Annotated in this window: 55 protein-coding genes, 3 tRNA genes and 2 pseudogenes (1 of these 60 cut by a window edge); 30 read left to right on the top strand and 30 right to left on the bottom strand. The window is 63.7% G+C overall.

From position 1 onward, the window contains the following. The 5 genes from ACFOMF_RS00300 to ACFOMF_RS00280 form a co-directional block, all read right to left on the bottom strand. On the bottom strand, positions 1–406 hold the 5' end (the start) of the coding sequence (locus tag ACFOMF_RS00300) for an ABC transporter substrate-binding protein (RefSeq protein ID WP_386360040.1). Its footprint begins 575 nt before the window's first position; only the first 406 of its 981 coding nucleotides appear in the window; the start codon lies at positions 404–406; the stop codon falls past the left edge of the window. A 4-nt stretch (positions 407–410) separates the two neighbouring features. Next, positions 411–1,199, bottom strand: coding sequence for an alpha/beta fold hydrolase (locus ACFOMF_RS00295; protein ID WP_386360037.1), 789 nt, complete (start codon positions 1,197–1,199; stop codon positions 411–413). Beyond that, on the bottom strand, positions 1,192–2,169 hold the full coding sequence (locus ACFOMF_RS00290) for an isopenicillin N synthase family dioxygenase (protein WP_386360034.1): 978 nt from the start codon (positions 2,167–2,169) through the stop codon (positions 1,192–1,194). The genes ACFOMF_RS00295 and ACFOMF_RS00290 overlap by 8 nt, the downstream gene beginning before the upstream one ends. Before the next feature lie 260 nt (positions 2,170–2,429). Further along, positions 2,430–3,530, bottom strand: a complete 1,101-nt coding sequence (locus tag ACFOMF_RS00285; RefSeq protein WP_386360032.1) for an endonuclease/exonuclease/phosphatase family protein — start codon at positions 3,528–3,530, stop codon at positions 2,430–2,432. 119 nt (positions 3,531–3,649) lie between these two features. Next, a complete protein-coding gene (locus tag ACFOMF_RS00280) occupies positions 3,650–5,443 on the bottom strand; it encodes a glycoside hydrolase family 5 protein (RefSeq protein WP_386360297.1) in 1,794 nt (597 codons plus the stop codon). Positions 5,444–6,493: 1,050 nt separating this feature from the next. Here ACFOMF_RS00280 and ACFOMF_RS00275 point away from each other — a divergent pair. Continuing rightward, positions 6,494–6,679, top strand: a pseudogene (locus ACFOMF_RS00275) (SDR family NAD(P)-dependent oxidoreductase); the annotation flags it as partial. A gap of 96 nt (positions 6,680–6,775) precedes the next feature. Here the strand turns inward: ACFOMF_RS00275 and ACFOMF_RS00270 are convergent. Then, positions 6,776–7,786, bottom strand: coding sequence for an SDR family oxidoreductase (locus tag ACFOMF_RS00270; RefSeq protein ID WP_386360029.1), 1,011 nt, complete (start codon positions 7,784–7,786; stop codon positions 6,776–6,778). Positions 7,787–8,024: 238 nt separating this feature from the next. Between ACFOMF_RS00270 and ACFOMF_RS00265 the strand changes: the two genes are divergently transcribed. Continuing rightward, on the top strand, positions 8,025–9,497 hold the full coding sequence (locus tag ACFOMF_RS00265; protein WP_386360027.1) for a hydroxysqualene dehydroxylase: 1,473 nt from the start codon (positions 8,025–8,027) through the stop codon (positions 9,495–9,497). Here ACFOMF_RS00265 and ACFOMF_RS00260 read toward each other — a convergent pair. Next, positions 9,480–10,103, bottom strand: a complete 624-nt coding sequence (locus tag ACFOMF_RS00260; RefSeq protein WP_386360024.1) for an acetoacetate decarboxylase family protein — start codon at positions 10,101–10,103, stop codon at positions 9,480–9,482. The genes ACFOMF_RS00265 and ACFOMF_RS00260 overlap by 18 nt on opposite strands. Before the next feature lie 219 nt (positions 10,104–10,322). On the opposite strand from ACFOMF_RS00260, the gene ACFOMF_RS00255 reads away from it, so the two are divergent. Continuing rightward, on the top strand, positions 10,323–10,640 hold the full coding sequence (locus ACFOMF_RS00255; protein ID WP_386360021.1) for a hypothetical protein: 318 nt from the start codon (positions 10,323–10,325) through the stop codon (positions 10,638–10,640). Positions 10,641–10,806: 166 nt separating this feature from the next. Beyond that, complete coding sequence (locus tag ACFOMF_RS00250) at positions 10,807–12,489, top strand: methyl-accepting chemotaxis protein (RefSeq protein ID WP_386360018.1); 1,683 nt, start codon at positions 10,807–10,809, stop codon at positions 12,487–12,489. Positions 12,490–12,501: 12 nt separating this feature from the next. Here the strand turns inward: ACFOMF_RS00250 and ACFOMF_RS00245 are convergent, their stop codons facing one another. Then, positions 12,502–13,038: a hydrolase gene (locus ACFOMF_RS00245; protein ID WP_386360015.1), complete on the bottom strand. Its 537-nt coding sequence runs from the start codon at positions 13,036–13,038 to the stop codon at positions 12,502–12,504. A 61-nt stretch (positions 13,039–13,099) separates the two neighbouring features. After that, entirely contained in the window at positions 13,100–13,399 is a 300-nt protein-coding gene (locus ACFOMF_RS00240) for a YkgJ family cysteine cluster protein (protein ID WP_386360012.1), read from the bottom strand. Between the two features lie 127 nt (positions 13,400–13,526). Here ACFOMF_RS00240 and ACFOMF_RS00235 point away from each other — a divergent pair, with 127 nt between their 5' ends. Continuing rightward, on the top strand, positions 13,527–14,471 hold the full coding sequence (locus tag ACFOMF_RS00235; protein ID WP_386360009.1) for a class I SAM-dependent methyltransferase: 945 nt from the start codon (positions 13,527–13,529) through the stop codon (positions 14,469–14,471). A gap of 13 nt (positions 14,472–14,484) precedes the next feature. On the opposite strand, the gene ACFOMF_RS00230 is transcribed toward ACFOMF_RS00235, so the two are convergent. The 5 genes from ACFOMF_RS00230 to ACFOMF_RS00210 all read right to left on the bottom strand — a co-directional run bounded on the left by ACFOMF_RS00230 (position 14,485) and on the right by ACFOMF_RS00210 (position 19,871). Then, positions 14,485–15,432 (bottom strand): LysR family transcriptional regulator, encoded by a 948-nt coding sequence (locus ACFOMF_RS00230; RefSeq protein WP_386360006.1) that lies wholly within the window; start codon positions 15,430–15,432, stop codon positions 14,485–14,487. Between the two features lie 39 nt (positions 15,433–15,471). Further along, positions 15,472–16,137: a TetR/AcrR family transcriptional regulator gene (locus ACFOMF_RS00225; protein WP_386360003.1), complete on the bottom strand. Its 666-nt coding sequence runs from the start codon at positions 16,135–16,137 to the stop codon at positions 15,472–15,474. Positions 16,138–16,223: 86 nt separating this feature from the next. Then, positions 16,224–17,603 (bottom strand): uracil-xanthine permease family protein, encoded by a 1,380-nt coding sequence (locus ACFOMF_RS00220; RefSeq protein WP_386360000.1) that lies wholly within the window; start codon positions 17,601–17,603, stop codon positions 16,224–16,226. 422 nt (positions 17,604–18,025) lie between these two features. Beyond that, positions 18,026–18,841: an outer membrane protein OmpK gene (locus tag ACFOMF_RS00215; RefSeq protein WP_386359997.1), complete on the bottom strand. Its 816-nt coding sequence runs from the start codon at positions 18,839–18,841 to the stop codon at positions 18,026–18,028. Positions 18,842–19,142: 301 nt separating this feature from the next. After that, positions 19,143–19,871 carry a tRNA-uridine aminocarboxypropyltransferase gene (locus tag ACFOMF_RS00210; RefSeq protein WP_386359994.1) on the bottom strand — a complete coding sequence of 243 codons (729 nt, stop codon included), beginning with the start codon at positions 19,869–19,871 and terminating at the stop codon, positions 19,143–19,145. Between the two features lie 135 nt (positions 19,872–20,006). On the opposite strand from ACFOMF_RS00210, the gene ACFOMF_RS00205 reads away from it, so the two are divergent. After that, positions 20,007–20,393 (top strand): PA3611 family quorum-sensing-regulated virulence factor, encoded by a 387-nt coding sequence (locus tag ACFOMF_RS00205; protein ID WP_386359991.1) that lies wholly within the window; start codon positions 20,007–20,009, stop codon positions 20,391–20,393. Between the two features lie 19 nt (positions 20,394–20,412). On the opposite strand, the gene ACFOMF_RS00200 is transcribed toward ACFOMF_RS00205, so the two are convergent. After that, the gene (locus tag ACFOMF_RS00200; RefSeq protein WP_386359989.1) at positions 20,413–20,643 is read right to left on the bottom strand and encodes a hypothetical protein; all 231 of its coding nucleotides are present in this window, start codon (positions 20,641–20,643) and stop codon (positions 20,413–20,415) included. A 72-nt stretch (positions 20,644–20,715) separates the two neighbouring features. On the opposite strand from ACFOMF_RS00200, the gene dinB reads away from it, so the two are divergent. Beyond that, entirely contained in the window at positions 20,716–21,771 is a 1,056-nt protein-coding gene (gene dinB / locus ACFOMF_RS00195; protein WP_386359986.1) for a DNA polymerase IV, read from the top strand. 282 nt (positions 21,772–22,053) lie between these two features. Here dinB and ACFOMF_RS00190 read toward each other — a convergent pair whose 3' ends face one another. From ACFOMF_RS00190 to ACFOMF_RS00180, 3 genes are all read right to left on the bottom strand, one after another. Beyond that, positions 22,054–22,455, bottom strand: coding sequence for an META domain-containing protein (locus ACFOMF_RS00190; RefSeq protein ID WP_386360295.1), 402 nt, complete (start codon positions 22,453–22,455; stop codon positions 22,054–22,056). An 8-nt stretch (positions 22,456–22,463) separates the two neighbouring features. After that, the gene (locus ACFOMF_RS00185) at positions 22,464–22,895 is read right to left on the bottom strand and encodes a hypothetical protein (RefSeq protein WP_386359983.1); all 432 of its coding nucleotides are present in this window, start codon (positions 22,893–22,895) and stop codon (positions 22,464–22,466) included. A 71-nt stretch (positions 22,896–22,966) separates the two neighbouring features. Beyond that, positions 22,967–23,752 carry a dienelactone hydrolase family protein gene (locus tag ACFOMF_RS00180; protein ID WP_386359980.1) on the bottom strand — a complete coding sequence of 262 codons (786 nt, stop codon included), beginning with the start codon at positions 23,750–23,752 and terminating at the stop codon, positions 22,967–22,969. A 183-nt stretch (positions 23,753–23,935) separates the two neighbouring features. Between ACFOMF_RS00180 and ACFOMF_RS00175 the strand changes: the two genes are divergently transcribed. After that, entirely contained in the window at positions 23,936–25,120 is a 1,185-nt protein-coding gene (locus ACFOMF_RS00175; RefSeq protein ID WP_386359978.1) for an MFS transporter, read from the top strand. Positions 25,121–25,126: 6 nt separating this feature from the next. Here the strand turns inward: ACFOMF_RS00175 and ACFOMF_RS00170 are convergent, their stop codons facing one another. From ACFOMF_RS00170 to ACFOMF_RS00160, 3 genes are all read right to left on the bottom strand, one after another. Next, positions 25,127–25,621, bottom strand: a complete 495-nt coding sequence (locus tag ACFOMF_RS00170) for a SprT family zinc-dependent metalloprotease (RefSeq protein ID WP_386359975.1) — start codon at positions 25,619–25,621, stop codon at positions 25,127–25,129. Positions 25,622–25,648: 27 nt separating this feature from the next. Further along, positions 25,649–26,326, bottom strand: a complete 678-nt coding sequence (locus ACFOMF_RS00165; protein WP_386359972.1) for a Yip1 family protein — start codon at positions 26,324–26,326, stop codon at positions 25,649–25,651. Between the two features lie 216 nt (positions 26,327–26,542). Then, positions 26,543–27,145: a Yip1 family protein gene (locus ACFOMF_RS00160; RefSeq protein WP_386359969.1), complete on the bottom strand. Its 603-nt coding sequence runs from the start codon at positions 27,143–27,145 to the stop codon at positions 26,543–26,545. A gap of 231 nt (positions 27,146–27,376) precedes the next feature. Here ACFOMF_RS00160 and ttcA point away from each other — a divergent pair, with 231 nt between their 5' ends. Together ttcA and ACFOMF_RS00150 are read left to right on the top strand one after the other, a co-directional pair. After that, the gene (gene ttcA, locus ACFOMF_RS00155) at positions 27,377–28,195 is read left to right on the top strand and encodes a tRNA 2-thiocytidine(32) synthetase TtcA (RefSeq protein WP_386359966.1); all 819 of its coding nucleotides are present in this window, start codon (positions 27,377–27,379) and stop codon (positions 28,193–28,195) included. A 68-nt stretch (positions 28,196–28,263) separates the two neighbouring features. Further along, the gene (locus tag ACFOMF_RS00150) at positions 28,264–28,935 is read left to right on the top strand and encodes a DNA-3-methyladenine glycosylase I (RefSeq protein ID WP_386359963.1); all 672 of its coding nucleotides are present in this window, start codon (positions 28,264–28,266) and stop codon (positions 28,933–28,935) included. Positions 28,936–28,965: 30 nt separating this feature from the next. On the opposite strand, the gene cyoE is transcribed toward ACFOMF_RS00150, so the two are convergent. From cyoE to ACFOMF_RS00135, 3 genes are all read right to left on the bottom strand, one after another. Then, positions 28,966–29,862 carry a heme o synthase gene (gene cyoE, locus ACFOMF_RS00145; protein WP_386359960.1) on the bottom strand — a complete coding sequence of 299 codons (897 nt, stop codon included), beginning with the start codon at positions 29,860–29,862 and terminating at the stop codon, positions 28,966–28,968. Between the two features lie 85 nt (positions 29,863–29,947). Then, positions 29,948–30,505, bottom strand: a complete 558-nt coding sequence (locus tag ACFOMF_RS00140) for a hypothetical protein (RefSeq protein WP_386359957.1) — start codon at positions 30,503–30,505, stop codon at positions 29,948–29,950. Next, positions 30,492–31,280 (bottom strand): SURF1 family protein, encoded by a 789-nt coding sequence (locus ACFOMF_RS00135; protein WP_386359954.1) that lies wholly within the window; start codon positions 31,278–31,280, stop codon positions 30,492–30,494. The genes ACFOMF_RS00140 and ACFOMF_RS00135 overlap by 14 nt, the downstream gene beginning before the upstream one ends. Here ACFOMF_RS00135 and ACFOMF_RS00130 point away from each other — a divergent pair. After that, on the top strand, positions 31,279–31,482 hold the full coding sequence (locus ACFOMF_RS00130; RefSeq protein ID WP_386359952.1) for a twin transmembrane helix small protein: 204 nt from the start codon (positions 31,279–31,281) through the stop codon (positions 31,480–31,482). The two genes, ACFOMF_RS00135 and ACFOMF_RS00130, sit on opposite strands and share 2 nt — an antisense overlap. 10 nt (positions 31,483–31,492) lie before the next feature. On the opposite strand, the gene ACFOMF_RS00125 is transcribed toward ACFOMF_RS00130, so the two are convergent. The 4 genes from ACFOMF_RS00125 to coxB are packed head-to-tail and all read right to left on the bottom strand — an operon-like array spanning position 31,493 to position 35,765. Beyond that, positions 31,493–32,386 carry a cytochrome c oxidase subunit 3 gene (locus ACFOMF_RS00125; RefSeq protein WP_386359949.1) on the bottom strand — a complete coding sequence of 298 codons (894 nt, stop codon included), beginning with the start codon at positions 32,384–32,386 and terminating at the stop codon, positions 31,493–31,495. After that, a complete protein-coding gene (locus ACFOMF_RS00120) occupies positions 32,383–32,946 on the bottom strand; it encodes a cytochrome c oxidase assembly protein (protein WP_386359946.1) in 564 nt (187 codons plus the stop codon). The genes ACFOMF_RS00125 and ACFOMF_RS00120 overlap by 4 nt, the downstream gene beginning before the upstream one ends. A gap of 29 nt (positions 32,947–32,975) precedes the next feature. Beyond that, positions 32,976–34,631: a cytochrome c oxidase subunit I gene (ctaD, locus tag ACFOMF_RS00115; protein WP_386359943.1), complete on the bottom strand. Its 1,656-nt coding sequence runs from the start codon at positions 34,629–34,631 to the stop codon at positions 32,976–32,978. 9 nt (positions 34,632–34,640) lie between these two features. After that, on the bottom strand, positions 34,641–35,765 hold the full coding sequence (gene coxB / locus ACFOMF_RS00110; protein WP_386359940.1) for a cytochrome c oxidase subunit II: 1,125 nt from the start codon (positions 35,763–35,765) through the stop codon (positions 34,641–34,643). Positions 35,766–36,022: 257 nt separating this feature from the next. On the opposite strand from coxB, the gene ACFOMF_RS00105 reads away from it, so the two are divergent. From ACFOMF_RS00105 to ACFOMF_RS00080, 6 genes are all read left to right on the top strand, one after another. Continuing rightward, positions 36,023–36,550 carry a C40 family peptidase gene (locus ACFOMF_RS00105; RefSeq protein ID WP_386359937.1) on the top strand — a complete coding sequence of 176 codons (528 nt, stop codon included), beginning with the start codon at positions 36,023–36,025 and terminating at the stop codon, positions 36,548–36,550. Positions 36,551–36,568: 18 nt separating this feature from the next. Further along, the gene (locus ACFOMF_RS00100; protein ID WP_386359934.1) at positions 36,569–37,231 is read left to right on the top strand and encodes an O-methyltransferase; all 663 of its coding nucleotides are present in this window, start codon (positions 36,569–36,571) and stop codon (positions 37,229–37,231) included. A 7-nt stretch (positions 37,232–37,238) separates the two neighbouring features. Next, entirely contained in the window at positions 37,239–37,559 is a 321-nt protein-coding gene (locus tag ACFOMF_RS00095; RefSeq protein ID WP_386359931.1) for a hypothetical protein, read from the top strand. Positions 37,560–37,688: 129 nt separating this feature from the next. Continuing rightward, entirely contained in the window at positions 37,689–38,915 is a 1,227-nt protein-coding gene (locus ACFOMF_RS00090; protein WP_386359928.1) for a c-type cytochrome, read from the top strand. Next, the gene (locus tag ACFOMF_RS00085; protein ID WP_386359925.1) at positions 38,912–39,385 is read left to right on the top strand and encodes a (2Fe-2S)-binding protein; all 474 of its coding nucleotides are present in this window, start codon (positions 38,912–38,914) and stop codon (positions 39,383–39,385) included. Before ACFOMF_RS00090 ends, ACFOMF_RS00085 begins: the two co-directional genes overlap by 4 nt. Then, positions 39,382–41,637, top strand: coding sequence for a xanthine dehydrogenase family protein molybdopterin-binding subunit (locus tag ACFOMF_RS00080; RefSeq protein ID WP_386359922.1), 2,256 nt, complete (start codon positions 39,382–39,384; stop codon positions 41,635–41,637). The genes ACFOMF_RS00085 and ACFOMF_RS00080 overlap by 4 nt, the downstream gene beginning before the upstream one ends. Positions 41,638–41,640: 3 nt before the next feature. On the opposite strand, the gene ACFOMF_RS00075 is transcribed toward ACFOMF_RS00080, so the two are convergent. After that, the gene (locus tag ACFOMF_RS00075; RefSeq protein ID WP_386359920.1) at positions 41,641–42,450 is read right to left on the bottom strand and encodes a metallophosphoesterase family protein; all 810 of its coding nucleotides are present in this window, start codon (positions 42,448–42,450) and stop codon (positions 41,641–41,643) included. 75 nt (positions 42,451–42,525) lie between these two features. Beyond that, positions 42,526–43,152 (bottom strand): OmpP1/FadL family transporter, encoded by a 627-nt coding sequence (locus ACFOMF_RS00070; RefSeq protein ID WP_386359917.1) that lies wholly within the window; start codon positions 43,150–43,152, stop codon positions 42,526–42,528. Positions 43,153–43,232: 80 nt separating this feature from the next. On the opposite strand from ACFOMF_RS00070, the gene rnd reads away from it, so the two are divergent. The 13 genes and pseudogenes from rnd to ACFOMF_RS00005 all read left to right on the top strand — a co-directional run. Then, positions 43,233–44,357 (top strand): ribonuclease D, encoded by a 1,125-nt coding sequence (rnd, locus tag ACFOMF_RS00065; protein ID WP_386359914.1) that lies wholly within the window; start codon positions 43,233–43,235, stop codon positions 44,355–44,357. Then, the gene (locus ACFOMF_RS00060; protein ID WP_386359911.1) at positions 44,354–44,647 is read left to right on the top strand and encodes a YcgL domain-containing protein; all 294 of its coding nucleotides are present in this window, start codon (positions 44,354–44,356) and stop codon (positions 44,645–44,647) included. Before rnd ends, ACFOMF_RS00060 begins: the two co-directional genes overlap by 4 nt. Positions 44,648–44,724: 77 nt before the next feature. Then, the gene (locus ACFOMF_RS00055; protein ID WP_386359908.1) at positions 44,725–45,174 is read left to right on the top strand and encodes a YcgN family cysteine cluster protein; all 450 of its coding nucleotides are present in this window, start codon (positions 44,725–44,727) and stop codon (positions 45,172–45,174) included. 56 nt (positions 45,175–45,230) lie between these two features. After that, positions 45,231–46,424, top strand: coding sequence for a hypothetical protein (locus tag ACFOMF_RS00050; RefSeq protein WP_386360293.1), 1,194 nt, complete (start codon positions 45,231–45,233; stop codon positions 46,422–46,424). A gap of 200 nt (positions 46,425–46,624) precedes the next feature. After that, a complete protein-coding gene (gene alaS / locus ACFOMF_RS00045; RefSeq protein ID WP_386359905.1) occupies positions 46,625–49,252 on the top strand; it encodes an alanine--tRNA ligase in 2,628 nt (875 codons plus the stop codon). A 74-nt stretch (positions 49,253–49,326) separates the two neighbouring features. Beyond that, positions 49,327–50,559, top strand: a complete 1,233-nt coding sequence (locus tag ACFOMF_RS00040) for an aspartate kinase (RefSeq protein ID WP_386359902.1) — start codon at positions 49,327–49,329, stop codon at positions 50,557–50,559. Positions 50,560–50,755: 196 nt separating this feature from the next. Then, positions 50,756–50,941, top strand: coding sequence for a carbon storage regulator CsrA (csrA, locus tag ACFOMF_RS00035; protein WP_183167834.1), 186 nt, complete (start codon positions 50,756–50,758; stop codon positions 50,939–50,941). Between the two features lie 59 nt (positions 50,942–51,000). After that, positions 51,001–51,091 (top strand) — tRNA-Ser (locus ACFOMF_RS00030). 98 nt (positions 51,092–51,189) lie between these two features. Next, positions 51,190–51,266: transfer RNA gene (locus ACFOMF_RS00025), tRNA-Arg, on the top strand. A gap of 51 nt (positions 51,267–51,317) precedes the next feature. Beyond that, a tRNA-Arg gene (locus tag ACFOMF_RS00020) sits at positions 51,318–51,394 on the top strand. 320 nt (positions 51,395–51,714) lie between these two features. After that, complete coding sequence (gene mgtE, locus ACFOMF_RS00015; RefSeq protein WP_386359898.1) at positions 51,715–53,148, top strand: magnesium transporter; 1,434 nt, start codon at positions 51,715–51,717, stop codon at positions 53,146–53,148. 143 nt (positions 53,149–53,291) lie between these two features. Next, positions 53,292–53,528 carry an OadG family protein gene (locus ACFOMF_RS00010; RefSeq protein WP_386359896.1) on the top strand — a complete coding sequence of 79 codons (237 nt, stop codon included), beginning with the start codon at positions 53,292–53,294 and terminating at the stop codon, positions 53,526–53,528. A 13-nt stretch (positions 53,529–53,541) separates the two neighbouring features. Next, positions 53,542–53,812: pseudogene (locus ACFOMF_RS00005) on the top strand (oxaloacetate decarboxylase); the annotation flags it as partial.

The following is a 53,812-nucleotide window of genomic DNA, read 5'->3' as shown; positions in this document are numbered from 1 at the left end:
AAAAGGTCGGGGTGGCGACCGTCTTGCCGACGATGTCGGTGAACTTCTCGATGCCAGAGCCTTCGGCGGTAAACAGGGCGTCGGGCTGCTTGTTGTAGATCGGCGCCACGGCCACCACCGGCACCGGGCCCTGGGCCTTGGCCTGCAGCAGGGAGGCGAGGCCGGCGGAGCCGAAGTCGGCGCTGTTGGTGGCCAGCTTGGTGACCACGTCGGCGCCACCACGGGCGCTGGAGATTTCCACCTCGATGTCCTCGGCGGCGAACAGGCCTTCCTGCACCCCGAGATAGATCACCGCCTTGTCGCCGGCCGGCAGCCAGTCGTTCAGCCAGCGCACCTTGTCGGCGGCCAGAGCGGCGTTGGAGCACAGGGCCACGAGGGCGCTGGCGAGCAGGGTTTTCTTGAACATGGGGCTACTCCTGGGGGTTGGCGACGGTTGCCATGCAATAAACGGGGCGTGGATGACGGGAAAAGAATTCGATCAGGCCGTACAGCAGCTGATCCGGGGCGGCCAACTGCGGGGCATGGCCGCAATCCAGTACCAGACGCTGGGCGCCCGGTACCCGGTGCTGCATTTCCTGCTGCACGATGGGCACCACCGAGCGGTCGGCGCTGCACTCGACATAGAGTCGCGGCAGCTGGCCGAAACGGGCGGCGCTCCAGTGGGCATGCAGGGCGCGTCCGCCGTCCGGTTGCGGTACCAGCCTCCGCGCCGCACGCAGGGCAGCGGCCACCGGGGCGTCATGAAAGAAGAACGCGCAGGCGACCTCCGGCGGCACTTCGCTGCCCGACTCGGTGGCCTGCAGCCAGGGACCGATGCCGGCCGCTTCGGGGAAGTCCTGCACCAATTCGCGGCAGAGATCGGCGAAGCCAGCACCGCTCGGCAGCATCATCCCGGCGATGTAGCTGACGCTGGCGATGCGCTCGGCGAGGCGTTCGGCCACCGCGGTGGCGGTAATGCCGCCGCCTGAATGGCCGACCAGATGCACCGGGCCATCGAGGCGCTCGATCAGCCGAGCCACATGGTCGACGTAACGCTGGAGGTGGACCTCTCCAGGTGGGGTGTTGTCCTGACCGTTGCCCGGCAGGTCCACTGCGTGCGGCCGGAACCCCGCGGCGCGCAGCCCGTCGAGCAGCCCGTCCCAGACCCAGCTGCCGGCCCAGGCGCCATGGATCAGCACCACGTCGCTGTGCTTAGCCATAGGTCTTCCGGTACATCTCGCGGTGGTGTTGCTCCACCGTCACTGGCGCGTAGCGTGGGGTTTCGCCCTGATCCAGGCAGGTAGGCAGGCATTCGACGAGGTGATCGGGGTTGCCGCTGAAGAAGAAGGGCACGCTATAACGCTCGGCGCCCGACAGGTTGACTACCCGGTGCAGCGTCGAGCGGTAACGGTCGTTGGTCCAGCGGGCGATCATGTCGCCGAGGTTCACCACATAGGTGCCGGGAATCGGTTCGGCTTCCAGCCATTCGCCAGCGCGGTGATCCCAGACCTGCAGGCCGGGGTTTTCGTCCTGCAGCAGCAGGGTCAGCCCGCCGAAGTCGGTATGGGCGCCACAGCCCTTTTCGCCTGGCTGCGGGTTGGCCGGCTGGGGCGGGTAGTGCAAGAGGCGCAAGGTGCTCATGGAGTCCCGGCAGAAGCCGGAGAAATAATCTTCGGGCAATTGCAGTGACAGGGCGATGGCACTCATCAGGCGGCTGGCCAGCGCCTCCAGGGCGTCGCGATAGGCCTCCATGGTTCGCCGGAAGCGCGGCAGATCGGGCCACTGGTTGGGCCCGTGATTGAAGCGCCCGGCCAACACCCGTGGATCGTCCGCGGCATCCTCGCGACCGATATAGAAGCCTTCTTTGAGGTCGGCCGGGGCGCCGGCTTCAAGCCTTTGCCCGCGCAGCGGCTCGTAGCCGCGATTGGCGGCAGACTTGGCTTTGTCGAGGGCACGCTTGGCCGTCTCGGGCAGATCGAACAAGCGCCTGGTCTCCGCGAAGAGGGCGCGCTGCAGGGCGCCGTCAACGCCGTGGTTACAGATGTAGAAGAAGCCTGTTTGCTTGCAGGCGCGGCCGACCTCAGCGGCCACCGCGGTGCGGTCGGCAAGGTCGGGGGAAAACAGGCCGGCGACATCTATCAGAGGCAGTTTGGTCTGATCGAGCCGGCGCGCTGAAAGAGTGTCGGACATTTCGGTCTTCCTGCAGAAGCGGGTCGGGCCTTGGTGGCATGCGGAGTATCCCTGCGCTGACCTGTTCGCAAAAGAAGAGAATATAGAGCATGGCGATGCCTAAAAGGCATCGCAACCAAAGTGCCTTTCTGGTGCGCTCGATGATCGATCCTGGGGCATTTCTCAGCCCCGGCCAGGCGCGCAAAGGGGCGTGATCACTCAGGGGCTGGGGGCTCTCGGTGCGCCGTTTTGGCGCGAGCGCCGCCGGTCGGCGAGCCGGGTTATGCCTTGGGCTGTGGCGAGGGTTCGGGCACGTCGGCCGGCTTCACGCCTTCGCTGGCGAGCCTGTTCCGGACGTCTCGCTGTTCGTCAGGGTCGGCTTGCAGGCCTTGTTGCTCATCGGTTTCGTTGTGTTCGTACTGCAATTCGATCAGCACCGGAAAATGGTCGGAGCCAAACTCCGGCAGCCGCACGATCTCCACCACCTGGAAATGGCGGCTATGGAAGAAGTGATCCAGCGGCCAGCGCAGGAACCAGTGCTGCGCATGGAAGGTGTTGAACATGCCGCGCCCCACCCTTGGGTCGAGCAGGCAACTGATCTTGCGAAACAGTCGCGTGGTCGGCGACCAGGCCACGTCGTTCAGGTCGCCGGCGACGATGATGGGTTGGTCGGCATCGTCCTCGGTGCTTTTGGCGACCACCAGCAACTCCACGTCGCGCTCGGTGGATTCGTCGTTCTCGGTCGGGCTGGGAGGCCTGGGATGAAGGAAATGCATGCGAACCCCGAGCTGATCGTTGACCCTGAGCCTGGCGTGCATCGACGGGACGTCGTCTTCGACCAGAAAGCGGGTCTGGACCTCCTCCAGGGGCAGGCGCGAGTAGACGTGCATCCCGTACAGATTGTCTTGGGGGCAGCGAATGCTGTAGGGATACTGTTCGGTCAGGTGATCGAGGTGTGATTCCCACCAGCGATCGGTTTCCAGCGCCACCAGGACGTCGGGGCGGTGCAGTCGCACCAGCTCCAGCAGGCGTTCGGCCTGGCGATTGGGGGTCAGCACGTTTGCCGCCATCACCCGGATACGGGGCTTGCGCGGGTCACGTGCAGCCGCCTTGACCTCGTAGGGCCACAGGCGGGTATAGGGCAGGATCCACCAGAGTTGGGCGACCAGGCACACGAGAGTGATGGCTGTCAGCACGAAATGCCAGGCGGAGGTGAAGGGCAGCAGGATGAGTTCGGCGATCAGCACCAGCACCATCACGATGGCAATCTGCAGCCGGGGGAAGTCCCAGCCCCGAACCCACCATGCCGGATGTTGCCAGTGTTGCAGCAGCAGAATCACTGCAGACAAGGCGGTGAGGGCGATGAGCGTCGCTTCGATCATGCTCGTTCCGTGATAGCGGTTCCCCGTTCAGCTTAGCCGGGTAACGGAGCGAGGCCAGAAGCGGAAACGAAAAAGGGGAAGCCCGAAGGCGTCCCCTTTTGTTTTGCGGCTGCGACCTGTTACAGGGTCGGGCCAATGCTGGAGCAGTTGTGCCCGGCGTTGGCATGCTTCTGCATGATCGGCAGTTGCGGACGATGCTTGCCGCTCTTCACGTCCAGCGCCATGTGGTACTCGACCCACCACGGACCGGCCGCCCAGTAGGTGCTCGGCACGCAGTTCTGACGCAGGTAGGTCAGGAGATTGTCGGTAGCGACGATGGCCGAAGGCGAGAAGTCCGGTACGCCGTGCTCACCGATGTAACCGCGCAGCTTGTGCTTCTTCAGCCACTCGACGAAGGGCTTGACCCGATCCACACCGATGGAGGCAGGGTAAACCGCGCTCTTGTTGGAGTAGGTGCCCGAGTAGTCGTGGTCCACGTACATGTGGGCTTCGTACACCAGGTTGTTCTTCGGATCGCGCATCCACGGATCGTTGATCAGGTTGGGGTTGGCAGATTCCCAGAAGTAGGAGTTCGACCAGCGGTCACCCGCAACGAAGATCCAGCGGTCCTTGTCCACGGCTCGGATGGCTTTGGAGGCCGCGAGGGCGGCTTCAGGCCACTTGCCATTGGTGGAGTGCGGCTCGTTCATCAGGCCATAGCCGTAGACGGCGGGATGGTTGACGACGCGCTGGGCAATCATGCGCCAGGTGTTGGAGAACTGGCTGATCGGTACGTCGGGCGAAGCGATCAGCTTGCCGTAGTAACGGTAGTAGTTGTGCATGTCGAGGATGACCTGGACGTTGTGCTTGCGCGCGTGGTCCAGGGTGGTCATCAGACGCTGCAGTTCGGCTGCATTCAGCTCGCCGCCCAGCTTGGGCTGGATGCGCTCCCAGCGGAAAGGCAGGCGGACCAGGTTCATTTTCATGTCCGCGTAACGCTTGAAGTACGATTCCGGCGGGTAGACGTAGTCCTTCTCGTACACGCCTGGCAGAGCACCGGTACCGAACTCCGCACCAGCGAGGTTGACACCAACGATGGAGGTCGGCTTGGCACCGGTGCCGGTACCCGCGATCGGTGCAGGGGCAGGTGTTGGAGCCGGGGTGGCTGCCGGAGCGGTCACGACAGGTGCCGGAGCCGTGGCCGTTGGTGCGGTGGTGGTCGGAGTGGCAGTGCCTACTACCGAGACGGTGCGCGGATGGCCGACGGTGTTGCCGTTCAGCGTAGCGCCGTCAAGCATCACGCTGAGGTTGTTGCCGTTGGGGAAGAGCGCAGTGATCTTGCGCACCTGGCCATCGGCGAGGCGAACCGAGGCACCCTTGACGAAGGCGGCCTTGTTGGCACTGGAGTTGGCTACGGAGAAGCCGGCCGACTTGCGCCAGATGCCGTTGAGCCAGTCGGTGCTGGTGAAGTTGTTCAGCGCGCTGGTGGCCGTGACCTGGCCTGCGCCGGAAGAGGCGGCAGTGCTGGTGCTGGGCGTGGTAGTGGTGGTCTGGGTTGGAGCGGTAGCGGTGATGGTGCTTGCAGCGGCCGCATTCACCACGGAAACAGTACGCGGGTGACCGACGGTGTTGCCGTTCAGGGTCGCGCCGTCGAGCATCACGCTGATGTTGCTGCCCACTACGTAAATGGCAGTGACCTTGCGAACCTGGCCATCGGCGAGGCGAACAGAGGCACCCTTTACAAAGGCCGCGCGGTTGGCGCTGGTGTTGGCGATGGAGAAACCGGCCGATTTGCGCCAGATGCCGTTCAGCCAGTCAGTGCTGGTGAAGTTGTTCAGCGCGCTGGTTGCGGTCACTTGCACGCTGCTGGTAGTCGTGGCGGTGGAAGCATGGACGTCATTGGTGACAACAAAACCACCAAGAAGAGCAGCCATTGTAATGGAAGTAGCAAGTGCCTTGCGGGTGTTCGCAAATACCGTGATAGACATGAAGTCTCTCCGAAACTTAATACTACAAAAGGGGCAAGCCTTTTAATAAGTGCGGGGGCTCGTTGCGGGCGGAAGTGCGCCGCGCAAATACGCAACCGTTATAGATCCAACACCTGGTTCTTTATCAATCAGCCGGAGGGGGTGAAGAGGCAGACCTTGTGTGTGGCGAGAATTTATAAAACCTCGGCGGCGATGTGAAGTTTTTTTGGCGCCGGTTATGTGTCATAAAAGCGGCAATTTGCATGCGATGCCATTATGTTAATATCATGCGAAGGCTTTGTGATATCAATACCGGCCACTCGGAAAGCCTTGAATTAGTGGGGTTTATAGATGCTTTAAGGCGTCAAAAAATCTTTTCCCTGATCGAAGGGAGTAGATTTTGGCCTAGACTAAAAGCGACGAACGGTCGTGGAACTGGTTCACAATTTAGCGGAGCGGATAAGCGGAGCGATTGATCCGCTCAACGGGACTGAGAGCGGCTTGTTTTGTGCTGCGTTTGGGGCAGCTCGTTCAGCGATCAGCCCAGTGGCGTGCCGAAGACAGCCGGGAGATGCCTCTGGCTTGGGCCAGGTCAGCGCGCCCAAGGCTTGTCGGTACATGATTCCCGCCCCAGGGCTCGGTTTGCCATCCGGGCCGTACCTTCGAGATCACTGCCGGTATACTGCCGTTCTAATATTGGCGACAGGCATTGTGCTAGCATCAGGCTAGCCCGATACCCCTTTGTCCTCCAAGCCGCCATGGCTGCGCTACCGGTCGTGAACTCTGCCGCCGCTCGATCGGCAAAGTTTTCCGATAGTGTGATTACCGACTCTTGTTTGTATTCGGCCGCGATGCCTTCGTCTGGCTTTGTTTTCTGATTTATTCTTCAGGTTGGATGACCGACTGTTGTCCTTGTTACTTATCGAGCTGACCGTTGGTCACAATGACCTGAACCATAAAGTGAAGGGGTGCCTAGCTAGAGAAGAAGATTCCTGGTTCAACTAGCGGAGCCATCCCATGTCCAGACGTAACAAACTTCGTAGTGCAGTCGTTGTGATAACCGGAGCTTCAGGCGGGATCGGGCGGGCAGCGGCGCGCGCCTTCGCTAAGCTGGGCGCCACGGTGATCCTGGCAGCCAGACGCGAAGAGGCGCTGAAGGAAACCCTATCCGAGTGCGAACAGCTTGGTGGTCGTGGCTTGGTGGGGCTACGACCGGGTCCTGCGGACCAATTCTGCTGGGCTACGTCAACGGCTCCAAGGCGCCATTCGGCAGTGCAGTGAGCGAGGCTCCGGAGACGTCTACCTACGTCGTGTCATGACCGTCATCGCCACAACGCCGGCGGCCACCAGGCCCATGGCCAGAGGAATGCCCGGATGCAGGCGCGCCTTGGTGTACGGGCTGATGGTCAGGCCGTGGCGTTCATCGTCGAGGTAGACGTGGCCGTCTTCGCCTGCGGTGTACAGATTATCGCTCGGCAGTTTCGGCTTGCCGCTGGACTGCACCTTGGGCAACGCCATGCCGATGACCCGGTCCATGATCGAGGGAAACAGGCTCCAGGCCAGTATGGAGGCTTGGCCGGTCTCGCCCACGGTGATCTGACGGACCTTTTTCCGGGCCGCGGTCAGAACGGCTTCGGCGACCAGGTTGGCGTCATACAGGGGCGGCATGACCTTGCCGCGATCTTCCAGGTAGCTGCGCCCATGATCAGAGATCGGCGTAGAAATCCCGGAAGGCATCACCACGGTGACCTCGACCGGTGCCTTTTCATGAAGCAACTCCATGCGCAGCACGTCGGAATAGGCTTTGACCGCGGCCTTGCTGGCGGAGTAGGCGCCGAGAATCGGCACGGGCATCCGCGCGTTGATCGAGGCGATGTTGATCAGCGTGCCGCCGCCTTCACGGGTCTTGAGGTGCTGTTGTGCGGCCTGTGAGCCATAGACCACGCCCCAGTAGTTGGTCTGGAATACCCGTTGGTGATCTTCGATCGGTAGGTTCTGCAGTTCCGAGAAGACCACCACACCGGCGTTGTTGATCCAGGTGTCGAACCCGCCAAAGACCTCGACCGCCTTGTCGACGATCCGCTGCACCTGCTCGTTTACCCCCACATCGGCCACTACATAGGTCGCCTGGCCACCGGACTGCTCGATTTCCTCGCATTTTGCCTTGAGCTCTTCCTCGTTACGTGCGGCCAGAACCAGCCTGGCCCCTTCCTTGGCGGCCCGCATGGCGGTAGCCAGCCCGATACCTGACGTCGCCCCCGTGATGACGATGATCTGTTCGTTGAGTGGCTTGTAGCGATGGGTGTTCATCAAGAACTCCTTGCGGTTTGTGCGGGGAGACGGCGTGGGCTGGCCATACAGGATTCGGTCGGCGATGCAGCCTGGAGTTCCGGCGGAAAGGCTGCCCGTCCGGTTAGTGGTGCCAGGCGAAGCGCTCGCGCGGGCGGCCAGGGCACCACGACGGCTTGCCTCGCTGCACTTCGATCACCGGGCTGGAACATCGGGGGCTGCCTGATGCCGGATAAGACGCCACTGCCAGGAGTGCACCATGCCCAGCACCACGTCCGATCCAACGAACTGCCGTAGCCAGGCATGGCTGTCGAAGCCTGACGTGGTCGTCGTCGGTGCCGGTATTGCCGGGCTCTGTTGCGCCATGCTGCTGGCCGAGGCCGGCTTGCGCGTACAGGTACTGGAGGCCAGTGAGGTGCCGGGCGGTCGTGCACGAAGCTGGGCTGATCCGATCACCGGTGACGCGGTGGATATCGGCCCGCATGTCATGCTCAGGCAGTACGCCAACATGCGCGCCCTGCTGGAGCGCCTGGGGACAGCGCATCTGGTCTACTGGCAGACCGACGAGTGGCTGCGGCTACAGGACCGTGGCCAGCAGCTGCGCTTCAGGCTCGGGCCTGGCCCGGCGCCTTTCAATTACCTGCGCAGCCTGCCGGCGATCCTGCGGGCGGTGCCGCTGCGCCACCTCCTATCTAACATACCGCTCGCCTGGGGCATGCTCGCTGCCAGCGACCGCGAAATCATGGCGCTGGATGATCGGACCGGCCTGCAATACCTGCTCGAAGCCGGCGTGCACCGCGACTTCATCGACTGGTTCTGGGGAAGCGCCGCCATTGCGCTGCTCAACCTTCCTGTCGAGCAGTGCTCGGCGGCCTCGCTCATGCGTCTGTTCGCACAGGCTCTTGGGCATGACGACATGGCGTTCGGCTTTCCCAGGGTGGGGCTGAGCGACCTTTATGCCTGGCCGGCGATACGGCGTATCCAGAACCTGGGTGGCGAGGTGCGGCTGGACTGCGCAGTGGCCGGGTTGTGGCGAGACGGCGGGCGGGTGGCCGGAGTCTCGCTGGCCACGGGTGGCCGGGTCGAGGCCCAGGCGGTGGTACTGGCGGTGTCGCCGACCGCGATTCCCGCTCTGCTTGCCGATACGCACGGGCTCGCGGCCGTCGCCCGCCGCTTTGAGCCGAGCCCTTATGTCAGCTGTTACCTGTGGTTCGATAAGCACCTCGGCGACGCCAGGTTCTGGGCACGACCCTGGTCGCCGGAAGGGTTCAATACCGACTTCTATGACCTCGCCAATATCCGCGAGACCCGCCCCGGCGAGGGGTCGCTGATCGCCAGCAACATCATCTGGAGCGATCGGGTGGCGGACCTGAGTGACGGGCAGTTGGTCGAGGCGACGGAGCGCGAGATCGGCGAGTTTGCTTCGCTGCAGCACACTCGCCGCGTCGCTGCCTCGGTGCATCGCATCCCGATGTCGATCCCGTGCGCGCGCCCGGGTTGCGAAACGATGCGGCCAGCGACCCGTATCGAGCCCGGGTTGTTGCTTGCCGGGGACTGGGTCGATACCGGATTGCCGTTCTGCATGGAAGGCGCTACCCGCGCCGGTGCCCTGGCCGCCGAAGCGGTGCTGGCAGCGCAAGGGCGGGTCGCCAGCCTGGCCTTGCCTCCGCCAGTGGCAGGCGGACTGGGTGCGCTGTTGCGGCGCCTGCGCGGTTCAGGTACCAAAGACTAGCCGCAACGACTCCAGCCGCAGACTCGCCAGCGGCCGCCGACCCCGGAGAAAGCTCAGCGGCCCCTCGGCCGAAAAGTCCCAGGCAGCGTTGCCCAGTACCAGCCGCCCGCGTGCGCTGCATCGGGCGCTGCAAAGGTGTCCGGCGGCTCCGCGCTGCAGGGCATGGCCAACCAGGGGCAGCCGCCCGGGCAGTGCCATACGGGAGGTGAATTCCAGCGTCGCGATCGCCGTTCCCGCCTGACTCAACTGCCCGGTAAAGCGGCGATCACTGGTGCATGTAGTGAATTCGCCAAGGACCTTCGGAATGCTCCAGAGCGCTCGTCCCCCGGCGGCGGCGTGGCTGTCGCTGACCCAGATCGGCCCGACCGTCAGCGAGGGCGCGGGACGGGCCCGTTGCAGTACCGCAAGGGCCAGTTCGTCATAGGCGAGGGTGCCTTCCGTGTAGCGGGCCCAGACGGTCAGGACCAGCAGGCGACCCGCGAGTCGCAGCGGCGCCGGGCCGGCTTGCGGCAGGCTGGCGGCCGCGACCTGCCATAGCGATGCACAGGCCGAGCCCTGCAGGTGCCAGGGGGCAGGAGGAAACGGCTGGGATGGCGTCTCGTTCATGGCTGTCCGCTCAGTCTGTTTTCTTCGTGAAGGCCGCGACATTACAAAGGTTTCGTTGATCTGCGACAGACAAACGCGCATTGGAGGGCGCTCTGGTGGAGATTGTTCTCGCCGCAGGGAACTTCAGAACCGATGGCGCGTCCATTCTCAGCCAAGAATTACCCTATATAAAAAACGGTCATTCCTGTCAGTAACGCAGCATCCACATGAGGCATGGTCATGACCTTACAAAAACAAGAAGCCAGGTTCATCCTGGAGCATTCTTTTCTACCGCTTGAGAGCAAATGCCTGGACGATGAAGAGGGCCTGCGGTTGGTCGTGGTGCTGGATCGCGCCAACGGCCGTTATCTGGAGAAGCCGCTGCCTTCGATGAATTCGCGCCGGGATCTGTTGAAAACGATCTTCGACACCCGACGCGAGTTGCTGATCCTGGTTCGCAGCGGTCAGCTTGACGGCGTGCTGTTTTCCGACGGTGTGGACACGCACCCCTTTACCCCGGCTACGCGCCAGGATCCGCCTCAGCGGCGGTTCGGCTAGTCATGGGGTCGCGGGGATGCCACGGCCATCTCCGCGGACAGGCAGAACAGCGGTCGAGCGGTGCGGCTGGCCCCGCTCATCCATGACCTGAACGAAAAATTCCAGTTCTGCCTGTTGCGGCCGATCTTGTGGGAGCAATCACTACTCCCGCCCGAGAACTGCCGCTATGCGTATGACGTTGAAGATAAAAGTACTTTTGCTGGCCGTCGTGCCGGTCATCCTCTTCGCTCTGGTGCTCAGTGGCGCGGCGGCGAAGATTCTCCGCGACATGGCCGAGCACGAGGTCAAGCTGACCCGGGAACGCCTGCTCAAGGAAAGCCGTGATCGTCTCGAAGATTACATCCGCATTGGCGTCGGCAGCGTCAGTCATCTTTACGAGCCCGCCTATTCGGGCGACACGGCCAGCCGCGCCCAGGCGATCGCCATCCTGTCGAAAATCAAATTCGGCACCGACGGCTATTTTTTCGCCTATGACTCCAACGTGGTGCGGCTGTTCCGCGGCGACAGTCCGGTGGACATCGGCGCCAACCTCAGCGAGCGGCGCGATCCCAACGGCGTCTTCGTCAACCGGGAACTGGTCGCCGTGGCCAAGAACGGCACCTACCTCGTCGAGTACTCATCGCCCCTGCCGGGTAACGAAAACGTAAGGGTGCCCAAGCTCGCCTACAGCTTCTACCTGCCCAAGTGGGACATGGCCCTGGGCACCGCCGTCAACCTCGACGGGGTCGAACTGGCCATCGAGGCTGTACGGCAGGACCTCGAGGCGCGGGTCAATACCATTCTTGCCAGCATCCTGGGAATCGCCGCGGTGTTGCTGATCGCCCTGGGCCTTGCCGGTGTGCTGATCAGCAACTCGGTAACCCGCCCGATTCAGGTGATCAAGGCCAAGCTCGACGACATCGCGGCTGGAGAGGGCGATCTGACCCATCGCCTGCCGGAGCAGGGTGAAAATGAGCTGGGCGAGCTGGCGCGCTCGTTCAATCGCTTCGTCGACAAGATCCACGGCATGGTGAGCCAGATCACGGACATGACCGGCCAGCTGACAAGCATGGTCAGTGAAGTGGCGGCGCAGTCCCAGCGTTCCGAGCGGGCCATGCAGGCGCAGCGCCTGGAAACCGACCAGGTCGCCACGGCGATCAACGAGATGTCGGCTGCTGCCCAGGAGGTCGCCCACAGCGCCCAGGGTGCGGCCCAGGCCGCGCAAGAGACCGACCGGGAAGGTCAGAAGGCCAAGGCCGTGGTCGATGGCAGCATCCGCCAGATTCATGCACTGGTCGACGATATCCGCGCCAGTGGCAAGTCACTGGACAGTCTGCAGCAGGATGTCCATGCCATCGTCAGCGTGCTTGATGTGATTCGCTCGATTGCCGAACAGACCAACCTGTTGGCGCTCAACGCGGCCATCGAGGCGGCCCGTGCGGGCGAGGCCGGACGCGGCTTTGCGGTGGTTGCCGATGAGGTGCGGGCGCTGGCCAGCCGGACCCAGCAAAGCACCCAGGAAATCCAGGGCATGATCGACCGTCTGCAGCAGGGCGCTCAACAGGCGGTGGTTGCCATGGGCCGTTCCAGCGAGGCGGGTGACGCCAGCAGCGAGCAGGCCAACGAGGCCGGGTCGTCGCTCGACGCCATCGCCAGGCTGATCGGCACCATCAATGGGATGAGCGCGCAGATTGCCAGCGCCGCGGAAGAGCAGACCGCTGTGGCCGAGGAGATCAATCGTAGCGTTCATCAGATCGCCGAGTCGGTGGAAAGCGTGGCGGCGGACACCCAGCACGGCGCTGATACCGCACGAAACCTCGCTGCGCTTGGCGACCGTCTGGGAGGCCTGGTGCGACAGTTCCGCATCTGATCGCGGTGCCGGTCAGCGCAGGAATTCCCGGTGAATCTGGCGGAACTGCTCGGTACCGGCACGCCCGAGCCATTCGAAGGCGACCATCTCCCGCGACACGATGCGACAGCCCTCCTGGCGCATTCGCTCCAGGGCGAGCTGGCGATCGCGGGGGGCTCGGGAGCCGACTGCCTCGGCCACCACAAAGACCTCCTTGCCGCTGGATAACAGTTCCAGTGCCGTCTGCAGGACGCAGACATGAGCCTCGGTGCCGGTAAGGACGATCTGCGGTCGGTCGGGCAGGGCGGCCAGGCACCCGTCTGCCACAGCTGAAAAGTGGATCTTTTCCAGGGTGTTCCCTGGCGGAAGCTTTTCTGCCAGCGCGGAAACCGTCGGACCCAGACCGGTAGGGTATTGCTCGGTCGCCGCCAGAGGGATGTTCAGGCGCCGGGCCAGTTCCGCCAACCACAAGTTGTGCCGCAGCACGGCTTCGAAGTCGGCAATCGCGGGAGCCAGACGCTCCTGCAGATCGACAAGCAGGAGCAGGGATCGGTCGGCCTTGATCAGCATGGTGGTTTCGACAGGGCAATGGAAGGCCACCATCGCGCCGCTTGCGGCTGCATGGTCAGCGTCAAACCCCTGCGCCGTGCGCGCGGCGTTCGGCGAGGCAGTCGTCTGCGCCGAGCTCGAATTCGCGACAGATCAGTGGGCGGTTCTCATAGATGCTGCAGCGCAGGCTGTCGCGATCGAGTGCCGCGCACCAGCCGTCGTCGAGCCTCGCCATGGTCATGGCGCCCCACTGGTCGACGTCGACGAAGCGCATCGGAACGCCGGTGTCGGTGATGAGCATCACCTCCAGCCGGCAGCAGGCCGCGGGGCAGCTGTCGCAACTGAGCGACGTTGACTCCTCGACGGGGACTATGGGTATCAAAGGGCGGTCCTGGGGACATGGGCGAGTGGCCGAGGGTACGCCTACCGGACGCTACTGACAAAGCCTGCGGGTTTTCTCGCGAGGGCCGGGCTCTTACACTGCGCGGCCACGCCTTCTGACGCCTGCCATGACTCCCGACTCACTCGTTACGCTTCGCCAACACCTCGAGAACCGGTTGCGCGCACTTCCCGCCGAAGCACGTCGCCTGCTGCACGGACGTGGTCGCTGCTGGCCGGGACTCGAGCAGGTCACCATCGACTGGCTGGAGGGTCTGTTGCTGGTGCAGCTGTTTCGCGAGCCTCCGGCCGAGTGGCTCGATGAGCTGCGGTCGATGCTGCTGACGCTCGGGGGCCTGCCCGGCTGGGCGGCAGGCGGGGGGCAGGGCATCCTGCTGCAGCACCGCTACCTTGCCGACAGCCATACGGAGTACCTGTTGGGGGAGCCGGTCGAGCAATGGACCATCACCGAAAACGGTCTGCGCTATCGTCTCGATCTCGGTGTCAGGCAGAACAGCGGCCTGTTTCTGGACATGCGTCATGGCCGGCGTTGGGTCCAGGCGCAGGCCCAGGGCAAGCGGGTGCTGAACCTCTTTGCCTACACCTGCGGCTTTTCCGTGGCGGCCATCGCCGGCGATGCGAAGCATGTGGTCAATTTGGACATGGCGCGGGCGGCGCTGAGTCGCGGCCGCGAAAACCACCGACTGAACGGACATGCCGTGGATCGCGTGAGCTTTCTCGGCCATGAGCTGTTCAAGTCCTGGGGCAAGGTCAAAAAGCTCGGGCCCTATGATCTGGTCATCATCGACCCGCCCTCGTTCCAGAAGGGCAGTTTCGTCCTCGGCAAGGACTATCCGCGGGTGCTGCGCCGCCTGCCGGAGCTGCTCGGCAGGCAGGGGCTGGTACTGAGCTGCGTCAACGACCCGGAGGTGGGACCTGACTTTCTCATCGAGGCCATGGCGGCCGAGGCACCGGGACTGGTGTTTCGTCAGCGTCTGGAAAATCCCGTTGAGTTTCCCGATATCGACCCGGACAGCGGCCTCAAGGCGATGGTGTTCGCCCGCGAGAATGCCTGAGTAACGCCGGCGTTCAGCTCCTGTCCGGTTGGAGATCCTTCTCCTGCGCCTCGCGAGCGGCGATCTCCTCGCACAGCGCGCGGACGAAGGCATCGACGGCCACCGGCAGGTAGCGGGCGCTGCGCACATAGACGCCGAGGTCGCTGAAGATTCCGCCGCCATCGGTCAGGGGCAGGTGGATCAGGCTGCCATTGTCCAGCTCGGTTTCGATGCCGATGCGGGTCTGGAAAGCGACGCCGGCCCCGCGCTTGACCATCTGCGCGGCCAGCTCCACCGAGCCTGTCTCGAGGGACGGCTTGTGGCGCGGAGCGATGCGTGCGATGACCGGCGCCAGCAGGTGGTGGATCGACAGATCGCTCTTGGCCAGAATCAGCTGATGCTCGGCGCAGGTGGCAAAGCTGACGTCGCGCCGATCGGCCAGCGGGTGCCCCGGCGCGACGATGGCGCCGAGCCGGAAATGCCCGACACCCAGCTGCTGCAGATCGGCGATGCGGCGCAGGGCGAACGCCAGGCCGATGTCGGCTTCGCCGGCGGTCACCGCCTCGGGAATCGCCTGCGAGCCAAGCGAGACGATGCCCACGGTGACCCGCGGGTAGCGTTCGCGCATGCGCTGCAGCACGCAGGGCAACAGGTCGGTAGTGACTCCGGAAACAGTGGCGATTTCCACATGGCCGGTGCGCAATCCGTGCAGGGCGTCCAGCTCGGAGGCCACCCGGGCGTTGTCCTGAAGCACCACGATCACGTGGCGGGTGAAGATTTCTCCGGCCGCGGTCAGCCGCAACCCGCCCGGCAGTCGCTCGAACAACGGCGAGCCTACCTCGTCTTCCAGCTTGAGGATCTGCCGATTCACTGCGGACGAGGCGACGTTCAGGCGTCGCGCCGCCTCGCGGATCGACTGACAGCGACGCACCATATCGAAGTAGTGGATGGCGGGCGAGTGGATACGCAGGCGGCGGGACATCGGTCTGTTCCAGGATATGGCGGTGGCAGGGCCCAGACCTCAGGAGGGTGGGGTCAGGCCACAGCCTTTGAGGATCACGTGGATCAGGGTCTCGGTCGCCAGGGCAAAATCTTCGCGGGTGACGCGTTTCCTGCCAGTGACCCGACGGATCTGGTCGGAAAAGTCGGCGTAATGCTGGGTGCTGCTCCAGATCAGGAAGATCAGATGGGTCGGATCCACCGGGTCCATCTTGCCTGCCGCTGCCCACGCCTCGAACACGGCAGCACGGCCATGGAACCAATCGCGATAGTCCTGGTTGAAGTGCTGCGATAGACACTCGCAGCCGCTGATGACCTCCATGGCGAAGATCTTCGAGGCCTGCGGCTCCTTGCGCGAGAACTCCATCTTGATGCGGATGTAGTTGGCCAGTGCCTCGGCCGGGTCGTCCTCGGCGGTCAGGTCATCGAATGCGCTGTCCCAGAGTTCGAGGATGTTTCGCATCACCTCGACATACAGACCGAGCTTGCTGTTGAAGTAATAATGCAGATTCGCCTTTGGCAAATTCGCGCGCTGGGCGATGGCGTTCATGCTGGTGCCCTTGTAGCCGTAGCGGGCAAATTCTTCTGCCGCGGCGGAAAGAATGATCTCCTCGTTCTTCTGCCGGATGCGACCAGCGCGTTTGTTTGTCGCGCTGTACAGCGATGGCGTTTCTTCGAGCGTGTTCATAATCCTTTACCTGGAAGCGGTTGAACCTGGTCGAGCCATGGGGCCTGTCGAGCAAGCATACCGATGTTGGTCGCAGCCCGCATGGGTCACGCCTTGTGGGTCTGGCCGAGGCTTTCGGGCAGGCTGTCCCGGCTGTCGTCGCGTGGCAGCAGCAGATCCAGAACGATGGCGGTGATACCGCCGCAGGTGATTGCTGAGTCGAACAGGTTCTGCACCAGCTGGGGCATCTGGTGCAGGAGCTCCGGCTGGGCGTTGATGCCGAGGCCGACGCCGAACGAAGCGGCGATCACCAGCATGTTGCGTCGGTCCAGTTTCACCTGAGCGAGGATGCGGATGCCGGCGGCGGCGACGCTACCGAACATGATCAGGGTGGCGCCTCCAAGCACCGGCTTGGGAATCTGCTGCAGCACCGCGCCGAGGAGAGGAAACAGCCCCAGGCAGAACAGGATGATCCCGATGTACAGACCCACGTAGCGGCTGGCCACGCCTGTCATCTGTATCACCCCGTTGTTCTGGGCGAAAGTGGTATTGGGAAAGGCATTGAACACCGAGGCTATCAGGCAGGCGACACCGTCACCGAGTATGCCACCACGCAGGCGTTGCACGTATTCCGGTCCCTCGATGGGGCGGCGAGATATCATGCTGTTGGCGGTGAGGTCGCCCACGGTCTCGATGGTGCTGATCACGTACACCAGTGCCACGGGAATAAAGGCCGTCCAGTCGAAGGCGAAGCCATACTTGAACGGCTGCGGGATGCTCATCAGCGGCAGGTCCGGCAGCGGCTGGGGCGCCAGCTTGCCGCTGAAGAACGCCGCCAGGCTGCCCACAGCGAGGCCGATAATGATCGCTGAAAGACGGATCCAGGGCTGTCTGGAGCGGTTCAGCAGAATGATGATCATCAGCACCAGACCGCCCAGCGCCAGGTTGAGTGGCGCACCGAAATCGTCTGCCTTGAAGCCGCCGCCGATGTCGGTGATGCCCACCTTGATCAAACTGACCCCGATCAGGGTGATGACGATGCCGGTGACCAGCGGGGTTATGACCTTGCGCAGTTGAGCGATGAAGCGGCTGAGGAATATCTGCACGAACGCGCCGAGAAAGCACACGCCAAAGATCATCGCAAGGATGTCTTCAGGGCTGCCGCCGCGGCTCTTCACCAGCAAGCCGGCTGAGAGGACCGCGCCGAGAAAGGCGAAGCTGGTGCCCTGCAGGCAGATCATTCCGGCGCCGATGCCGAACGGGCGCCTGGCCTGGATGAAGGTGCCCACACCCGAGACCATGAGGGCCATGCTGATCAGGTAGGGCAGGTGTTCGCCGAGTCCCAGTACCGCGCCAATCACCAGCGGTGGGGTGATCACGCCGACAAAGCTGGCAAGGATGTGCTGCAGTGCGGCGAAAAACGCCGGAGCAGGGGCGGGACGGTCTTCCAGACCGTAAATCAGGTCGGCGCCGGAGTGATCTTGCATGGCAGTACCTATGGATGGCGAGCGCGAAAGGGTGGTTGCGGGTTTGGTGGCCCGTCTGTGAGGTGCTCGGGTTACTGCAAAAACCTGACCAAGTGTTTAGGTTTTGGGGAGTGATCTGCGGCCGATCGGCAAGCGGATGGCCCGGCTGGTCACGCCTTGCGCAACCTCTTGGTGGCGGTGAGAGGCAAGAGGCGGCGTTCAGGGTGCTGAAACGCTTTGGCCGCGCTTTTGCGAAGCCGAACGAGGGGGCGGGCAAAGGGCAGGCCGCAGCAGCGACATCATTCGGGGGATTAGGCGCCGAGGCGGCGGGCAGGATGCCTCATCTTGGGGCTTCAGGTGGGCTTGGTGCACGGTCAAGGTGCGTTCGAGCAGGGGCGGCCCGGGCAGAGGGCCGCCCGCGGGGGCGGGCGGCGGCAGGCGTATCAGAAGTGCGCCTTGACGATCCAGCTGAAGGTGTTCTGGTCGGTGTCGAACGGCACGGCGTCGTTGTCGATGCCATACTTGTTCTTCCAGTAGTCGTACTCGATGCCGACGTAGAGAGTCTTGGGCTTCCAGTCCAGCGCCTTGCCCAGGTCATACTTGAGCTGCGGGTTGATGTGCAGGTTTTTCGCCACATAGTCGCCCCGGTTCGGCGAACCGACATCATTGATCACCCAGTCGATGTAGCCATCGAAGAGGATGTCGGACTTGCCCACAGGGAAAGTCATGGCCCAGGTCGGCGTGATCTGCCACTGACCGGCCGCCTGACCGCGTACGCCGTCGGGTTTGCGGTAATAGGTGTTGATGGCCAGGCGATCGAAGCCGGGCACGGCCAGATCCACCGCCGGGCCGAGCAGGTAGTTCTGGTTGGCGACGCCGAAGTCGCTGGTCTCGCCACGCTCGTAGGTGAAGGCGATCAGTACGTCCTTGACCGGTCCGAAGGACATGTCGCGGCCGGTGGTCTTGCCGAGCGACAGCCGGGGGCTGAATTCGCCGTAGTAGGTGCGGCCGCGACCGCGATTGGCGGTTTCGGCGCCGTTGTACCACTTGTAGTCGACAAAGGTGAACACGTCGCCCCAGGTCCAGCCGCTGGCGTGCTCGAAGGTAACGGTCTGCTGGATGTGGCCCGCATCGACCTTGTAGTGCTGGCCGTAGAGGTAGGTCAGGCTGTTGTTGTGCCACAGCATCGGCGAGGCGAGGGTCGAGCCACAGAATGCGAGGCCGGCCGCCAGTGCCGAGGTGCAGAAAAGACGCTTCATGTAACGGGTGCTCCTGTGAGGATAATGCGTTTGGCCCTTCGCGATCGCCAGGGGCTTCTGGTGTTCGGGGTTGCCTGCGTTGTGCTCTGCCAAGCCTTCGGCGAAGCGGAAAAATAGTTGTCCAAACGGTCAGGCTTCTGTGGCTTAGCAATTACTGGGCCATAATCGGGAACTTTCTACATGTCGAGCGAGGCCGCGTGGCTTGGGCGTTCTCAGGGCAAAGGAAGGTGCCTCTGGTGGGCATGATGTAGCGAATACAATAAAAAATGCCCCAAAAAGCTGACCGGATTGTCAGATTGCTTCAGTTTGAAGCACGCCGGTCTTCCTCAAGAGCGAGCAGGTGATGCGCTGGTTCGTCGGCTGGCACGGGGCGCTGCCGCTTGGCCGCGAGGTAATGAAGGGTGAAAGCATCCAGCCAGGTGTCGAGCAGGCTGCTGGTGGTGTGCTCGCCGGCCAGTTCCAGGCAGAGCGCGGCGACCTCTGCGGTACAGAGATGCTCGCCCCGGGTGGAGCGACGCAGGCGGTAGCGTGACATCGCGTCGGGCTGCAGGCTGAGCACGGGCAAGGTGTCCAGATAGGGGCTCTTGCGGAACATCTTGCGCGCCTCGGTCCAGGTGGCGTCGAGCAGGATGAACAGCGGACGCTTGCCGGGCGCCGCGGTGGCTTCGTCTGTCACCCGCTGTGGTGGGGCGTACTCTCCTGGAAAGACCACGAAGGGCTGCCATTGCGGGTCGTTCAGCAGAGCCGGCAGGCGCGGGTCGACCCCGGTGCGCGTCCAGGTGAAGGCCCAGGTTTCGCTCACGACGTCGGCGATCAGCCAGCCGGTGTTGCTCGGCTTGAGCACCTCGATGTCGTGCATCAGCAGGCACACGCCGACAGCGGCCCGTGGCGCGGGCAGCCAGTCACACAGGCAATGGCTGTGCGGGATGCGGCAGCGAGGGCAGCGTGGAGTACGCGAACCGCGCGCGATGAAGGGCTTGGCGCTACGGGCGAGGCGCTCGTCTCGCAGGCGAGCTACGGCGTGGGGCATGGTATGGATCGAGCGGTTGAGGCCGCGCAGTCTAGCAGCCGGCCCCGCAGGCGCACCATCTGCCGGCGAACCGACCTGAACCTGCACTGACTGACGCCGGTCGATATCGCTTTACGCAACTGAATCGAGGTGCCTATGAAACCCATGTTGACCCTGATCGCGCTCTGTCTCGTCTGGACCGGCGCGCAGGCGCAGACAGCGCCGGAGCTTGATGTGTTGCTGGATCAGGTCGCGGCGCAAAGCAATGTCGGCACGCCGCGGGCCATCAACGAGGATCTGCTGGATCTTGGCTACACGGTCGAAGGCAGCGAATTGGTCAATCACATCAGCGTGCAGCCGCGGCAGGCGGCGATGATGGGGGACAACCCCGGTGAGGTGCGCGCCCAGCTCAGCCAGAGCGTATGCGGCAATACCGGGTTGCGCGAGCTGATGAGCCGAGGTGCCACCCTGCGCTATGAGTTCGTCCAGCATGAGAGCAAGCAGTCGGTAACCACTGAACGCTTTTCCAACAGCGACTGCTAGGCCTTCAGGGCGACCGGTGTCAGGGATTGATTTCCAGGCGTTGGTCGTCGCTCTCGCGCTGATCATCGAGCATCAGTTGTCTGACGCGCTCGTCCGTGGTTTCTTGTCTCTCGAAATGCTGTTCACCCACCTGGGCTGACTGTTCCGCGGGTACCTTCCTTCCATTGGACGCTCCGTTGGGTTGGTCGGCAACGGCCAGGCCCGACAGGAGACCGCTCAGCAGCAGGGCAGCGAGATTCATGTTTTTCATAGGAGACTCCGAGGCGCGGGGTTGTGTCGGAGATATCCTGACAATCGACCCCGGCGAGCTCCGGTTGTTCGAATGACGCTGCGCAAAATCATCCACGTCGACTGCGACTGTTTCTTCGCTGCCATCGAGATGCGTGACGATCCGTCGCTGGCACGGCGTCCCCTGGCTGTGGGCGGGGCGGCCGACCGTCGTGGCGTCATCTCCACCTGCAACTACGAAGCGCGCGCCTATGGTGTGCGTTCGGCCATGGCTTCGGCGCACGCCATGCGCCTGTGCCCCGAGCTGCTCATCGTCAAGCCGCGCATGGAGGCCTATTGCGAGGCGTCACAGCAGATTCACGAGATCTTCACCCGCTACACCGAACGCATCGAGCCCCTGTCGTTGGACGAGGCCTTTCTCGACGTCAGCGACTGTGAGCACTTCGCCGGCAGCGCGACGCGCATTGCCGAAGACATCCGCCGACGCGTCTGGACGCAGCTGCGTATCACCGTCTCGGCCGGGGTGGCGCCGAACAAGTTTCTGGCCAAGATCGCCAGCGACTGGAACAAGCCCGATGGTCTGTTCGTCATCACCCCGGACCAGGTCGAGGGTTTTGTCCATGACCTGCCGGTGGAGCGGCTGCACGGGGTTGGCAAGGTCACCGCGCAAAAGTTGGCCCGGCTCGGCTTGCGAACCTGTGGTGATCTGCGCGGCTGGAGCCGCCTGCAGCTGGGGCGCGAGTTCGGGGCTTTCGGCGAGCGCTTGTGGAGCCTCGCGCGGGGTATCGATGATCGTCCGGTGCGCCTGGAGAGCCGGCGCCAGTCGGTCAGTGTAGAACACACCTACGAGCGCGATCTGCAGGACCTGGCTGCCTGTCTCGATCAGTTACCGGCGCTGTTCGACAAGCTGGCTGGTCGCCTTGCGCGCCTGGATAGCGGCTATCGGCCGGGCAAACCCTTCGTGAAACTCAAATTCCACGACTTCACCCAGACCACACTGGAGCAGGCGGGGGCCGGGCTGGGGTTGGACGCCTACGCGGGGCTGTTGGGCGATGCCTACGCCCGTGGGCTCAAGCCGGTGCGGTTGATTGGCGTGGGGGTGAGGCTGGTGGATACGCGGGGGGACTTCGAGCAACTGCCGCTGTTCTGACTGCGACACCCCGGCTCGCTCGTATGAGCGAAGAGGAGCATCGGTATCGCCTGAGGATAAAAGAGGGAACTCCCTGGCCTGCCTGTACCAGGGGTCCCAGAACTGGTTTGCTTGTAATAAAGCAGAAGCTGTGCCAACAAGCAGTTCTGGCCTTGAGAAAGTCCACGGGCCGCGGAATTCGGGACGCTGAGCAGGCTAGGCGGGAACGGCCGGGGACAGAACGAGCTCACGCTGGAGGCGGCGTAGCACAGTCACGGTGCGCGCTGCTCTGTTTTGTGACGCTTAGTCCGGGGCGGGCCAGAAGCGAAGCGGCGATCCCTCGCCTGGCCACAGGCGCAGCTGGTCGATATCGGAGACATCCCAGCGTTCCACCGCCTCCAGAATGTCCAGGAAGCGTCGCTCCTGATCACTGATCGGCTCGGCACATTGCTGTCGGGTGGTGCCCGCCTGTTCGAAGCGCAACTGCTGGCCTTCCAGCTGATAGCCGGCGAACCAGTGGTTGCAGCCGGTGTTGCCATAGGCACGGCCATCGCTGAAGGTCACCGATACCGGTCGGCGGCCGATCACCGGCTCGTCGCCGATCCATTCGGCTATGTAGGTGACCTCCTCTTTCAACGACAGCTGATCGACCGCGCAGCCGCTGATCAGGGCACCGAGAAAGATGGGCAGCAGGGTAGATGGCAGCGCTCTGTTCACGGTTTCTCCTTGCACGTGGGGCAGAAGTGACGGCCGTCCCCCTGCCAGCCCAGTTCGGCGATACGCGCCTCGGCGGCCGGCGCCTGGGCTGCCTGTCCCAGCGCTGCGTCGACGGCAAACTCGAAATCCAGGGTTTTACCGCAACCGTCGCAGTTCACCTGCCATTGATGGATGCGCAGTTCGCGAAACACCGGTCCGCTGGCTACCGCTACCCACTGACCGGGCGGATTGATCAGGTGACGGACCTTCTCCACCGTCAGGCGTTGCGACAGGCTGCGGCTGCCCTTGAGGGTCACCAGCAGGGTATCGCCCGGGCGAACGGAGCCGCCGGTACCGGTGACCTGGTAGCGTCCCGGCATCAGTGCACGGCATTCGGTAAGGGTGTGGGCAGGGTTGAGAAGGGCGTAGCGGAAGTCGTGTTCGGGCATGGTGGCAGCAGGTCGGGCGAAGGTGCGCCATGCTAGCACGAGGGCCGCGTTGGCGCGGCCCTGTGCGGGGTTCACCGGGCGAAGGTTTCCTCCAGGAACTGGCGCATGGCTGCCCAGGAACGCTCGTCGGCCTGTTGGTCATAGGCCACGTCGACGCCGTGGGCCTGGTGGCGGTCCGCGTCGGGATTGGTGAAGCCGTGGCGCGCGCCGGGGTAGTTGATGAAACGGTAGTCGGCGTCGGCCTGGACCATCTCGGCATTGAACGCACCGACGTCTTCGGCACTCACCATGCTGTCGGCGCCGCCATGTTGCACCAGCACCCGCGCCGTGACATTGCCTGGCGCGGCGCGGGTCTCGGTGCCCAGCGCGCCGTGGAAACTGACCACACCAGCGAGCGGGACGCCCTGGCGGGCCATGTCGAGCACCACCCGGCCTCCAAAGCAGTAGCCCACCGCGCCGATCTGCTCGGCGGTCCGCGGCTGCTCGCGCAACAGGTCCAGCGCGGCGACGAAGCGAGCCTTGGCGGCCTCGGCGTCCTGGGTAGCCTGCTGCATGAAGCTCATGGCGTCCTTGGGGTGTTCGGTATTGCGCCCCTCGCCGTACATGTCGATGGCCAGGGCGCTGTAGCCCAGTTCCGCCAGATCCCGTGCGCGGCGCTTGGCGTATTCGTTGAGGCCCCACCATTCATGTACCACCAGCACGCCGGGGCGGGCCTGTTCGCCCAGCGCATCGTCAAAGGCGTAATAGCCGACCAGCCTGGTGCCGTCGGCGGCGGTGTAGGTGACTTCCTGGGTTTGCACCTCGGCGTAGGCGAGGCTGCTGCCGATCAACAGCAGGCTGAACAGAGGTAGACGCATCGAAAAGCTCCTTGGGCCGGAAAACATGCCAGAACCATAGACGCTAACCCCGTTTCTGGCGAACCCCTGATCCGCCAGAGACCTATCCGGTCGCTCAGGTTTTACCGCTTGCTGTGCTAGTCTCTGGGTCTTTGACCGCAATCCAGAGCTTCTAGGCTGGCGCGGTCCATGTGAGGGGCAGCGATGTACGAGGAGGCGGTGCCTTCCCACCACACGCGAGGGAGCCAGGGTTATCGAAAGGCGACCCTGGCATTGTTCTGCGCCGGGTTTTCCACCTTTGCGCTGTTGTACTGCGTCCAGCCGCTGCTTCCGTCCCTTGCTGCGCATTTTTCGGTCTCGGCGGCGAGCGCCAGCCTGGCATTGTCGCTGACGACCCTGAGCCTGGCCGTTTGCCTGCTGATTTCCGGGGCGTTGGCCGAGAGCTGGGGGCGCAAGTCGGTGATGGCGATCGCCCTGGGCCTGGCCAGTCTGCTCGGATTCGCCTGCATGCTGGTCGATTCCTGGGAGCTTCTGTTGGCGCTGCGCACGCTGCTGGGCCTGGCCCTCAGCGGTCTGCCGGCGCTGGCCATGGCCTATGTGGGAGAAGAGTTCGACCCCGCTGCCTTGCCCGCGGCGATGGGACTCTACATTGGCGGCACGGCGCTGGGCGGGTTGCTTGGGCGGCTCCTGGCCGGCCTGTTGAGCGACATTGGCGGCTGGCAACTGGCCCTGGGTGGCATCGCCGGGCTGGGGCTGGTGGGCCTTACGCTGTTTCTCTGGTTGCTTCCGCCGTCCCGTCATTTCATCGCCCAGCCGCTTTCGCTCGGCCATCTCCTGGGCAACTTTCGCGAGCATCTGGGCAATTCGAAGCTGCGACTATTGTTTCTACAGTCCTTCCTGCTCATGGGCGGCTTTGTCGCGCTGTTCAACTATGTGGGCTTTCGGCTGGCCGGCGCCCCCTTCAACCTGTCTTCCACCGTCATCGGTCTGGTCTTCGTGGTCTATCTGGCAGGCATTTTCAGTGCTGGCTGGGCGGGACGCCTGGTGCCGCGCCACGGGCCACGCAAGGTGCTGCTCGGTGGCATCGGCCTGATGCTGGCAGGAGTCGGTCTCTGCGCCACGCCCTGGCTGGCGGGCATCGTGGTTGGGCTGGGCCTGTTCGCGCTGGGTTTCTTTGCGGCGCATTCGGTGGCCAGCGGGCAGGTCGGCGTAAATGCCAGGGGCGCCAAGGCGCAGGCTTCCGCGCTGTACCTCTGTGCCTATTATCTGGGCTCGAGCGTGGTGGGTTATTCCTCTGGCTATGTCTGGGAGCATGCCGGCTGGTTGCCGCTGCTGGCGGTGCTTGCCTGCCTGTTCCTGCTCGCCGGTTGGCAGGCCCGCAGGCTCTAGCCGGATCTAGGCCAGGCGCTGGCGGCCACTGTCCATAAGTGTCGCCCGGCAGCGCTTGCACAGGTAGCGGCGGCCCTTCAGGACCAGGGCGTGGCGCTGCGCACTGAAGGCGAATTCCTGATCCGGGCATTGGCAGAGGTAGAGAAACTGCCGCCTCGGGCGCCGTTCGATGGGATAGTTGTGGCACCGCTCGGGCGTCAGTCCATACACCCCGCGCATGATTCGCTGCCACTCCTGGCCATGGGGTCGGATGCGCTCGCCGAACAGCTGGTGGGCGACCAGATGAGCCACTTCGTGGGCGACCGTCTGCCTCAGGAAATGCTCGCTGTTTTCCTGATAGAGCTTGAGGTTGAAGCGCAGCAGGTTGCGCTGCAGATAAGCGATACCGGCCTTCTGTCCGCGCAAGTCGAGACGGACTTCAGGACGGGAAAACGGGCGTTTGAGAAAAGCTTCGGCCTGCACATAGCAGGCCTCCACTCGATGCAGCAACTGTTCTGACATGTTCGGCACTCCTCGCCGAATTATGCCTCACTCGGCGCTGGGGCGTACCCCGGGTGTCTCGACCGGGCGCTCCTCGCGGATCGGATAACTCTGGTCCTGCAGTACGTCGCGCTCGTAGGTGGGGCCGAGCGCCAGGATCCATATCAGGATCATGCCCACCTTGATGTTGACCAGCACCAGCAGCCCCACACCCCAGGCGCAGGCACCGTAGAGGAAGGACTTGCGGTTGTCGATGCGCATGAACACTGGCAAGCCGACCGCCAGCAGGTAGGTAGCATAGGCGCCGGCGATAACCAGCACGGTGATTGCCATCCAACGACTGGGGTAGAGCGCCCCAAGGCCGGAAATGAAGAAGGGCGTGATGATGTATGCAATGAAGCCGACGCACTGATTGAAGGTCGGGTGCGCCTGGAAGGGGCGCGACATCCAGCGCAGGAATAAGGCCATCATGTAGGTGCCGATGATGATCGTCAGGTAGATCAGCACGCTCAGCTGCAAGGCGCTCGGGGTGTCGAGGCGAATGCGCTCGGCTTCCACCAGGCTCCAGCCGGTGAAGCGGGTGCCAATGAACATGCAGATCGCCGGCAGCAGCGCACCGATGAACAGATGCGGGATGTAGTGGTTGGAGGATTTTTCCTCTTCCTTGCGGATGTCGGCCCATCCCCGTTCGGGCTGGGTGAGGAGTTGAACGAAGAGGGCAGTCATGGGTGATCTCCTTTTAGTCGGAATTCGTCATTCCGCTTGGTCGCGACCCAAAGGCGAAGCGGTTAACTAGTTAGACGGCGCGACTCAGAAGGGTTTCATCATGAAGGAAGGCTGTATGTCGCACTCCGGTGGCCGGTGCGCTGTTGGGGCAGGCACGGCCGGGCAGGCGGCGACGCGGGGCGGCCGCAAGAAGCCGTCCCGCGCACGAGAGAAAGCTCAACTGGTATAGACAGGGCCGATGCCGATGCCCCAGAGAATGACAGTCACCGCCATGATCGCCACCAGTACCACGAGTCCTACCGCCAGCACGGAACTGGCGAAGACGAAGCCTTCCTCCTTGGGAATGTTCATGAAGGTGGGCAACCCGACATAAAGTAGGTACGCCGTATAGCAGACCGCTGCGGTGCCGACCGCCATGCCCAGCCAGATGCTTGGGTAGAGTGCTGCCAGCCCGCCGATGAACAGTGGCGTCGCGGTATAGGCGGCGAACACCACGCATTGGGTCAGGGTCGGTCGGGCATCGTAGGTCTTGGACATCCAGTGGATGAACAGGCCCATGATCGCCACGCCCACCAGCATCGTAAGGTAGGACAGGACAGTGAGTGGCAGCGCGCTCGCTTCCGTCAGCTTGACCGCCGCGCCGCCGGCCGTATGCGCCCAGCCGACCTGGGTGGTGCCGATATAGGCCGACACCGCAGGGACCGCGGCGAGAATGAGCACGTGGGTGAGATACATGTGGCTGATGGTTTCTTCTTCACCTCGGATTTGCTGCCATTCACGATCCGGATGGGCCATCAGGCCCCAGATGTGGTTGATCATGGACATTCTCCTCAGTAGCTGCCGGGGGGCGCATCGGGGCCGTCGGAGAGGCCCGCTTCATCCTTGAGTCTAGTTAAGGCGGGTCGGCCGTACGGGTTGCCATTAGAGCGTTTGGGAGCTTGCGGACCAAGGCTGATAGCGGTTCGGTCTTTTTCTGGCGACTGGCGGATTGGGGCGACCGGGATTTGCGCGTAAAATGCCCGCCTTTCGTCTTTCGGAACGCATTACGCCATGGTCTCGGTCAACCAGAACAAGCTGCAAAAGCGTCTCCGCCGGCTGGCCGGCGAAGCGGTCACCGACTTCAACATGATCGAGGAAGGCGACAAGGTGATGGTCTGCCTGTCTGGCGGCAAGGACAGCTACACCTTGCTTGACGTGCTGCTGTACCTGCAGAAGGTCGCGCCGATCCGCTTCGAGATCGTGGCCGTGAACATGGACCAGAAACAGCCCGGCTTCCCGGAGCACGTCCTGCCGGAATATCTGCAGTCCATCGGCGTCGCCTACCACATCGTCGAGAAGGACACCTACTCGGTGGTGAAGGAGAAGATCCCGGAAGGCAAGACCACCTGTTCGCTGTGTTCAAGGTTGCGCCGCGGCACCCTCTACACCTTTGCCGACGAGATCGGCGCCACCAAGATGGCCCTGGGGCATCATCGCGACGACATCCTCGAGACTTTCTTTCTCAACTTCTTCTACGGCGGCACGCTCAAGGCCATGCCGCCCAAGCTGCGCTCCGACGATGGACGCAACGTTGTGATCCGCCCACTGGCCTACTGCAGCGAGCTGGACATCGAGGCCTACGCACGGATGAAGGAGTTCCCCATCATTCCCTGCAACCTCTGTGGCTCGCAGGAAAATCTGCAGCGCCAGGTGGTCAAGGAGATGCTGCGTGAATGGGAGCGCAACTCGCCTGGCCGCACCGAGATCATGTTCCGCGCCCTGCAGAACGTGGTCCCGTCGCAGCTGGCCGACCGCAGCCTGTTCGACTTTGCCAGCCTGCGCATCGATCACGACGCTCCACCGCGCTTCGTGGAAGTGATGAACCTCTAGACCCGCCAATGACAGCCGGCGCGGACCTGGTCCGCTCGGCTCTCGCGCCCAGCCTTCAGGCCTCGCCCATGCATTCCTATCAATGGCTCAATGAATACTGCCTCAACCGCTTCGGCTCGGCCGAGGCGCTGGAGGCGCGCTTGTCGGTGCCACAGAGCGTTAATGTCTTGCAGCGCATGCCGGATGATCGCTACCTGTCGGCGATGAGCCTGCGGATCTTTCGGGCCGGGCTCAAGCACAGCCTGGTGGATGCGAAGTGGCCGGCGTTCGAGGAGATGTTCTTTGGCTTCGACCCTGAAAAGGTCGTGCTCATGAGTGGCGAGCATCTCGAACGGCTGATGCAGGACGTGCGGCTGATTCGCCATCTGGCCAAGCTCAAGAGCGTGCCGCAGAACGCGCAATTCATACTTGATGTCGCCCGCGAGCGAGGCAGCTTTGGCGCCTTGATCGCCGAGTGGCCGGTGACCGAGATCGTCGATCTCTGGCACTTGCTGGCCAAGCGTGGCAATCAGATGGGTGGGCTGTCGGCGCCGAGGTTCTTGCGCATGGTCGGCAAGGACACCTTTATCCTCACTGAAGATGTCGTCGCCGCGCTGCGGGCCCAGGGCGTCATCGACAAGGCCGCCACCAGCCGGCGTGACCTTGCCCGGGTGCAGGCCGCCTTCAACGCCTGGCAGGCCGAGAGCGGCCGGCCGCTGTGCCAGCTCTCGGTGATGCTCGGCCATACCGTGAATCACTGAAGACCTGCAATGGCACCTCAGCGGGCGCAGCTAGTGCAGCAGCACCAGGTAATGGTCCACCAGCAGCGCGATGAACAGCAAGAACAGGTACCAGATGCTGTATTTGAAGGTGGCCAGGGCAGCGTTCGGGCGAGTGTCGCGGTAGAGGACCAGGGCCCAGTACAGGAAGCGCGCGCCGAGGGCGATGGCGCTGGCGAGATAGAGCAATCCGCTCATGTGGATGGCGAAGGGCAGCAGGCTGACGGCAAAGAGCACCAGGGTGTAGAAGAAAATGTGCAGCTTGGTGTAGGCGACGCCATGGGTCACCGGCAGCATGGGGATGTTCGCCTTGGCGTATTCCTCTTTGCGATGGATCGCCAGGGCCCAGAAGTGAGGCGGCGTCCAGGCAAAGATGATCAGCACCAGCAGCAGTGGTTCGGCCGAGAGGTGACCGGTCACCGCGACCCAGCCGAGCATGGGAGGGGCGGCACCGGCCAGGCCGCCGATGACGATGTTCTGTGGTGTCAGGCGCTTGAGAAATCCGGTGTAGATCACCGCGTAGCCCAGCAGTGACGCCAGTGTCAGCCAGGCTGTGAGCGGGTTGGTGAAGCTCAGCAGCAGCGCCTGACCGGCCAGCGCCAGAACCAGGGCGAACAGCAGAGCCGCGGCCGGTGACACCCGGCCCTCGGCGAGCGGCCGCTTGCGCGTGCGCGCCATGATCGAATCGATGCGCCGATCCACCACATGATTGACCGCCGCGGCGCTGCCGGCACACAGGGCGATGCCCAGGTTGCCGAACAGCAGCACGCTCCAGGCGACGCCAGCGCGGCTTGCCAGAAACATCCCCACCAGCGAGGTGATCAGCATCAGCATGACCACCCGAGGTTTGGTCAGCTCCAGATAATCGCGCCAGCCGGCGCGGACACTTCGGGTGGTCAAGGTCGTCATGGTCATGCCCTCGTCTGGCGAGCGATTCGCGTGGGGTAGAGCGGGGTGCTGGCTAGCCAGACGGCTAGCGAAACAGCCAGAGCCATCAGCCGATCCTCGACAGTTTCAGCAGTTGCTTGAGGTCCCCGAGGATCGCCTTGCCCCTGGCCTTGGCGTCGTAGCGCAGGACCAGATTGCCATGCGGATCGATCACCCAGAGCTGAGCGCCGCCAGGGCTGGCATTACCACTGTAGCGCTGCAGATCCAGCGGGTAATGCTGCAGGCGCGGGTACTCGCGCTGCAGCCGTTCGGCGTATTCCGGTGCCAGCGGCAGGGTCAGTGCCAGGGCGTGGCCGGCGCGGTCGGCTTCGCGGCCAAGGCCGATGTTGATCTGGCGAGCCAGGTAGACGAGGGTCTGACAGTCTTCCGCGCAGGGGCCGGTCTCGGTCACCAGCAGTTGCCAATGCCGTGCATCGGTGGTGATGCCGAGGTCAGCGAGGGTGCGGCCGTCGGCGAGCAGTTCGCCGTGGTAGCTGCGGCCCTCGGGTACCCAGAAACGCAGGTGATACATGGCGCTTGCCAGCACCATGGGCGCGATGACCAGGCCGAGGATCAGCAGCAGTTGCAGCCGGCCTCGGCGTCGTTGGGTATCAGGGGTTTCCATGACGTGCCTCCCGTGCGTTGTAGATTCCCAGGTAAATGAACAAACCAAGCAGCGCGGCCGCCAGGGCAAACCATTGGACCGCATAGCCCAGGTGCATGTCGGGGCTGGTGGCGACCACCGGCCAGTCTACTGTCAGCGCCGCGGGTCCAGGCTCCAGCCGCACCTCATGGGGATAGCCTTCCACCGCCAGTTGCAGCCAGAGCGCAGACGGCTCGACCCGATTGATCAGCCGTGGCCAGCCCTTGCCCTCAACCTCGCTCAATCGCAGGCCCTTGCCAGGGGGCAGGTAGATCCAGCCGTTGAGCTCGATCACCTGCTCGGGGGTGTCGAACAGCACTGGCTGACGACGATCCGGCCAGACCAGCCAGCCACGGTTGACCAGCACCTGCAGGCCGCTCAACCGGTCGCTGAACGGCTGCAGCAGTTCCACGCCGACCTGTCCGGCCTGGATGCGGCTGTCCAGCAGCAGGCTGTGCCTCCCATCGAAGCGGCCCAGCAGGCGTACCCGGCGGTACGCGGGGTCGGCGGCGCCGTCCAGGGATGTCAGGGCCACCGGTTCGGCGCTGCGGCGTGCTTCGTACTGAGCCAGCAGGCTGCGTTTTTCATCGGCTCGCGCCAGTTGCCAGGTCCCCAGCCAGACCAGGCTCGGCAAAAGCAGGCAGACCAGCACCGTGGGCAGCCAGCCGGAGCGAAATCCGCCGACGAGCCGGGCCAGGATGCCGTCGGGTGGAAGGCTATACTGCACGGCACCCCCCTTGTTATCCGAGTCGCGCATGCTCAAGGTCTCGATCGTCCTGTTGCTGCTGGCTACCGTGGCAAGCTTGTTCAGCGGTCTGTTCTATCTGGTGAAAGACGAGGGCCGGGGCAACCGGCTGATCAACGCCTTGTTTCTCCGTGTGGCGCTTACTGTACTGACCGTCGCGCTGATCGGCTGGGGCTTCTACAGCGGACAGCTGATCTCCCGGGTCACCTGGTAAACCGTGTTCTCTAGATCACGTACACGAACACGAACAGTCCGATCCACACCACATCCACGAAATGCCAGTACCACGCCGCCGCCTCGAAGCCAAAGTGCTGCTGGGGCGTGAAATGGCCGCGCAGGATGCGGATGAACATCACCAGCAGGATGATGGCGCCCAGGGTTACATGGGCACCATGGAAGCCTGTGAGCATGAAGAAGGTGGCGCCGTAGATGCCCGAACCCAGGGTCAGCCCCAAGTCCCGGTAGGCATGCAGATATTCCAGCCCCTGCAGTGTCAGGAAGACCGCGCCAAGGACCAGGGTCAGGCCGAGCCAGGCCTTCAGCGATCCGCGCCGATCCTTCTTCAGCGCATGGTGCGCCAGGGTCAGGGTCAGGCTCGAGCTGACCAGCAGGACGGTGTTCAGCAGCGGCAGTGTCCAGGGATTGATCACCCCCGCGGGAGAAGGAAAGCGCCGCGGATCGGGATTCTCCAGCAAAGGCCAGCTGTACTCGAAGCCCGGCCATAGCAGGTTGGACATGCCTTTCTCGCCCTCGCCGGCCAGCCAGGGGCCTACCCAGTAGCGGATATAGAACAGCGCGCCGAACAACGCGGCGAACAGCATCACTTCGGAAAAGATGAACCAGCCCATGGTCCAGCGGAACGAGCGGTCCATCTGCGCACTGTAGAGTCCGGCGCGGGCTTCGCGGACCACGCTGCCGAACCAGCCGAACAGCATCCAGGCCACGAACATCGCGCCGACGAAAAAAATCGCCGGGCCGAGGATACGGTCGCGGTTGGCGGTCAAGTCATTCAGCCAGGTGGCGAGCCCCGCGACCAGTATCAGCAGGCTGATGGACGCGACTATGGGCCAGTGGCTGCGTTCCGGAACGTAGTAGTTCTCATGGGGCGGCGTGGTCATGGTCGTTCTCCTGGCCGGCCGGAAGCAGTGACGGGTGGCATGCGCGCTGTGATGTCGAACAGGGTGTAGGCCAGGGTGACCTGGTGCACATCAGCGGGTAGCGCGCGGTCGACGATGAAACGCACCGGCATCTCGATCCGTTCCCCGGCTTGCAGTACCTGCTGGGTGAAGCAGAAGCACTCGGTCTTGTGAAACCACGCGGCCGCCTTGGCCGGAGCTACGCTGGGAACCGCCTGGCCGGTCATCGGCCGGCTGCCGGGGTTGTGGGCGATGAATACCATCTCGTTGGTCTCGCCCGGACGAACCACCACCGAATGCTCGCGTGGGTGAAACTCCCAGGTCATGCCCGAAGAGTTGATAGAGAGAAACTGCACCCGTACCTCGCGCGACTCGTCCACGTGTTGTACACCCGTATAGGCCCCAGCGGTCTTGCCGTTGATGCCGAAAGCTTCGCAGAGCACGTCGTACAGCGGCACCAAGGCAAAGCCGAAGCCGAACATGACGATCGGAACCAGCAGTAGCCGACGGACCAGCCGTGTGTTGGCGCGGGAATCATTCATGGCCGTTCCGCCTTGCGCCGCTGGCGCTGTCAATGGCGCTCATCGGACTTGTCCTCGTCACCCAGGCCGACGGCGCGGTGGGCATGTTTCGGGTGCATGTCCGGCGGGCAGGTGAACGTGTGCCAGGGGGCGGGCGAGGGTACCGTCCACTCGAGCCCCTCGGCGCCGTCCCAGGGTTTGGCCGGAGCCGGTTTGCCGCCCAGGATGCATTTGATGACGATGTACAGGAACAGCAACTGGGTGGCGCCAAAGGCGAAGGCGCCAATGGAGGACACCATGTTGAAGTCGGCGAATTGCAGGTTGTAGTCCGGGATGCGTCGTGGCATGCCGGCCAGGCCCAGGAAGTGCATCGGGAAGAAGGCCAGGTTCATCGCCACGAAAGACACCCAGAAATGCACCTTGGCCAGGCGCTCGTCGTACATGTGACCGGTCCACTTCGGCAGCCAGAAATACGCCGAGGCGAAGATGCCGAAGATCGCCCCGGGCACCAGTACATAGTGGAAGTGCGCGACCACGAAATAGGTGTCGTGGTACTGGAAGTCCGCCGGGGCGATGGCCAGCATCAGCCCGGAGAAGCCGCCGATGGTGAACAGGATGACGAAGGCCACAGCGAACAGCATCGGCGCCTCGAAGCTGAGCGAGCCGCGCCACATGGTGCTGACCCAGTTGAATACCTTCACCCCGGTGGGCACCGCGATCAGCATGGTGGCGTACATGAAGAACAGCTGCCCGGCCAGCGGCACGCCCACCACGAACATGTGGTGCGCCCAGACCAGGAACGACAGCAGCGCGATGGCGATGGTGGCGTAGACCATCGAGGCATAGCCGAACAGCGGTTTGCGCGAGAACGCCGGGATGATCATGCTCACCGCGCCGAACGCCGGCAGGATCATGATGTACACCTCGGGGTGCCCGAAAAACCAGAACACATGCTGGAACAGGACCGGGTCGCCGCCGCCGGCTGCGTCGAAGAAGCTGGTGCCGAAGTGGATATCCATCAGCATCATGGTCACCACGCCGGCCAGCACCGGCATCACGGCGATAAGCAGGAAAGCGGTGATCAGCCAGTTCCACACGAACAGCGGCATCTTCATCGGCGTCATGCCGGGGGCGCGCATGTTGAGAATGGTGGCGATGATGTTGATGGCCCCGAGTATCGAGCTGATACCCATCAGGTGCACGGCGAAGATGAAGAAAGTAACGCTCTCCGGTGCGTAGGTGGTGGATAGCGGTGCGTAGAAGGTCCAGCCGAAATTCGGCCCGCCACCGGGCATGAACAGGGTGGAGATCAAGAGGCCGAAGGCCGCCGGCAGCAGCCAGAAGCTGAAGTTGTTCAGCCTGGGCAGGGCCATGTCGGGTGCGCCGATCATCATCGGGACCATCCAGTTGGCCAGCCCGACGAAGGCGGGCATCACGGCGCCGAACACCATGATCAGGCCATGCATGGTGGTCATCTGGTTGAAGAATTCCGGCTGCACGATCTGCAGGCCCGGCTGGAACAGTTCGGCACGTATGATCATGGCCATCGAGCCGCCGAGCAGGAAGGCTGCGAAGCTGAACCACAGGTACATCGTGCCGATGTCCTTGTGATTGGTGGACAACAGCCAGCGCATCGCGCCCTTCGGAGGTACAGCGTGCGCCTGGTGGGCATCGTGCACCCCCCGTTCTTCGATCACGGCACTCATGCGAGCCTCCTAGGGCTGCGATTGTCTGAAGGTCAACACGTCTTCGGGCGTGACCATGTCGCCGACATCATTGCCCCAGGCGTTGCGCTCGTAGGTGATCACCGCGGCAATGTCGAGGTCGGACAGCTGTGGCCCGAAGGCTTGCATCGACGTGCCGGGAACGCCATTGACGACGATGCGCAGATGCTCTTCCATGCCGCCTTTCACCACGGCCGAGCCCCTGAGCCCCGGGAACACCGGCGGGATGCCTTCGCCATTGGCCTGGTGACAGGCCAGGCAACTGGTCTGGTAGACCTTCTCGCCACGCTCGGCCAGTTCGGCGAGCGTCCACGCCTGGCCGGCGAGTGCCTCCAGCGCCGCGGCGTCGGCCTTCTTGGCCGCCAGCCAGATGGAGAAGTCCTCCGGGCTCATGACATCCACCACCACAGGCATGAAGGCGTGATCGCGTCCGCAGAGCTCGGTGCACTGGCCGCGATACAGGCCGGGTTCGTCGACACGGGTCCAGGACTCGTTGATGAAGCCGGGAATGGCGTCCTTCTTCACCGCCAGCGCCGGCACCCACCAGGAATGGATCACGTCGGCAGCGGTAAACAGGAAACGCACCTTGGCCCCGGCCGGCAGCACCAGCGGCTCGTCCACTTCGAGCAGGTAGTGCTCACCTTTGGCCTGCTCGTTATTGATCTGCTCGCGGGGCGTGGACATGTTGCTGAAGAACTCAACGTCCTCGCCCAGGTACTTGTAGTGCCAGCGCCACTGATAGCCGGTGACCTGCACGTCGAGGTCCGGCTCGGAGGTGTCGTAGATGTGAATCAGGGTGCGGGTGGCCGGGACCGCCATGCCGACCAGGATCAGCAGCGGAACGATGGTCCAGAGGATTTCGACCCGGGTGTTTTCGTGGAAGCGGGCGGGCTGATGGCCCCGCGAGCGGCGATGGCGCCAGATCGACCAGAACATCGCCGAAAACACCAGGACACCGATGGCCACGCAGATCCAGAAGATGGTCATGTGCAGATCGAACACCGAGCGGCTGATCTCGGTGGCGCCACGCGGCATGTTTACCTCCCAGGCCGCGCGGGCCTGGCTGACTGGCAAACAGAGTGCAGCGCCCATCCACACGCATGGGTGTCGCCTCATTGCGGATTCCCCTTATCGTTCTTGTTATTCCGCCGCCGGCGGTGGCCAAGGGAGCGCGAGACTGCAGGATTCGCCAGCGACGGCAGCTGGCTCGATGCGTTGTCGAGACGGCTGGCTATCGCTTGATCGGAGTATAGACAGGGAACCAGCAGGCGCAACGCGAGTCGCGACAGGCTGAAAAAAACAGATACTGGCCAAAGGCTTGCAGTGTTCCTGGGCTCCCGGCAAAGTAGCTCGATCGATTTCGGGAAGCCGCCATGTCCGCCATGATCCGACCCAGCCTGATCCTGGCCGCCGCGCTGCTCAGCGCCTGTGCCAGCCATACCCCGCCACCCCTCGTATCCGAGTCTCCCGCCCCTGCGCCGCAGGTGGCATCGCCCGTCGCCCATGATGTGCTGTTCCGCGCCCTTGGACTGGTGGGGACGCCCTACCGCTGGGGCGGCAATACGCCGGAAAGCGGTTTCGACTGCAGCGGGCTGATCGGCTACGTCTACAACGACGTGGCGGGCATCGCACTACCGCGCACCACCACCGAAATGAGCCGTATGTCTGCCGCGCAGGTGAAGCGCGACAGCCTGCGTGCCGGCGACCTGGTTTTCTTTGCCACCAACGGCGGACGCCGTGTCAGCCATGCCGGTATCTACGTGGGTGACGGGCGTTTCGTCCATGCACCATCCTCCGGCGGAACGGTTCGCCTGGACAGCCTCTCCAACGGTTATTGGCAGAACACCTATCTGAGCGCACGACGGGTGCTGGAGCACGAGCAGCTCGCGCGAAATCCCTGACGGCGCAGCGGGACAGACATGACCCAGCGCACCCTGGAGTTGGATGACCGGCTCTACGACTATCTGATTCAGGTCTCGCTGCGCGAGACGCCACTGTTGCGGCGGTTGCGCGAGCAGACCCAGGCCGGCGCCAATCCCAACTGGCAGGTCGCCCCTGAGCAAGGCCAGTTTCTCGCATTGTTGGTCAGGCTGATCGGTGCCCGGCGAATTCTCGAAGTGGGCACCTTCACCGGCTACAGCACCCTCTGCATGGCCGAGGCCATGGGGCCAGACGGCCGCCTGATCGCCTGCGACCTGCCGGGCGACTACAACGATATCGCCCGGGCCTATTTCGATGAGGCGGGCGTTGCCGAGCGTATCGAATTGCGCCTCGGACCGGCCCTGGACAGTCTCGATGCGCTGCTCGCGTCGGGCTGGGCAGAGGGGTTCGACCTGATCTTCATCGACGCCGACAAGGGCAACTACCCTCAGTACCTGGAGCGGGCCCTGAGCCTGCTGTGCCCGGGCGGGCTACTGCTGTTCGACAACACCCTGTGGAGCGGCCGGGTATTGGAAGAAGACCCTGAGAGCGCTGATACCCGTGCCATTCAGACCCTCAATCGCAGGCTCAGGGATGACCAGCGGATCGATCTGTCGCTGCTGCCGCTGGGCGATGGGCTGACCCTCTGCCGCAAGCGTTGAAAGGACGATGGGCGAAACCATCCGCCTGCCGCCGCAACCGGACGCTTGCGAGCTCTGCGGGCGGGCGGCGCCGCTGACGCGTCATCATCTGATCCCCAAGGCGCTGCATGGTAAGGCCTACGTGCGCAAGCGGTATCCGCGTCATGAGCGCATCACCGCCACGCTATGGGTCTGCCGCCCTTGTCACAACCAGATCCACAAGGTGTTCAGCGAAAGGGCGCTGGCCCTCGATTACAACAGTCGTGAGGCCCTGCTGGGAGATCCGCGCATGCGTGACTTCATCAGTTGGCTGGCCGGAAAGCCCGCGGGATTCGTGCCCAAAGGGTGACCGAGCGCTAAGGTCGGAAAAATGCTGAAGCATTACCAGGCGCGGGATAACGCGAACCCGGTCGCCGTGGGCCGGTCGGTAGGCCATGCTCTGAACGCAATGAATTGGCGTCAGGCTTCAGGGATCGCCATGCTCAAGATGACGACAAGACGGATGGTCGGTGCGGCGGTCGGGATGAGCCTGATGACGGGTGGCCAGGCGGGCGACGCACTGGAACGGCACGGTGAATACCTCAGTCGCGCCGGCAACTGCATGGGTTGCCATACTCGGCCGGGCGGCGAGCCCTTTGCCGGCGGGGTGCGATTCGTCACGCCTTTCGGCATCCTCTACTCGACCAACATCACGCCTGATTCCAGCACCGGACTGGGCGACTGGAGCGACGAGGACTTCCTGCGAGCCATGCACGAGGGCGTTCGCCCGGATGGAGAACACCTGTACCCGGCCTTTCCCTACACGGCTTACACCTTGCTGAGCCGCGAAGATGTTCTGGCGATCAAGGCGTATCTCGACACCCAGCCTGCAGTCGACTACCGACCGCCGCCCAATCAGGGGCGCCTGCCGTTTGGCAACCGCACCCTGATGGGCCCCTGGAAGTGGCTCAACCTCGAGCAGAGGCGCTTCGATCCAACCGCCTATGACGACCCGCAGGTGGCCCGCGGTGCCTACTTGAGCGAGGCGCTCGGGCACTGTGGCGAATGCCATACCCCGCGCACCTGGAGTCAGGGGCTCGATCGCGATCGGCATTACGCCGGGGCGGTGCAGGGCGGCTGGGCCGCCTGGAACATCACCCCCGGCCCCCGCGGCATCGGCAACTGGTCGCAGGACAAGCTGATCAACTATCTGCGCAATGGCCACCAGCGCGGCGAGGCGGTCGCGGCCGGCCCCATGGCGGCGGTGGTCAGCAGCAGCCTGCGCCATCTGAGCGATGGCGATCTGGCCGCCATGGCCGCCTATCTCATGAATATGCCGGCGCGTCCGGGGCAGGTACCGGCACGCGAGGAAATCCAGCCGGGCGAGCCTGGGTCGCGCGACGCCGGAGCCGAGCTTCTGCTGATCAGCGCCTGCGAAAGTTGCCATCTGCCGAACGGTCGCGGCGTGGCAGGCCCCTACCCGAGCTCCTTTCCCAACTACTCGGCGGTGCGCGACCCTTCCGGGCGCAACCTCATCAAGGTCCTGCTGCACGGGCTGGAGCGTCAGGGGCAGGATCGCGACTTCTTCATGCCGGCCTACCGTGACCTGCTGACCGACACGCAGATTGCGGCCCTGGCGACCCTTATTGCACGCCGCTACGGCGGTCACGAAGGGGCGTTCGATGCCGCCGAGGTGGCCCGCCTGCGTCAGGAAGCCCCCGAATGATCGAACTGACCATCAATGACACCCGGCATCGCCTGGACATCGATCCGCAAACGCCGCTGCTCTACGCGTTGCGCAACAGCCTCGGACTCAAGGGACCGAAATTCGGCTGTGGCCTTGCCGAATGCGGCGCCTGCGCCGTGCTGGTGGAAGGGCGTCCGCTGCGCTCCTGCGTGCTGCCGGTGTCGTCGGTCATCGATCGTCCTGTCACCACCCTGGAAGGGCTGGGCAGCGCCGAGCGACCGCATGCGCTGCAACAGGCCTTTATCGAGGAACAGGCGGTGCAGTGCGGTTACTGCATCCCCGGCATGATCATCGGCGCCCAGGCGCTGCTGCTGCGCAATCCAGACCCTGGCGATGAGGAAATCAAGCAGGCGTTGTCGGCCCACCTGTGTGGCTGTGGCACGCACTTGCGCATCGTCCGCGCGGTGCAGCGTGCCGCACAGAACTTGCGCAAGGAGCGCAGCGCATGAGCGAAGGCTTCGATCGGCGGCGATTCCTGGGCGGTCTGTCGGCGCTGCTGGTGGGCTTCAGTCTGCAGCATCCGCTGGGCGCCCTGGCCGTTGAGCTGGTCACCGGTGACGAGGCCAATCGCATCGACGGCGTCGACAAGACGCTGCTCGATGTTGGTGAGGTCGATGCCTGGCTGGTGCTGCTCGAAGATGGACGTGTGGTGATCTACAGCGGCAAGGTGGAACTTGGGACCGGGGTCGAAACGGCGTTGCGACAGATCGTGGCCGAGGAACTCTGCGTCGCTTTTGCCAGCACCTCGATCATCCAGGGTGACACCTGGCTGACGCCGGATCAGGGTCTGACTGCTGGCAGCAAGACCATCCAGCGCGGCGGTGCCCAGCTGCGTCGGGCCGCTGCCAGCGCCCGGCAAGAACTGCTTTCGCGGGCTGGCGAACACCTGAGGCTGCCGGCGGCCGCGCTGCACTGTCACGACGGCCGGGTGCGCGCTGCGGATGGGCGCTCGCTGGCTTTTACCGAGTTGCTGGACGGAGAGGGCTTCGCGCGTCGGGTCGACCCGGATGCAGCCTTGCTGCCGGTGGCCCGCTATCGCCTGGTCGGCACCTCGGTGCCCCGGGTCGATATCCCACCCAAGGTGTTCGGCGACTACCGCTTCGTTCAGGACATCCGCCTGCCCGGCATGCTCCACGGGCGAGTGCTGCGGCCGCCCTGCACCGGGGTCAGCACCCCCCGGGCACGGCTGCGCTCGATCGACGACAGCGCGCTGCCCGCTGGTGCGCAGTTGCTGCGCGAGGGCAATTTCGTCGGGGTGGTGGCGGAGGATGAATGGCTGGCGATACAGGCTGCCAGGGCCGTTCGGCTGGACTGGGAAGTCAGTCGCGACCTGCCACCCATGAGCGCCCTGCACGAACATCTGCTGGCTGGTGCGACACGCGAGCATCGCGTGCAGGACAAGGGTGATGTCGAGACACGTTTCGCGCAACTCGAGCAGGTGCACGAGGCCGAGTATCGCTGGCCGTTTCAGAACCATGACAGCATCGGCCCGTCCTGTGCAGTAGCCGATGTGGGGGATGACGAAGCGACCGTCTGGTCCGGCACCCAGGGCGTCTATCCGCTGCGCGCGGCGCTGGCCGAGTTGCTCGGCCTGGACGAGCATGCCGTCAGGGTGATCTTCGTCGAGGCGTCTGGCTGCTATGGGCACAACGGCGCCGATGACGTGGCCGGGGACGCCGCCCTGCTGTCGCGCCTGAGCGGTCGGCCGGTGCGTGTGCAATGGTCGCGTGCCGATGAGCACGGCTGGAATCCCAAGGGGCCGGCCATGGTCATGCGGCTCAGAGGAGGATTGGACCGGCACGGGGAAATCGCCGCCTGGCAGTTCGACAACTGGAGCTCCACGCACAGTACCCGACCAGGACGTGCCGGGGGTGCCGCCACTCTGCTGGCGGGGCAGTTGGCCAGAGGGCTCGAGCTGCCGGACGGGGCGTCGGGCAATGGGCGCAACGCGCCGGTCGACTACGGGTTCGCCCATTGCCGGGTCATCAGCCATGTGCTGCCAGTCTCCCGTTCGCCGCTGCGGCCCTCGGCGCTGCGGGGGCTGGGCGCGGTACAGAACACCTTTGCCAACGAGTCCTTCATGGACGAGTTGGCCCACCGCGTGGGCATCGACCCGCTGGAATTCCGCCTGCGCTACCTGCGCGACTCGCGAGCCCAGGCTGTGCTCGAGCGCGCGGCGCGGTTGGCGGGCTGGGAGCCGGCACCGCTCGCACCGCCGCCGCGCTGGGACGGCTCGCCGGTGCGCGGCCGTGGCCTGTCCTATGTGCGCTACGAGAACGAGAACGCCTATGTCGGCATGGTCGTCGAGGTCGAGGCCAGCCTGGAGGGGATTCGCGTGCTCAAGGTCTGGGTGGCCCATGATTGCGGTCTGATCGTCAATCCCGATGGCGTGCGCAACCAGATCGAGGGAAATGTCCTGCAGACCTTGAGTCGTACCCTCAAGGAGGAGGTTCGCTTCCATGCCAGCGGAGTCAGCAGTCTTGAATGGGGCAGCTATCCGCTGCTGACCTTCATGGAAATTCCGGAGGTACGCATCGCCCTGATCGACCGCCGAAACAAACCCTCGGTAGGGGCCGGGGAGGCGACGTCGGCAGCGGTGCCGGCAGCGGTGGCCAACGCGCTGTTCGCTGCCACCGGGGTGCGTCTGCGCCAGGTGCCGCTGACCCGCGAGCGCCTGCGTGCGGGCTGGGAGGCCGGTTGAGGCTCAGGCCGGCCAGTCGAGCTGGAAACGTGCGGCAAGAAGAAAGCCGTCGCCCTGAAAATCCCAGCGCTCGACCTGGACATGCTTGGCATCGCCGGCCACCAAACGCAGCCGGTTGAAGGAGTTCGGCGAGGTTCCGCGCAGCCGGGACGACAGCGCAGTGCCGGACTGGACCATCCAGATTTCCCGCGACAGGTCGGGGTACTGTCCGCTCAGCGGCAGCACATAGGGCAGGTGAATGTGCCCACCCATGACCAGATCCAGTCCAGCGTCGGCCCAGCACTTGAGTGCCGGTTCGGCGCCTGTCTGGAGATTGCGCAGATCGCTCGTCACCATGGCGCCGAACGGCTGGTGCGCCACCACGATGCGTACCTTCGCCGGATCGGTACGCGCCAGCCGCTCGGCGACGGTCTCGACCTGACGCGCAGTCACCTTGCCGTCCTTGTGCCGGCGCGGATGGGTAGTGTTGAGTCCCATCACCAGCATCTGATCGGTTTCGTAGGTCGGCTCGAGGTCATCGCCAAAGCAGCGGCGGTAGTTGCCGTAAGGGCTGAACAGACGCGATAGCACGTCGTAGAGCGGGATGTCGTGATTGCCGGGTATCACCAGCATCTCGCCGATACCGCCTTGCTGCAGGCGCTGCATGGCTGCCCGGGCGGCTTCGAACTGGCTGCGCCGTGCACGCTGGGTGATGTCACCGGAGAGGATGAGAAGGTCGGCGGGGTGCTCGCGGACGTGGTGCTCCAGGGCATCCACGACGGCGGGCACCTCTGTGCCGAAATGCGTATCGGAGATCTGCAGAATAGTGGTCATGGCGCGATTATAAACGGACCCTCGCCGCCGTGGGGTCCTCTGAGGCAGCGTATGCAGACGATGGTTCAAGCCAGTTCAGAAGCGATAGCTCAATTGTGCGGTGAGCACATGGAACCGGTTGCGGTAATCGGCGAAATAACCCGGTTGTATCGGCAGTGGGCCGGCAGCGGTCTGCTCGACCAGCGCCGACTGCTTCACCTGGGCCGTGCTCTCTTGAGCGTAGGCGTAGGCCAGGTCGAGGGTCACGTCGCGGTTGGGGGACCAGCCAGCACCGATCGTATAGAGCTTGCGATCTCCGACCGGCACCCGGGCGGTGCGGTCGCGCCTGCGAGTGGGGCTGGGATCGAGGGCGAACCCGGCGCGAACCGTCCATTGCGGACTGGCCTGGTAGGCCGCCCCCAGATGCCAGCTCAGGGTATCGCTCCAGTTCATGGTTTCGCGCACTTCGGTGAAACCGGGGAGGGCCACGCCCCGGTTCTCGACGACAATCTCCTGCAAGCGCCCCCAGCGGGTCCAGACTGCGCTGCCATGCGAGGTCCAGCGCTCGTCCAGCCTCCAGCTCAGTGCGCTCTCGAGCGATTCGGGCGTGGTGAAGTCGAGCGAGGCGCGGTAGCGGCCGTTGAGAGCGCCGGAATCATATAGGAGACGCGGTCCTCCCAGCGGGTAGCGGGCATATTCGCCATGGCGATCCGCCCGCGGCACCCAGCCGACCTATATACTGTACGGCTCATACCGGCGCCCAGCCGAGCCTGACAGGGAAACCGTGCAAGGATAGTTGCCACGTGAGCATCGATATCCAGTGGGTCCGCGAGGATTCGCAACTGGCTGACCTCTGCGCCCAATGGCAGCAGCAGCCCTTTATCGCGATCGACACCGAATTCATGCGCGTCGACACTTTCTATCCCATCACCGGGCTGGTGCAGGTGGGTGACACGCAGCGCGCCTGGCTGATCGATCCGTTGCTGGTGAATGACTGGGCGCCCTTCGCCGCTCTGCTCGAAGACCCAGCGGTGATGAAGGTGCTGCATGCCTGCAGCGAGGATCTCGAGGTCCTGCACCGCCTGACTGGCACCCTGCCCGAGCCGCTGTTCGACACCCAGCTGGCGGCGGCCTACCTCAACTACGGTTTTTCGATGGGCTATTCGCGGCTCGTCGAACAGGTGCTGTCGGTGGAGCTGCCCAAGGGGGAAACCCGTTCCGACTGGCTGCAGCGACCGCTCAGCGAGACGCAGGTCCGTTACGCCGCCGAAGACGTCCAGCATCTGGCCGAGCTGTACCTGGCGCTTGATCCCAGGCTGAGCGAGGACAAGCGTCGCTGGCTGCTGGAGGACGGCGCCGAGCTTGCCGCCGGGCTGCGGCGTGAGGTCGATCCCGAACTGCTCTATCGTGAATCCAAGCTGGGTTGGCGGCTCACGCCCCAGCAACTGGCAGTGCTACGCGCGCTGACCGCCTGGCGCGAGCGTGAGGCCCGGCAACGCGACGTGCCGCGCAACCGTATCGTCCGTGAGAACTGCCTGTGGCCACTGGCGCGTTTCCAGCCGGGTGACCTGACCTCGCTGGCCAAGGTGGAAGACATGCATCCGCGTACCGTGAGGCAGGACGGTGCGACCCTCCTGCAGCTTATTCGGGACGCCGCCGACACCCCCGTCGAATCGCTGCCGGAGCGCCTCCCGCCACCCTTGCCGCTCGAGGCCGCAGCCTGTTTGAAGAAACTGCGCGCGGTGGGCCAGCGCGAGGCCGAGGCCTTGGGCCTCGCGCCAGAGCTGACCCTGCGGCGCAAAATCCTCGAATCACTGCTCAAGAGCGGCTATCCCCATGGCCCGTATGAACTGCCGGATTCGCTCCGTGGCTGGCGCCGCGAGCGGATGGGGCAGGCCTTGCTCGACGTTCTGGAAAATCCCACATGAAACGCATCTGTTCGATCTACAAGAGTCCGCGCAAAAACGAGATGTACCTCTACGTCGACCGCAAGGAGGCGCTCAGCCGGGTGCCTGAGGCGTTGCTGGTGGCCTTTGGTACGCCGCAGTTGGCCTTCGACCTGGTTCTGACGCCCGAGCGCAAGCTGGCCCGCGAAGACATCGCCGTGGTCCTGGAGAACATCCAGAAGCAGGGCTTCCACCTGCAGATGCCTCCACCCGAGGACGAGTACATCGAGCATCTGCCAGACGAACTGCTGCGGCGCAACGACCCTGTCTGAGCGCTCGCAGACCGCCGGTCTTGGCCGGCTGCTCCGCTGTGGATAGACTGTCCAACCCTCCCTCCGACACCTGAATCATGGCGGCGAAAGTCCAACCCTTCTGGCTGCGCAAGACCCTCGACCAACTCGACCCGGAAGAATGGGAGTCGCTGTGCGATGGGTGCGGCCTGTGCTGCCTGCAGAAACTCGAGGACGAGGACGACGGAAGCGTCTACTACACGCGCATCGCCTGCAAGTTGCTCGACCTGCAGTCCTGCCGCTGCAGCGACTATTCAGGGCGCAAGGATCAGGTGCCCGACTGCATCCAGCTGACCGCCGCCGATGCGCCGCGCTTCAAATGGCTGCCGCCCACCTGCGCTTATCGGCTGGTGGCTGAAGGCAAGGAGCTGCCGCTGTGGCATCACCTGGTCTGCGGTGATCCTCAGGCGGTCCACGAACAGCGCATTTCCCAGTCCGGACGCATGCTCAGCGAGCGGGCAGTGCAGCCGGACGACTGGGAGGCGCACCTGATCTTCCGCGCCGGCTGAAGCCTCCCCCCATGGCCAAGGAGTTCCGCTTGCCCATCCGCCTGTTCATCTCGCTGATGTTGCCCTTGCTGTTGTTCTGCGAGGTGGGGCAGGCGGCCAGACGTGTCGACCTCGATTACCATGTTCGCTTTCTGCCCGAGCAGGACCAGGCCGAAGTGCAGATGATCCTGGCGCGCGGCGAGAGGGTGCGCAGTCTCGATTTCAACCTTGGTGAGGACGGGCGCTATAGCGACTTCCGGGCAGATGGCGAATGGGAGCAGTCAGGCGGGCGTGGCATCTGGCGGCCTGCCGAAGGGCAGGCGCGGCTGGCCTGGAAGGTACGGATCAGCGATAAGCGCTCGAACGGTCGCTACGACGCGCTGATGACGCCAGACTGGGCACTGTTTCGCGGCGACGACCTGGTGCCCGGCGCGCGCCTGGACCAGCGCGACGGCGTTGAGCTTGTCGCGCGCCTCACCTTCGAGCTGCCCGAGGGCTGGCGCAGCGTTGAAACCGGCTGGCCCCGCATCGGCAAGCACCGCTTTCGCATCGACAATCCCGAACGGCTGCTGGACCGTCCGACCGGCTGGATGCTGGCGGGCAAGCTCGGCACCCGTCGCGCCAGACTCGGCGACACCGACGTGACGGTGGCGGCGCCGGTGGGCGAGGGTGCCCGGCGCATGGATATCCTGACGCTGCTCACCTTCGTCTGGCCGCAGGTCCAGAACGTCTTTCCCCGGGATCCGGCCAAACTGCTGATCGTCAGCGCTGGCGACCCCATGTGGCGGGGAGGGCTGTCCGGGCCCAATTCGTTGTACCTGCACGCTGACCGTCCGCTGGTGAGCGAAAACGGCACCAGTTCGCTGGTTCATGAGTTGGTGCATGTGTTCAGCCGCATTCGCCATCGCGATCGCAGCGACTGGATCACCGAGGGGGTCGCCGAGTACTACGCGATCGAGCTGGTACGGCGCGCCGGCGGTATAAGCGAGGACCGCTATCAGGCCGCGCGCGAGCGGCTGATCAAATGGAGTCGCGACGTCGAAAGTCTGCGTTCCGAGCGCTCCAGTGGTCCCGTGACGGCGCGCGCGGTATTGCTGCTACAGGACCTCGACAAGGAGATCCGCAGCCGAAGCCGAGGTCGTCATTCGCTGGATGACCTGACCCGTGGGCTGATGCGCATGGGGCCTGTGAGCACCGATGACCTTGTCGAGCTGGCCGAGACCCTGCTCGGCGGGCGTTCCAAGGTGCTCGATACCCGGTTGCTACGCTGACGCCAGGGCGTACGGGATGCCCTGGTTCGTGATTGCTCCGCCGCTCTGACCGGTCGATCATATATTTCTATGGCGCAACGCTCTGCAGGATGGGCGTAACGCCGATATAATGCGTCCATTTGCCGGCAATCCGTCTGCAGGGCTGGCGAGCCGCCCGCGCCGACTGGCAACCGCCCAGCCGCAGTTTCCTGGAAGAATCTATGAAAAGCGCAGAAATCCGTGAAGCCTTCCTTCGGTTTTTCGAAGAAAAGGGCCATACCCGCGTCGCCTCCAGCTCGCTGATTCCGGCGAACGATCCCACCCTGTTGTTCACCAATGCCGGTATGAACCAATTCAAGGACTGCTTCCTGGGCCTGGAAAAACGCGACTACACCCGTGCTGCCAGCAGCCAGAAGTGCGTACGCGCCGGCGGCAAGCACAACGATCTGGAAAACGTCGGCTACACCGCGCGCCACCACACCTTTTTCGAGATGCTGGGCAACTTCAGCTTCGGCGATTACTTCAAGCGCGACGCCATCAGCTATGCCTGGGAATTCCTCACCAGCGAAAAATGGCTCGGCCTGCCCAAGGACAGGCTCTGGGTAACGGTCTACGCCAGCGATGACGAGGCCTACGATATCTGGACCCGGGAAGTCGGCGTGCCATCGGAGCGGATGATCCGCATCGGCGACAACAAGGGTGCGCCTTACGCTTCGGACAACTTCTGGACCATGGGTGATACCGGCCCGTGCGGCCCCTGCACCGAAATTTTCTACGATCACGGCGAGGGTATCTGGGGCGGCCCGCCGGGCTCGGAAGACGAGGACGGTGACCGCTACATCGAGATCTGGAACAACGTATTCATGCAGTTCAACCGCTCCGCCGACGGCTCGATGGAGCCGCTGCCGGCCCCGAGCGTTGACACCGGGATGGGTCTGGAGCGCATCAGTGCGGTGCTGCAACGGGTGCATTCGAACTACGAAATCGACCTGTTCCAGAACCTCCTAAAGGCGGCTGCCGAGGCTATCGGCTGCACCAATGACGATGCCCCCTCGCTGAAAGTGGTAGCCGATCACATCCGCTCCTGCAGCTTCCTGATCAGCGATGGCGTGCTGCCGTCGAACGAAGGCCGTGGCTACGTACTGCGTCGGATCATTCGTCGCGCCTGCCGTCACGGCAACAAGCTTGGCGCCAGCGGTCCCTTCTTCCACAAGATCGTCGCTGCGCTCGCTGCCGAGATGGGTGAAGCCTTCCCTGAACTGAGGCAGCAGCAGGCGCATGTCGAGCGGGTGCTGAAAACCGAAGAAGAACAGTTCGCCAAGACCCTGGAGCAGGGGCTTAGGATCCTCGAGCAGGACCTGGCGGCGCTGTCCGGCGACCTGATTCCCGGAGAGCTGGTGTTCAAGCTGTACGACACCTATGGCTTTCCTGTCGATCTCACCAATGACATCGCTCGTGAACGCAAGCTGCGCCTGGACGAGGAAGGGTTCGAGCGGGAAATGGAGGCTCAGCGTGAACGCGCCCGCTCCGCCAGCGCTTTCGGCATGGACTACAACAGCCTCGTGAAGGTGGAGGGTGAGACCCGCTTCACCGGCTATCGGGGCACCCGTGGCGAGGGCAGGGTGTTGGTACTGTTCAAGGATGGCGTGAAGGTCGACCAGTTGCGTGCCGGCGAGGAGGGCGTGGTGGTACTGGACCAGACGCCGTTCTACGCCGAGTCCGGCGGCCAGATCGGCGACTGCGGTTACCTCACGGCCAACGACTTGCGGTTCGACGTGCGCGAGACCAGCAAGACCGGTGGTGGAGCCTTCCTCCATCACGGCGTGCTGGACAGCGGCATCCTTTCGGTCGACGACAGCGTCGCTGCGGTGGTGGATGATTCGGTGCGCCAGTCCACGGCGCTCAACCACTCGGCCACCCACCTGCTGCATGCCGCGCTGCGCGAGGTGCTGGGCGAGCATGTCCAGCAGAAGGGCTCGCTGGTGGACAGCCAGCGCCTGCGCTTCGACTTCAGCCACTTCGAAGCGGTCTCCGCCGCCCAATTGCAGCGCCTCGAAGACATCGTCAATACCCAGATCCGCCTGAACACGCCGGTGGAGATCGAGGAAACCGACATCGAGACCGCCAAGGCCAGGGGCGCCATGGCGTTGTTCGGCGAGAAGTACGGCGCTCAGGTGCGCGTGCTGACCATGGGCGGCGGGTTCTCCGTGGAGCTCTGCGGCGGCACCCATGTCAGCCGCACCGGCGACATCGGCCTTTTCAAGATCGTCAGCGAGGGCGGTGTCGCCTCGGGCGTGCGGCGTATCGAGGCGGTGACCGGTGCTGCGGCCTTGGCCTACCTCAATCAGGCCGAGCAGCAACTCAAGGATGCCGCGTCGCTGGTCAAGGGCAGCCGCGAAACCCTGGTCGACAAGTTGAGCGCGGTGCTCGAGCGCAACCGCCAGCTGGAAAAAGAGCTCGAGCAGCTCAAGGCCAGGGCCGCCAGCGCCGCAGGCAATGACCTTGCCGCCTCGGCCATCGAGGTCAGGGGCGTGCGGGTGTTGGCGGCTCGACTCGACGGGCTGGACGGCAAGGCGCTGCTGGCCATGGTCGATCAATTGAAGAACAAGCTGGGCAGTGCGGTGGTCCTGCTGGGTGGCGCGCAGGAGGGCAAGGTGGTGCTGGTGGCCGGAGTGACCCAGGACCTGACTGCCAGGCTCAAGGCGGGCGACCTGATGAAGCAGGCGGCTGCGGCAGTAGGTGGCAAGGGTGGCGGTCGTCCGGACATGGCGCAGGGTGGCGGTAGTGACCCGGCCGGGTTGGACGCAGCGCTGGCGCTCGCGCACGGCTTTGTCGAGCAGGGGCTCTGAAAGGGCGCCGAGCTGCCGCTGGCAGGTCGGCGGGATGATCCAGATGGCCCTGAGGGGCGTTAGGCGGCGATGAAATGGCTTTGATCGTACAGAAATTCGGCGGAACCTCGGTCGGCAGTGTCGAGCGCATCGAGCAGGTCGCCGACAAGGTTAAGAAGTTTCGCGACAACGGCGACGAGATCGTCGTGGTGGTATCCGCCATGAGCGGCGAGACCAATCGCCTGATCGATCTGGCCAGACAGATCAATCCCGCGCCGGAGCCGCGCGAACTCGATGTGATGGTTTCCACTGGCGAGCAGGTCACCATTGCCTTGCTGGCGATGGCGCTGATCAAACGCGGCGTGCAGGCAGTGTCCTACACCGGCAGCCAGGTGCGCATTCTCACGGACAGTTCCTTCAACAAGGCACGCATCCTCAACATCGACGGGCACCGCATCCAGGCCGATCTGAAGGCTGGCAAGGTGGTGGTGGTCGCGGGCTTCCAGGGTGTGGACGAGAAGGGCAACATCACGACCCTCGGACGGGGCGGCTCCGATACCACCGGCGTGGCTCTCGCGGCGGCGCTAAAGGCGGACGAATGCCAGATCTATACCGACGTCGACGGGGTGTACACCACCGACCCTCGTGTCGTCGCCAAGGCCCGGCGTCTGGAGAAAGTCACCTTCGAGGAGATGCTGGAGATGGCCAGCCTGGGTTCCAAGGTGCTGCAGATTCGCTCGGTGGAGTTCGCCGGCAAGTACAACGTTCCGCTGCGCGTGCTGCACAGCTTCCAGGAGGGGCCAGGCACCCTCATTACCCTTGATGAAGAGGAATCCATGGAACAGCCGATCATCTCCGGCATCGCTTTCAACCGCGACGAAGCCAAGCTGACCATTCGCGGCGTGCCGGACAACCCAGGGGTGGCGTTCTCGATCCTTGGTCCGATCAGTGCGGCCAATGTCGAGGTGGACATGATCGTGCAGAACGTGGCGCACGATAAGACGACGGACTTCACCTTTACCGTCCACCGCAACGACTACGACAAGGCGTTGGCGGTACTCAAGCAGACTGCCGACGGAATGGGTGCACGTGAAGTGTCCGGCGATACCGATATCGCCAAGGTCTCGATCGTTGGGGTCGGCATGCGTTCCCATGCGGGCGTGGCCAGTCGCATGTTCGAGGCTCTGGCGAAGGAAAGCATCAACATCCAGATGATTTCCACATCGGAAATCAAGGTGTCGGTGGTCATCGAGGAGAAGTACCTGGAGCTTGCGGTCAGGGCGTTGCACACCGCCTTTGATCTCGACGCGCCTGGTGGTCAAGCCTGAAACCGCGTCATTGTGAGGTAAAGGTGCGCGCTGGCGCGCACCTTTGGTCGAAATAGGCGCGGGCGGAAGGAATTTCAATTGTTTGGCATAGGTCCATAGGTGGCGTTTAGGCCTATAGAGCTGGTTTTTCGGATGCTATATTCCGATTTATTTTTTGCAGACTGTTTTCTGAAAAGAATCCGTTAAGGAGAAAGGAATGCTAATTCTGACTCGCCGGGTCGGAGAGACCCTGATGGTCGGTGATGAAGTGACAGTTACCGTCCTGGGAGTGAAGGGCAATCAGGTACGAATTGGTGTGAATGCGCCCAAGGAGGTCGCTGTTCACCGCGAGGAGATCTACCAGCGGATCCAGAAGGAGAAGGATCAGGAATCAAGCCACTGATTTTTCCGAATTTTTTGCTAGGCAAGCGGCGCGAATCAGAGTATTATTCGCCCCGTTGCGGAGAGGTGGCCGAGTGGCCGAAGGCGCTCCCCTGCTAAGGGAGTACATCTCAAAAGGGTGTCGGGGGTTCGAATCCCCCCCTCTCCGCCATTGCATGAAAGGGCTTCGGTTGAGGCCTGCTTGAGGGTGGAAGCGCTCAAGCAATGCTTGACCAGTGAGTCAACAGCCCTATAATGCACGCCCTCAGCGCACTCATAGCTCAGCTGGATAGAGTACCCGGCTACGAACCGGGCGGTCGGAGGTTCGAATCCTCCTGAGTGCGCCATTTTGGTTTCACAGCGTCTTCTTTCGGTCTTGATGGAAGCAAAGCAGTCACGCACTCATAGCTCAGCTGGATAGAGTACCCGGCTACGAACCGGGCGGTCGGAGGTTCGAATCCTCCTGAGTGCGCCATCTCTGTAAAGGGCTTGCAGCAATGCAGGCCCTTTTTCATGTGCCTTTCGCTCCTGCGCGCGGTCTCTTGTAGTCGCCGTCACCTTGTCATGCACTGGCCGGTGGCTGGCAATCGTCATCTCTTGTGTGGCTAAGTCGTTGTTATTAGGGCGTTCGGGAGGAACTTTGCATCAGGCGGTGATATGATCCGCAGGTTCGCCCGCCGGGCTTTCGGACAACCCCCATGGACTTACCCAGTAGTCACGCAAATTTCGTCTTTGCCAATCGCATAATGTCAGATTGACCCTGGGCGCGCCCTTTGTCCGGGGGTGGAGTGCGCCATGACCGATGTAGCGGAAACCAAGAAGACTCAGGAAACCCTCCAGGATCGGCTGGCGCTGGTCCTCGAACTGCTGCAGCAGCACAAGACTGCGGGCGAGGCAGGGGCTGAACAGGCCGCGGTTGCTGTCGAGCTGCAAGCCGACGATCCGCTTGGTGAGCTGCAACGCAAACTCAACGAGCTGCACCCGGCGGATGTCGCCCACATCCTGGAAGCCCTCCCGCTCGACGATCGCCTGACGGTCTGGCAACTGGTGCGTGCCGAACGTGATGGCGACATCCTTCTGGAGGTGTCCGACGCGGTTCGAGAAAGCCTGATCGCCGACATGGATGACCAGGAGCTGCTCGCCGCCGCTCGAGACATGGACGCCGACGAGCTTGCGGACCTTGCTCCAGAGCTGCCCCGAGACGTCGTCCATGAATTGATGGAAAGCCTGGACGCGCAGCAGCGCGAGCGGGTTCGCTCGGCGCTTTCCTACGACGAGGACCGCGTCGGCGCGCTGATGGACTTCCAGATGGTGACCATCCGCGAGGACGTGAGTCTCGAGGTGGTGCTGCGCTACCTGCGTCGGCTAAAAGAGCTGCCGGGGCACACCGACAAGCTTTTCGTGGTCGACGCTGGCGGCATTCTCCAGGGCGTGTTGCCGATCAAGCGGCTGCTGGTCAACGATCCGGAGCGGCAGGTGGCTGAGGTGATGGCCAACGATCCGGTTGCCTTTCATCCCGACGGCGATGCCTACGAGGCGGCGCAGGCGTTCGAGCGCTATGACCTGGTGTCCTCGCCCGTCGTAGACAAGAACGGCAAGTTGATCGGCCGCCTCACCATCGATGCGATGGTTGATCTCATTCGTGAGGAAAGCGAAACCGAAGTGCTGAACATGGCCGGTCTCCGCGAGGAGGAGGACATCTTCGCCTCGGTCTGGAAATCGGTCCGTAACCGCTGGGCCTGGTTGGCTCTCAACCTCGTTACCGCATTCATCGCTTCGCGAGTCATCGGTCTGTTCGATGGCGCCATCGAGCAACTGGTCGCGCTCGCGGCATTGATGCCCATCGTCGCCGGCATTGGCGGCAACTCCGGCAACCAGACCATTACCATGATCGTTCGCGCCATGGCTCTGGACCAGGTGAGTATCGCCAACACGCTTCGCCTGTTGCGCAAGGAGATGGGCGTAGGCCTCATCAACGGGTTCATCTGGGGCGGTGTGATCGGGCTGGTGGCCTGGATGCTCTATGACAACTGGGCGCTGGGAGCGGTAATGACCGCAGCAATGACGCTCAACCTGCTGCTGGCGGCCATGATGGGCGTGCTCATCCCCATGACCCTGGCGCGTCTAGGGCGCGATCCGGCGTTGGGTGCGAGCGTGATGATCACGGCTATGACCGACAGTGGCGGCTTCTTCATCTTTCTTGGGCTGGCCACCATCTTCCTCATGTAGTGCCCGCGAGCGGGCACAACAAAACAGTTTTCATCTTGTTTCTTTCTCGTTAAGGTCTAACGGTTTGCACCCGCGCTCCGCATAGAACGGACCGTGATGACCATAACAAAAGCGCCAAAAGCGCGACCCAAGGAAAGAAACCGATGACCTCCGGTGACCTTTTGCTTCAAGGTGTCGAACTCATGCTATTCGGCATGGGCTTCGTATTCGTCTTTTTGATCGTGTTGATTTACTGTGTGCGGCTCATGTCGTTCGTGGTGGGTCGGTTGGAACCGGCACCTGCGGTAGCCGCTGCGCCCGCGGCAGCAAACGGCGTGGATGACGATACCATCACTGCCATTCGCATCGCCCTCCAACGCCACCGTGCCCGTCGGGGCTGAAAAGGAGTTCGACATGACCAGCCGCAACCAGCCACTCGGCATCACCGATGTGGTGCTTCGTGACGCCCACCAATCCATCCTCGCTACCCGGGTCCGCCTGGAAGACATGCTGCCGATCGCGCCCAAGCTCGATCAGGTGGGCTTCTGGTCGGTGGAGTCCTGGGGTGGGGCGACCTTCGATGCCTGCATCCGCTACCTCGGTGAAGACCCCTGGGAGCGTATCCGCGCCCTGAAGCAGGCCATGCCCAACACCCGCCAGCAGATGCTGCTGCGTGGCCAGAACC

Source organism: Stutzerimonas tarimensis (assembly GCF_042648805.1).
Lineage (GTDB): Bacteria > Pseudomonadota > Gammaproteobacteria > Pseudomonadales > Pseudomonadaceae > Azomonas > Azomonas tarimensis.
The sequence above is the reverse complement of the archived record's forward strand: the minus strand, read 5'-3'. Positions and strand labels throughout refer to the sequence as shown.

What these genes read in the sequence shown, in the direction of transcription:
- ACFOMF_RS00245 (WP_386360015.1), bottom strand. Translation starts at nt 13,038, where the DNA reads ATGCTGATCAAGGCCGACCGATCCCTGCTCCTGCTTGTCGATCTGCAG.
- ACFOMF_RS00285 (WP_386360032.1), bottom strand. Translation starts at nt 3,530, where the DNA reads ATGATCGAAGCGACGCTCATCGCCCTCACCGCCTTGTCTGCAGTGATT.
- ACFOMF_RS00080 (WP_386359922.1), top strand. Translation starts at nt 39,382, where the DNA reads ATGAGCGAAGGCTTCGATCGGCGGCGATTCCTGGGCGGTCTGTCGGCG.
- ACFOMF_RS00140 (WP_386359957.1), bottom strand. Translation starts at nt 30,505, where the DNA reads ATGGAAACCCCTGATACCCAACGACGCCGAGGCCGGCTGCAACTGCTG.
- ACFOMF_RS00295 (WP_386360037.1), bottom strand. Translation starts at nt 1,199, where the DNA reads ATGGCTAAGCACAGCGACGTGGTGCTGATCCATGGCGCCTGGGCCGGC.
- ACFOMF_RS00235 (WP_386360009.1), top strand. Translation starts at nt 13,527, where the DNA reads ATGACTCCCGACTCACTCGTTACGCTTCGCCAACACCTCGAGAACCGG.
- dinB (WP_386359986.1), top strand. Translation starts at nt 20,716, where the DNA reads ATGACGCTGCGCAAAATCATCCACGTCGACTGCGACTGTTTCTTCGCT.
- ACFOMF_RS00165 (WP_386359972.1), bottom strand. Translation starts at nt 26,326, where the DNA reads ATGACTGCCCTCTTCGTTCAACTCCTCACCCAGCCCGAACGGGGATGG.
- ACFOMF_RS00040 (WP_386359902.1), top strand. Translation starts at nt 49,327, where the DNA reads ATGGCTTTGATCGTACAGAAATTCGGCGGAACCTCGGTCGGCAGTGTC.
- ACFOMF_RS00120 (WP_386359946.1), bottom strand. Translation starts at nt 32,946, where the DNA reads ATGAATGATTCCCGCGCCAACACACGGCTGGTCCGTCGGCTACTGCTG.
- ACFOMF_RS00225 (WP_386360003.1), bottom strand. Translation starts at nt 16,137, where the DNA reads ATGAACACGCTCGAAGAAACGCCATCGCTGTACAGCGCGACAAACAAA.
- ACFOMF_RS00230 (WP_386360006.1), bottom strand. Translation starts at nt 15,432, where the DNA reads ATGTCCCGCCGCCTGCGTATCCACTCGCCCGCCATCCACTACTTCGAT.
- ACFOMF_RS00050 (WP_386360293.1), top strand. Translation starts at nt 45,231, where the DNA reads ATGTTGCCCTTGCTGTTGTTCTGCGAGGTGGGGCAGGCGGCCAGACGT.
- ACFOMF_RS00180 (WP_386359980.1), bottom strand. Translation starts at nt 23,752, where the DNA reads ATGCGTCTACCTCTGTTCAGCCTGCTGTTGATCGGCAGCAGCCTCGCC.
- ACFOMF_RS00160 (WP_386359969.1), bottom strand. Translation starts at nt 27,145, where the DNA reads ATGATCAACCACATCTGGGGCCTGATGGCCCATCCGGATCGTGAATGG.
- ACFOMF_RS00090 (WP_386359928.1), top strand. Translation starts at nt 37,689, where the DNA reads ATGCTCAAGATGACGACAAGACGGATGGTCGGTGCGGCGGTCGGGATG.
- ACFOMF_RS00280 (WP_386360297.1), bottom strand. Translation starts at nt 5,443, where the DNA reads ATGGCTGCTCTTCTTGGTGGTTTTGTTGTCACCAATGACGTCCATGCT.
- ACFOMF_RS00125 (WP_386359949.1), bottom strand. Translation starts at nt 32,386, where the DNA reads ATGACCACGCCGCCCCATGAGAACTACTACGTTCCGGAACGCAGCCAC.
- ACFOMF_RS00255 (WP_386360021.1), top strand. Translation starts at nt 10,323, where the DNA reads ATGACCTTACAAAAACAAGAAGCCAGGTTCATCCTGGAGCATTCTTTT.
- alaS (WP_386359905.1), top strand. Translation starts at nt 46,625, where the DNA reads ATGAAAAGCGCAGAAATCCGTGAAGCCTTCCTTCGGTTTTTCGAAGAA.
- ACFOMF_RS00150 (WP_386359963.1), top strand. Translation starts at nt 28,264, where the DNA reads ATGCATTCCTATCAATGGCTCAATGAATACTGCCTCAACCGCTTCGGC.
- ACFOMF_RS00105 (WP_386359937.1), top strand. Translation starts at nt 36,023, where the DNA reads ATGTCCGCCATGATCCGACCCAGCCTGATCCTGGCCGCCGCGCTGCTC.
- ACFOMF_RS00250 (WP_386360018.1), top strand. Translation starts at nt 10,807, where the DNA reads ATGCGTATGACGTTGAAGATAAAAGTACTTTTGCTGGCCGTCGTGCCG.
- ACFOMF_RS00085 (WP_386359925.1), top strand. Translation starts at nt 38,912, where the DNA reads ATGATCGAACTGACCATCAATGACACCCGGCATCGCCTGGACATCGAT.
- ACFOMF_RS00170 (WP_386359975.1), bottom strand. Translation starts at nt 25,621, where the DNA reads ATGTCAGAACAGTTGCTGCATCGAGTGGAGGCCTGCTATGTGCAGGCC.
- ACFOMF_RS00135 (WP_386359954.1), bottom strand. Translation starts at nt 31,280, where the DNA reads ATGCGCGACTCGGATAACAAGGGGGGTGCCGTGCAGTATAGCCTTCCA.
- ACFOMF_RS00270 (WP_386360029.1), bottom strand. Translation starts at nt 7,786, where the DNA reads ATGAACACCCATCGCTACAAGCCACTCAACGAACAGATCATCGTCATC.
- ACFOMF_RS00130 (WP_386359952.1), top strand. Translation starts at nt 31,279, where the DNA reads ATGCTCAAGGTCTCGATCGTCCTGTTGCTGCTGGCTACCGTGGCAAGC.
- ACFOMF_RS00220 (WP_386360000.1), bottom strand. Translation starts at nt 17,603, where the DNA reads ATGCAAGATCACTCCGGCGCCGACCTGATTTACGGTCTGGAAGACCGT.
- ACFOMF_RS00200 (WP_386359989.1), bottom strand. Translation starts at nt 20,643, where the DNA reads ATGAAAAACATGAATCTCGCTGCCCTGCTGCTGAGCGGTCTCCTGTCG.
- csrA (WP_183167834.1), top strand. Translation starts at nt 50,756, where the DNA reads ATGCTAATTCTGACTCGCCGGGTCGGAGAGACCCTGATGGTCGGTGAT.
- ACFOMF_RS00210 (WP_386359994.1), bottom strand. Translation starts at nt 19,871, where the DNA reads ATGCCCCACGCCGTAGCTCGCCTGCGAGACGAGCGCCTCGCCCGTAGC.
- ACFOMF_RS00075 (WP_386359920.1), bottom strand. Translation starts at nt 42,450, where the DNA reads ATGACCACTATTCTGCAGATCTCCGATACGCATTTCGGCACAGAGGTG.
- ACFOMF_RS00215 (WP_386359997.1), bottom strand. Translation starts at nt 18,841, where the DNA reads ATGAAGCGTCTTTTCTGCACCTCGGCACTGGCGGCCGGCCTCGCATTC.
- ACFOMF_RS00100 (WP_386359934.1), top strand. Translation starts at nt 36,569, where the DNA reads ATGACCCAGCGCACCCTGGAGTTGGATGACCGGCTCTACGACTATCTG.
- cyoE (WP_386359960.1), bottom strand. Translation starts at nt 29,862, where the DNA reads ATGACGACCTTGACCACCCGAAGTGTCCGCGCCGGCTGGCGCGATTAT.
- ACFOMF_RS00095 (WP_386359931.1), top strand. Translation starts at nt 37,239, where the DNA reads ATGGGCGAAACCATCCGCCTGCCGCCGCAACCGGACGCTTGCGAGCTC.
- ctaD (WP_386359943.1), bottom strand. Translation starts at nt 34,631, where the DNA reads ATGAGTGCCGTGATCGAAGAACGGGGGGTGCACGATGCCCACCAGGCG.
- ACFOMF_RS00055 (WP_386359908.1), top strand. Translation starts at nt 44,725, where the DNA reads ATGGCGGCGAAAGTCCAACCCTTCTGGCTGCGCAAGACCCTCGACCAA.
- ACFOMF_RS00060 (WP_386359911.1), top strand. Translation starts at nt 44,354, where the DNA reads ATGAAACGCATCTGTTCGATCTACAAGAGTCCGCGCAAAAACGAGATG.
- ACFOMF_RS00265 (WP_386360027.1), top strand. Translation starts at nt 8,025, where the DNA reads ATGCCCAGCACCACGTCCGATCCAACGAACTGCCGTAGCCAGGCATGG.
- ACFOMF_RS00175 (WP_386359978.1), top strand. Translation starts at nt 23,936, where the DNA reads ATGTACGAGGAGGCGGTGCCTTCCCACCACACGCGAGGGAGCCAGGGT.
- ACFOMF_RS00185 (WP_386359983.1), bottom strand. Translation starts at nt 22,895, where the DNA reads ATGCCCGAACACGACTTCCGCTACGCCCTTCTCAACCCTGCCCACACC.
- mgtE (WP_386359898.1), top strand. Translation starts at nt 51,715, where the DNA reads ATGACCGATGTAGCGGAAACCAAGAAGACTCAGGAAACCCTCCAGGAT.
- coxB (WP_386359940.1), bottom strand. Translation starts at nt 35,765, where the DNA reads ATGAGGCGACACCCATGCGTGTGGATGGGCGCTGCACTCTGTTTGCCA.
- ACFOMF_RS00205 (WP_386359991.1), top strand. Translation starts at nt 20,007, where the DNA reads ATGAAACCCATGTTGACCCTGATCGCGCTCTGTCTCGTCTGGACCGGC.
- ACFOMF_RS00260 (WP_386360024.1), bottom strand. Translation starts at nt 10,103, where the DNA reads ATGAACGAGACGCCATCCCAGCCGTTTCCTCCTGCCCCCTGGCACCTG.
- ttcA (WP_386359966.1), top strand. Translation starts at nt 27,377, where the DNA reads ATGGTCTCGGTCAACCAGAACAAGCTGCAAAAGCGTCTCCGCCGGCTG.
- ACFOMF_RS00290 (WP_386360034.1), bottom strand. Translation starts at nt 2,169, where the DNA reads ATGTCCGACACTCTTTCAGCGCGCCGGCTCGATCAGACCAAACTGCCT.
- ACFOMF_RS00010 (WP_386359896.1), top strand. Translation starts at nt 53,292, where the DNA reads ATGACCTCCGGTGACCTTTTGCTTCAAGGTGTCGAACTCATGCTATTC.